Source organism: Streptomyces hilarionis, assembly GCF_024539675.1.
GTDB lineage: Bacteria > Actinomycetota > Actinomycetes > Streptomycetales > Streptomycetaceae > Streptomyces > Streptomyces hilarionis.
Window position 1 is genome coordinate 1 of record NZ_JAHHIT010000063.1, and the last position, 57,380, is coordinate 57,380.

The following is a 57,380-nucleotide window of genomic DNA, read 5'->3' on the forward strand; positions in this document are numbered from 1 at the left end:
GGCCGGGACGGGGGTCGGGGCCGGAAACCGCTGCGGGTGCGGGTGCGGGATCGGCCGCGGAGGCGTCGGGGGGCGAGGGTGGGCGTGCGGGAGCGGTCGCCGTGTCGGGAGAGCCGGCCCGCGGGGAGCGTTCCCTCTCCCGGTGCGGGCCGGGGAGGGGCGTCGCCCGCGGGTCGGCGCCGCACGAGGCGCAGCGCATGCCGGAGGACGACGAGGGACCGGGCGTCGTGGCGCCGAGGGGGCCGGCGGACCGGTTCGGCGGGACCTCGACGGGTGAGGCCTGGGCGGGCACCGTGGCGAAGGCGTGCCCGGGCGACGAGCCGTCGGTCCCGAGGGGAGGTGACGTCGGGGCGGGACAGCGCGCCGAGGACGCGGCGGCGGAGGGCGGCGGGAGCGCGGAGGAGGGGGGCGGCGAGGGCATATGCGGACGCTAGGGCTCCGCTGCCGGGCGAACCGTTCCGCCCGGGCAAGCTTCCTACGATCGGGCGATCGCGGGGCCCGGGCGGAGCCCCGCGCCCGGTCCGCCGGGGCCGTCGGGCACGGCCCGTCGAGCCCACCCGGCCGTCCGCCGCCGGCCGGGCCCGCCGGGGCGGCCCGGGAGCCCCGTGCGCGAGGCCGTCCCGGCTCAGAGGCCGGGCGCGCCCGCCCCTTCCATGAGTCCGCTCACCTCGGTGCCCGGCGGGGTGAGGAGGAAGACGTTGCGGTCGACCCGGTGCATACCGCTGGCCAGGCCGAACACCACCCCGGTGGAGAAGTCGAGGACGCGCTTGGCGGTGTCGGTCTCGGCTCCCGTCAGGTCGAGCAGCACCGGGATGCCCGACATCAGCGTCTCGGCGACCTCGCGCGCGTCCGCGAAGACGTTGACCCGCAACACGACGAAGCGCCGCCTGGTCTCCGTCTCGGCGTCCGGCAGCGAGCGGTGGTCCACCGCCGACGGCCACGCGTCCCGGCCGCGCAACGGAACGACCTGAGCGAGCCCTTCCCACTGTTCATCGGTGACGTCGTAACGGTTCACCGGCACCCCCCGAACTGACTCGCCTTCAATGCATGCACCAGTCAATTCTTACGCCAAGTCACCCGTTCGGCCCAACAGCGACACGGTCCGCCACCGGTCGGGATGCCGATCGCCGCGCCGGGGCGCCGGCCCGCACGCCGGGAAGCGAGGGTGACGAGCAGGGAGTCCGGGGGCGGCGCGTCAGGCCGAAGTGCGCGTGAACCGGAGCGCGGCGGTGACGGCGGTCAGGCCGCGGAGCATGCCCAGCTGGTTCCAGCCCAGGCCGAACTCGCTGCGGTCCACGGTGAATTCGGCCTCCAGGGTGACCGCGTCGGCGTCCGCCCGGGTCAGGCGCGCGGTGAAGGACTGCGGGCGGCTGATGCCGCGCACGGTGAGCTGCCCGGAGACCTGCACCGTCGCGTCGGCGCCCACCTCCGCCGAGCGCACCACGAAGGTGATCTCGGGGTGGTTGTCGGCGTCGAAGAAGTCCGGGCCGCGCAGGTGTGCGTCGCGCTTGGCGTTCTTCGTGTCGAGGGAGGCCACGGCGAGGGTCAGGGCGCCGGTGACGGATCCGTCCGCAGCGACCTCGCCGCCTCCGGTGACAGCGGTGAAGTCGCCCTTGACGGTGACGAGGCTCCACATCGTCTTCTGCTTCAGGGCGACCGTGGACGCGCCCGCGTCGAGTTGCCACTGTCCGGTCTGCACGGCGACGGTCATGACCGTCCTCCTCGATGGTCCAAATTTGGATGATGCTGCCGCGACCACGCTAGTGGGTAATCCAATTCTGAACAACCAAGTCGTGCAAATTTGGACCACGGATACAATCGACGCCATGGCAGACCCCGCTCACACCCCCGCCGACCTGCCCGCGTGCCCCTCCGCGCAGGGCGGCGGCGCGGGCCTGCTGCCCCCCGAGCTGCGCGGCTGGATGCTGCTCCTCGCCGCGACCGGGGCGGTGGAACAGCGGCTGCGCTCCGTGGTCAAGGAGCACCTGGACGTCTCGCACGACGAGTTCCTGGTGCTGTGCCTGCTCGCCGAGCAGTCCGGCGAGGGCCTGCGCATGACACACGTGGCGGAGCTGCTGGGCCGCCCCAAGACCCGTCTGACCTATCAGGTCGCCTGCCTCCAGCACGCCGGACTCGTGACCCGCAAGACGGTCTGCGGCGACCGGCGCGGCGTGGAGATCGCCCTCACCGACAAGGCGCGCGGGCTGCTGCGGGAGGCTTCCGCCACGCTCTCGGAGACGGTCACGGAGGCCCTGGCCCACGTCATGGGACCGGAACAGTGCGCCGCCCTGAGCGGACTGCTGCCGGAGGCCGGAGCCGGGCCGGGCGCGGAGCCGAAGACGGAGACGGCCCCCGCGCCGACGGGGCGGCGGGGGCCGGAAGGGGAGCACGAGCCGGGGCAGGAGCGCGAGGACGCCGTCCTCGACGGCGCCCCGCGGCCGGCCTGACCGACGAAGCCCCCGGTCGCGTCCGACCGGGCTAGCGAGCGTCCGTGTACGCGCCGGTCCGGTTCCCGGTCGGCCGCCCGGCGCGCTCCGGCTGCTCGTCGGCCTGCTCCGTCCGCCGGGCGTCGGCCGCCTGCCGGGCCGCCGCGGCCTTGCGGCCCGGCAGGACCGCGAAGACGATCATGGTGCCGGCGGCCATGATGATCCCGCCGATCAGACTGGTCTGGGCGACGCCGTGGGCGAAGGCCTGGTGCACGGCCTCGACCACGGTCTGCGCCTGCCGCGCCCCGCCGGCGGGGTCCTGCGCGACCTGCCGGGCGACCGCGAGGCCGCCGCCCACCGAGTCCTTGGCGGTCTCCAGCGCGGCGGCGGGGAGCCGATCCCCGACCAGGCCGGTGAGCTCGTCGCGGTAGGCGGTGCCGAGGAGCGAGCCGAGGATCGCGATGCCGAGCGAACCGCCCAGCTCCAGCGCGGTGTCGTTGGCGCCGCCGCCGACGCCCAGCTCGCTCTCCGGGAACGAGCCCATGATCGTGTCGGTGGCCGGGGACACGCTCAGGCCGATGGCGAAGCCCAGCATCGCCATCGGGGCGAGGAAGTCCGCGTAGGTGGAAGCCGGGTCGATCCGGGTGAGCAGGAAGACTCCCCCGGTGCCGATCGCCATGCCGGCGACGACCAGCGCCTTCACGCCGAGCTTCGGGGTCAGCCAACCGGTCGCCGCGGCGCCGGCGAACACGGCCCCGGCCAGCGGGAGCAGCCGGACGCCGGTCTCCAGGGCGTCGTACCCGAGCACGAACTGGAGGAACTGCGTGGCGTAGTAGATCGCGCCGAAGGTGCCGAAGAAGAAGAACAGCACCGCGAGCATGGAGCCGCTGAAGGGGCGGAGCCGGAACCTGCGCACGTCCAGCATGGGGTGCGGGTGGCGCAGCTCCCAGGCCACGAACGCGGCCAGGCCGATCCCGGCGACGACGGCGGCGGTGACCGGACCGGCGCCCCAGCCGAAGTGCGGGCCCTCGATCGTCGCGTAGACGAGCGAGCCGACGGAGACGATCGACAGCAGACCGCCGACGTAGTCGATGCGCCCCATGTCCGCCGCCCTGGACGGCGGGACCAGGGCGAGCGCGCCGATCACGGCGAGCAGCGCGACGGGGACGTTGACCAGGAACGTCGATCCCCAGGAGTGGTCGCGCAGCAGTTGGCCGGCGACGAGCGGGCCGACGGCGATCGCGAGGCCCGAGGTCGCCGTCCAGGCCGTGACGGCCCTGGCCCGCTCCCCCTTCGGGAAGATCGCCACCAGCAGGGAGAGCGTGGCCGGCATGACGACGGCGGCGCCGACGCCCATGACCGACCGGGCCGCGATGACCAGGCCGGTCTCGTCGACCAGGCTGCCCATCACCGAGCCTGCGCCGAAGATCACCAGACCGGTCAGGAGCGCCCCGCGCCGGCTGTACTTGTCGCCGAGCGAACCCAGCAGGAGCATCAGCGCCGCGTACGGGACCGTGTAGCCGTCGATGACCCATTGCAGGTCGCTGCTGCTGAGGCCGAGGTCGGCGGTCATCGCCGGGGCGGCCACGATCAGCGAGGTGTTCGCCATGACCACGATCAGCAGGCTCAGACAGAGGACGAGCAACGCCCACCAGCGCCGGGCGTACGGTCCCGCCGTCTTCTCGACGGGTGACTTGGCAAGGAAGGACATGAGGGCTCCTGGCTCCTGGACGACGAGATAATTGCCCATCGACGTGCAGATTAATTTATTGCCCGTTGACGTGCAAATAACGGGTCGCATCTGTTCGGAGGAAGGGCAGAGGAGTGCACAGAAGCCGGGGAAACCTGAGGAGCCGGGGAAACCGCTGAGCCGCCGCGTCGGACGAGCCGGAGGAAGGCCACGGCGCGGGCCGCCGGGGCGGATCACCGGCGGGGACCTCGATGGCGAGGGAGCGGAAGCGCTGCCCGCTCCCGCACGGGATGGCCGAAGCACGGCCGATGAGCGGCCCCTGCCCGGCCCCTGCACGGCCGAAGGGCTGCCGAAGCGCGGCCGAAGGATGCGGTCGAGCGGACGAGGAACGCGAACGGGTGACCGACAGCCCCGGAGGGGGGACGGCAGTTCCGCTCGCGGGGCGCAACGCGGGGCGAGCGTCGCCCCGGACCGTCAGTCGGCGGAACCGCGCGGCCGCGTGCGGGCCGTCGCCGCCGGGGGCCGGGCCTCCGCGGTCGCGGCCGCGGTGCGCACGACGTCGTCCACGACGGCTCGGGCGTCGCGCTCCGGCACCCCGGCCGCGACGAGGGTGGCGACGGCGACGCGCGTCCCGTCGTCCTCCAGCGCGCCGCGGTTGATCTGCTCCAGGAGCGCGATGTGCATCCCCTCCAGACCGGCGCTCAGCACGGCGGGCGGCAGGTGCGCATGGAAGACGCCGTCCCGCTGCCCCCGGGCCAGGATCGCCGTGACCTCGTCGCGGGCGGGAGCGAGGATGCCCGCCACCCGCTCCACGCCCAGGTCGCGCTGGGCCAGGGCGAGGAGCAGCCGGTAGCGGTCGCCCACCGGCCAGATGGAGCACACGAAGTGCGCGAGGGCCCGCTCGGCGGGCGCGTCGGGCCGCGCCGCCGCCTCCAGCACGCCCCGCAACGCCTCCGACGCCTCCTCGGCGAGCGCCTCCAGCAGTGCCGCCCGGCCGGGGAAGTGACCGAAGAGCGTACGGCGCACGACACCGGAGGCCCGGGCGATCTCCTCCAGCGTGACGTCCGGGTTCCGGCCGAGTTCCTGTCGGGCCGTGGCCAGGATGCGAGCCCGGTTGGACCGCGAATTGCGCCGCTGCGGCTCGCGGGCCACGGAGTGGGACACGGGAAACCTCGGTGGTTCGGGACGGACGAACGGGGGGCCATTGTGGCGGACGTCCATCCCGACGGCGAGCCCGGGGGCGTCCGTGTCCGACGCGGGCCGCCGTGGCCGGGAAGCAAGGGCGCGGCGCATGGTCGAGGGGCCCCGTTGCCGTGTCGGCATCGGGGCCCCGAAGGAGCTGCTACACCATCTGCCGGGCTTGACGCGCCGGCCCGTGTTGTCCGCGGACCCGACCGAGACGCTGTCGGGGGCGCGGGGATCGCTGTTGCCTGACCGGAGACCACCTCACTGTCGATGTCCTGCGGTACCCGGGTTCGTTGCCTGTTCCCCGGGCGATCCTGATGGCGTTGACGTCCTCCGCTCTTCCCTCGGATCCGATCACTTCACTTGCCTGCACTGCTCGCGGCGGCCCCTGATCACTACAGGCCGCCCGGTGCGGTCGTCAGTCCCGTCGCCGTCCTGCGAGAACCCTGGCTTCGCGACTCCACCACCGCACCGCCTTGCGGACCGCCGACCAGCAGGTATCGCTCCCCCGGCGCTCACTCTCCGCCGGGCCCTGCTCGACTGCGGCTACGAGTGAAACCATAATCAAGCCTCTGCACAATGTCTACTACGACGGCTACAGATTTCCGGGCGCTGGAAGGGGAGGTAACCCACCGCGACCGGCTCGCCGCCGTCGGCCCGTCCGACGGCGGGAACGGGTGGGTCCGCGCGGTCCGGTGGACCTACCGCCCGGCCGGGTGGACGACCGGTGCATACAATCTGTCCCGTGTCGAAGCCTGACGAACTGCTGGTCGCCGTCGCCGCCCTGGTGGAGTCCGAGCAGAGCAACCAGATGTCCCTGACCGTGGTCACCGGTGGTGCCGTCATCACCGGGCGCCTGGCTCCCGAGGCGGTGTGGAGAGAGCGGGTGTCGGAAGTGCTGACGAATTCGGACCGCCTGGGCGAGTTCTCCGCCGTCTTCGCCACACCCGGGCCGAAGGGCCCGCCCACGCACCTGCACTTCCACGTCGCCCGGATCCTCCAGGGCACGGTCGGGATCCCGGAGACGGGCGGCATGTACCGCGTCGCGATCGAGGACGTCAGCGCCTGGACCGCGGGCGACTTCAGCTACTCCGACCGCTGAGCGAACACCGGGCGGGCCCGGAAGCGGTCCGGCCCGGACTCGGCAGCGGTCCGCCGCGGGCCCGGAAGCGGTCCGAGGCCGCGTGGTCACGGGCCGCACCGACACCGCCGAGCCGTCGCCGGACGGTGCGCACCGACCCGGCGGCCACGGTCGACGGCGAGGGCCGGGCCGGGGCGGCGGGGTGCACCGCCGCCGACCGGCAGGCGGCCTCGCGCCCGCCCGGCAGCGGTCCGGTGCGGGCCCGGTGCGGTCCGGTGCGGCGGGCCCGGCGCGGCGGGTTCGAGCGAGCCCGCGCGGCCGGACCCGCACCCGCACCCGGCCGGCGAGGGGCCCCCGGCGCACCGCACGGCCGTGCCCCGGCCGTCATCCAGGGCCGGCGCTCACGGCCGTCCACGGACCGGCCTGCGACCGCCTGCCACGGTCTGCCGTGGACCGCCCGGCCACGACATGCCCGGCGGACGACGTCGACGACGACCGCCGCCGCGCGGTCGAAGTCGACCGGATCGAGGGACGGGGCGCGCGCCGATAGGCTCGCGCCGGGCTGTTGGATTTCGCGCCTTTCCCACCTTGACGCTCGGAGAGCGCTCCGCACCGCGGGCGTCGTCGCCGTGGGGCCGCGCTCGCCGCCGACGCGGAACGGCCCCCAGGTGTCATCGATTCACTCCCCCGAGTTCACCGGCCGGGGCGAAGCGCATAGGCGATCTCGAATTCCGGGATCGGCCGAGGCGGCGCCCATGATGTTATGGAATATGCCGCATACATATCCAGGCCGCCGACGGCGACGCCCGCACGAGGAATCCCCGCGCATTGTGCGGGTCGGAATCCCCGGATCAGGCCCTGGCCAGGGAGGCATTCGGTCAATCTGCACGACGCGATCGAGCCGGACGACGCCCGTCACCGCACGCGGGTCACCTCACCCGCCCGAGCCTGCCTCCCTCGCCCCCCGCCGACCGCCCCGGCGCGACTGTCGACACGCCGTCGTCGAACGGGGCGTCCCGACAGGCGTGTTGAGCGGGTCGAACGAAGCGGTGACGGCAGCCGCGCGGGAGCCGCGCCCAGGGGCCCGACGGACCGCTGGAGCCGGTGGTGACGGCGGGGCGCCGAGAGGCGGCCACCGGCCGATGGATCAAGAACCAAAGCTTAAGCACAAATTACACACATCCTCTCTTCATACTGGCTGTGATGGTCTAGATTGACCTTGCTTCAGCCGTTCGGACATGAGGCGACGCGTAAATGATCAATAGGTCCGGCATCGGGAAAAGCCTGTAGTCGCTTCCCCGCGCCGGACGCAGGGGGAGTCGATTCACGGAACCCGAGAGAGCCTTGAGTGCGGGGAGCACCCGGGGTTCCGAGGGGTTTCCGCGCACCTCGAGACTCTGACGGCACCGTCATGTCCGTTGCCGCCGGAGCGGGTTACTCGAGTGACTCCGTACTGACCGGTATCCGGTCATGTCGTGCGCGGGAGGCGGGGGCCTCCCGAGGGGAGGGACAGCGCGGCGCGGGAGGCGGGGGCCTCCCGGGGGAGCGACAGCGCGGGAGGCGGGGGCCTCCCGAGGGGAGGACAGTGCGGGAGGCGGGGGCCTCCCGGCGGCGAACACGTCGACATCACTGGGAACCTGGGGGGTTCTGTGCGGCAAGGGGAATTGGTCAGCCCGTTTCCGTCGGCACACGGTCGTCTGGCGAACGGAGTGGGCAGCCGGCCCGCGAGCGGCTGGGAGCAGCGGTACCGCCGTACCGTCATCACCAGCGACACCGTGGCCACCGCCTTCGTGGTGGCGGGGATCGGCAACTTCTTCGGGGCCCGCGACGCGGCCAACTGGCACGAGAAGTGGGGGATCCTCGCGTTCGGCACCGAAGTGCTCGTGCTGGGGGCGCTGGCGGTGAGCCGGGCCTGGGCTCCGGCCGTGCTCGGCCAGGGCGCCGAGGAGTTCCGCCGGCTCGGACGCTCGCTGTTCGCGGCGACCGTCGTCCTGGCGCTCGGCGGGATCGCCCTCACCTCGCGCAACATCAAGCTCTGGATCTTCGTCGCGATCCCGGCGATCGCGCTGGTCACCATGACGGCGAGGTACGTGCTGCGCCTCGGCCTGCACAAACAGCGCAAGGAAGGACGGTGCCTGCGACCGGTGCTCGCCGCCGGGAGCCCGGACACCGTCCGCGACCTGATCACCCGGACCCGCAAGTTCCCGCACCTCGGCTGGCGGGTGGACGCGGTGTGCACGACGGACGGCTCGGTGCTCGACGGCGACCTGGTGGACGGAGTGCCGGTCGTCGGCCGGCTGACGGACGTCGCCAAGCACGTCCACGCCGACGGCTACCGCGTCGTCGCGGTCACACCGCACCCGCACTGGTCGCCGCAGCGGCTGCAACGGCTGGCCTGGAACCTGGAGGGCAGCGACGCCGAGATGGTCGTCGCGCCCGTGCTGATGGAGGTGGCCGGCCCGCGGCTGCACATCGACGCCGTACTGGGCATCCCGCTGCTGCGGGTCAGCATGCCGACCTTCACCGGAGGCCGCCGGGCGGTCAAGGGAGTCGTCGACCGGCTGGGCGCCGCGCTCCTGCTGGTCGTGTTCGCCCCGCTCATGGCGGGCGTCGGGCTGCTCGTGCTGCTGGACAGCCGGGGCGGGGTGTTCTACCGGCAGCGCAGAGTCGGCAAGGACGGCGGCGAGTTCACCATCCTCAAGTTCCGCACCATGGTCGCCGGCGCCGACCGGGCGCGTGACGAGCTGGCCGGCCTCAACGAGGGGGCCGGCCCGCTGTTCAAGATGCGCCGCGATCCCCGGGTGACCCGGGTCGGAGCGGTGCTGCGCCGGTACTCGATCGACGAGCTGCCGCAGCTGTTCAACGTGCTCACCGGATCGATGTCGCTCGTCGGTCCGCGGCCCCCGCTGCCCGAGGAGTCCGCCGCCTACGGCCCGGACATCCGGCGGCGGTTGCTGGTCAAGCCGGGACTCACCGGACTGTGGCAGATCAGCGGGCGCAGCGACCTGTCGTGGGAGGAGGCGGTCCGGCTGGACCTGCGGTACGTCGAGGACTGGTCGCTCGCCCTGGACACGGTGATCTTGTGGAAGACGCTGCGTGCGGTGCTCTACGGGCAGGGGGCCTACTGATGGGCGGGGTGGCGCAACTCAACGTTTTCGCCGGTGCGCGGAGCGCGGACCCGAGCGGGTCCGCCTGGGGGAGGAACGGGTCATGAGAGTCAGCGTTTTCGGGCTCGGCTACGTGGGCTGCGTGTCGGCCGCGTGCCTGGCCGGCATGGGGCACGACGTCGTCGGCGTCGACGTGAACCAGGTGAAGGTCGACCTGGTCAACGACGGCAAGGCGCCGGTGGTCGAGGAGCGGATCGGCGAGCTCATCGCCGAGGTCGTGCGCACCGGAGCCCTGCGCGCCACCGTCGACGTGGGCGAGGCCGTCAGGGACAGCGACGTGTCGCTGGTCTGCGTGGGCACGCCCTCGGAGCCCAACGGCAGCCTGTGCACCACCTATCTGGAGCGGGTCACCGAGCAGATCGGCGCCGCGCTCGCCGCGAAGGGCGACGCGGGAGGCCGGCACACCGTCGTGTTCCGCAGCACCATGCTCCCGGGCACCTGTCTGAACCTGCTGGTGCCGATCCTGGAGAAGAACGTCGGCGGCACCGCCGGTGTGGACGTCGGTGTGGCGGTCAACCCGGAGTTCCTGCGCGAGGGCACCAGCGTGAAGGACTTCTTCGACCCGCCGAAGACCGTCGTCGGCGAGCTCGACCCGGCGAGCGGCGACGCGGTGCTGGCGCTGTACGAGGGCCTGCCCGGCGAGGTGTTCCGGGTGCCGGTGCCGACGGCCGAGGCGATCAAGTACGCGGACAACGCGTTCCACGGCCTCAAGATCGGTTTCGCGAACGAGCTCGGCGCGGTGTGCCAGGCGCTCGGCGTGGACTCGCACCAGGTGATGGACGTGTTCCTCGCCGACCGCAAGCTGAACATCAGCCCCGCCTATCTGCGGCCCGGCTTCGCCTTCGGCGGTTCCTGCCTGCCCAAGGACCTGCGCAGCCTGGTGCACGCCGCGCAGCGGGCCGACGTCTCGGTGCCGATCCTGTCCCATGTGCTGCCCTCCAACGCCGACCACCTCCAGCGCGCGGTGGAGCTGGTCGAGCGGACCGGGAAGCGCCGGGCGGGTCTGTTCGGGCTGTCGTTCAAGCCCGGCACCGACGACCTCCGCGAGAGCCCGCTGGTCGAACTGGCGGAGCGGCTCTTCGGCAAGGGGTACGACCTGAAGATCTACGACGCCAACGTGAGCCTGTCGCGGCTGCTCGGGGCGAACCGCGAGTACATCGAGACCCGGCTGCCGCATCTCGCGCAACTCCTCGCGGACTCCGTCGAGGAGGTGCTCGACCACGCCGACGTGTGCCTGGTCGGGACGAAGGATCCGGCCGTGCTGGCGGCGCTGCCGCACGGCGACGCCCCGGTGATCATCGATCTCGTCCATCTTCCCGACGCCGACGCGCGCCGGGCCGAACAGGGGTACGTGGGCCTTGCCTGGTGACACGGGAAGCGGCGACCGGCCGGGCCGGCGCGCGCTGATCCTGGTGGAGAACCTGTCCGTGCCGTTCGACCGGCGCGTGTGGCAGGAGTGCACGACGCTGCGCGACGCGGGCTGGACGGTGCACGTCATCTGTCCGCAGGGGAGCAAGCGGGACACGGAGCCGGAGGCCGTGATCGACGGCGTGCGGATCCACCGCTACCCGCTGCGCGCGGCCACGGGCGGGCCGGCCGGCTATCTGCGCGAGTACGGGACGGCGTTGTGGCACACCCTCCGGCTGGCCCGCAAGGTCGGCCCGGTCGACGTGGTGCACGCCTGCAACCCGCCCGACCTGCTGTTCCTGCCCGCCCTGTGGCTCAAGCGGCGCGGGGCGCGGTTCGTCTTCGACCAGCACGACCTGGTGCCCGAGCTGTACCTGTCCCGCTTCGGCCGCGGCAAGGACCTGCTCTACCGCGCCGTGTGCGCGCTGGAACGGCGGACCTACCGGGCCGCGGACGTCGTGATCGCCACCAACGAGAGCTACCGTGACGTCGCGGTGCGCCGCGGCGGCAAGCGGCCGGCGGACGTCTTCGTGGTGCGCAGCGCGCCCGACGTCGAGCGGTTCCACCCGGTGCCGCCCGAGCCGGAGTTGAAGCGCGGCAAGCCTCATCTGCTGTGCTATCTCGGCGTGATGGGTCCGCAGGACGGGGTCGACTACGCCCTGCGGGCGCTGGCGAAGCTGCGCGACGAGGTCGGGCGGACCGACTGGCACGCGGTGTTCGTCGGCGGCGGCGACACCTTCGACGCGATGGTGGAGCTCGCCGGGCGGCTCGGGCTCTCGGAGCAGGTGCAGTTCACCGGGCGCATCCCGGACGCCGACCTGGTGCGCTACCTGTCCACCGCGGACGTCTGCCTCTCCCCCGACCCGCACAACCCGCTCAACGACGTGTCCACCATGAACAAGGTCCTCGAGTACATGGTGATGGGCCGGCCGATGGTCTCGTTCGAGCTGCGGGAGGCGCGCGTCTCCGCGGGCGAGGCCGCCCTGTACGCGCCGGCGAACGACGAGAGCGAGTTCGCCCGGCTCGTCGGGGTGCTGCTCGACGATCCGGAGAAGCGGGCCCTGATGGGCAAGACCGGCCAGGAGCGGATCGGCTCCACGCTGTCCTGGCGGAACTCCCAGCGCGCGCTGCTGGCGGCCTACGCCGCCGCCGTCCGCGACCGGTCCCCGGTGACCGCGCGCGACCCGGACCGGGCAGGGGAAGGCCGCACCATTGAGCGATGACACGATACGCCTGGTCACCATCGGGCGGATCATCCGTCGGCGCTGGCGGCTGCTGGCCCTGTTCGCCCTGGTGGGCGCCCTCGTCGGGTACGGCGTCTCCGCCCTGTTCCCGCCGCGCTACACGACCTCGGCGTCGGTGCTGCTGCCGGGGACGTGGGAGGAGCGCGAGCTGCTGACCCAGACGGAGGTCGCCACCAGTTCGGTGGTGGTCGACCGGGCGGCCGCCAAGCTCGGCTGGGCCGGGGTGAGCGGCAGCGACCTGCGGGACCAGGTCGCCGCCAAGGCCACCGACGGGAACATCATCAAGATCTCCGGCACGGCGGAGACGCCCGAGCGCGCCCAGCGGCTCTCCGACCAGGTCGCCAGGGAGTTCGTCTCCTACGCCACCCGGATCGCGAGCGACACCGCCGACCCGGGGGCGGCCGAGGAACTCGCCGCGCTCCAGCAGTCGGTGCAGGACACCAGCCGGCGCATCAGCAAGCTCGCCGATGCGACCGATCCCGGGGACTCGGTCGAGAGCGTGCAGACCCGCACCGAGCTGGAGAAGCTGCGCACCGCGCTGCGGGAGGCCATCAGCACCATCAAGCAGGCCGACCCGGCCGACGACGAGGCGAAGAACATGGTCGTCATGGGATCGGCGGCCCGGCCGACCGGCGAGGCGCCGCCGACGCGGACGCAGCTGGTCGCGGGCGGAGCGCTGCTGTTCTTCCTCGTCTCGGTCATCGGCCACCTCACGGTCGCGCGCAGGAGCAGGCGGCTGCGCGGCGAGACGGAGATCACCGCGGCGCTGGGCTCGGCCCTGCTGGGCACCGTCGACGTCCCCGTCGAGCGGACGGCGACCACGCGGGGCCGTGGTGTGCGGGCCCGGCTGCGCCGGCTGCTGGGCACGGACGTCCGGTGGGACATCCCGGCCCCGCAGACCTCCGGCGACGAGGCCAGCAGGCGGATCCGCTACCGGCGGGTGTGCTCCCGTCTTCGGGAGCGGTCGCCGTCCCCGCAGCGGCTGCTGGTCGTCTTCCCCGAGGGGGACGAGATCGCCGGCCGGGCCGCCGGGCAGCTCGTCGTCGAGGCCGGCGGAGAGCCGGGCCTGCGGGCGGTCGCGGTCCCGGTGTCCCGGCCGATGGTGCCGGACCGCGGCCACGAGTCGGGCGCGCTGGTCGTGGTCAGCGCCGGCAGCTGGACCGCGCCGGACCTCGCCGGCATCGCCGAGGCGTGCGCGGACGCCAAGCACGCGGTCGTCGGCGTCGTGCTCGCCGGTCCGGTGCGGGCGACGCGGTCGGCCGACCGTGCGCGGCGTGCCGCCGCACCTGCGCTCGAGAGCCTCGAGGGCGAACTGGACGACGCGACAGGAGTCACAGGGTGACGACGAGTACGACCGCGGAGTCGTCGGCCGCCGCTCCGCTGCTGGATCTTCAGGCCCTGGTGGCGGCGGTGCGCAGACGCCGCCGTCTGTGGGCCTCCCTCGCGCTGCTGGGCGTGCTCGGGGGCGCGGCGGCGGGGTTCGCGCTGCCGCAGCCGCCGACCGCGGTGACCAAGATCCTGGTCGCGCACGAGGAGGACCAGCCGAACGACCCCGGCACGCTGATCCGCACCGACGTGGCCCTGCTCCAGACCACGCGGATCGCCGGCCAGGCCCTGAAGTCCCTCGGGTCCGCGGAGAAGGCCGAGGACTTCATGCGGGACTACAGCGGTGCCGGACTGACCAACAACGTGTTGCAGATCACCGTCACCGGCGCGAGCGAGGCGCAGGCGGTGGCCCGCGCCAAGGCGTTGGCCGACGCGTTCGTCGCGGACCATGTGAAGCGGATCCGCGAGGCCTCGAAGGCCGAGGCCAAGGCCCTGCTCGACCAGCGTGACCAGTTGAAGGCACAACTGGCCCAGGTCAACAAGGCGATCGGGGACGGGACCGGGGAGAGCGGGCCGCAGTCGTCGGCGGACCTGGAGTCCCTCTACGCCCGCCGGGCCGAACTCACCTCGCAGATCACCGACTTCAGCCAGCGCGCCGCGGAGGCGAGCATCGGCACCCCCCGGCTCGTCGCCGGCACGCAGATCGTGGACGCCCCGTACGCGGTGCGCGGCTCGCTGCCCCGGGCCGCCGCCACCGACGCCGGGATCGGGCTGTTCCTCGGGCTGTTCCTCGGGCTCGCGGTGGCCGCGGTCGGCGCGGTGGTGGCGGACCGTCCGGTGCTGCGCCGGGACATCGCCGCGAACCTCGGCGCCTCCGTCGTCGCCGAACTGCCCCACCGGACGGGCGGGCGATGGCGGCGCCGCCGGGACCGGGTGGCACGCGAACGGCTCACCACGTCCCTGACCCGCACCGTGCACGGCTCCGTGGAGCCCGTGTCGCTGCTGGAACTGGGCTGCGCGCGCGAGACGAGCGGGATCGCCCTGGACCTCGCCGGGGCACTGGCGGCGGACGGGCCGGTGACCGTCGTCGACGGTCTGCCCGGCCGGCAGCTCTCCGGCCGCCGCCCGAAGCCGGGCGACCCGGCCGTGGTCGGCGGCGAGCGTGCCGCGGCCCTGCCGCCCGGGGAGCGCCGGCTCGGCGTCGGCTCGGTGGCGCCCGGCGCCGCGTGGACCGACCTCCAGTACCTCGGCACGCGGACCGTGCTCGTGGTGCGGGCCGGGCACGGCAGCGCCGCGTGGCTGCACACCGTGGCACGGCAGCTGGCGGACCAGCGCATCGCGGTTGCCGGGGTGGTGCTCATCGACCCCGATCCGCGGGACCGGACCGACGGCACGCTGTGGAACGGGCTGCACACCGCGCTGCGCGGCCACGGCGAGCGGCCGGCCCGGCACAACGGCGGGGCCGCCTCCCCCGCCGTCCAGGCAGTGGGCGAGGCACGGCGGGGGACGGAGCGGTCGCCGATGTGGGCGGCACGGGTCCCGGACAGCGACCAGGAGGCGCGGTAGCACATGTGTGGCATCGCAGGCACGTACCGGTGGCCGGACGGGAAGGCCGTGACCGACCGGCTCACCGAGACCCTGGCCCACCGCGGGCCGGACGGGGCGGGCCGTTACGGCCACCCCCTCGGCGACGGCGAGGTGCAGCTCGGGCACCGCCGGCTGGCCATCGTCGACCTGTCCGAGACGGGCGCCCAGCCGATGGTGTCCGACGGCCTCGTCCTGACGTACAACGGCGAGCTGTACAACGCGCCCGAGCTGCGCGCCGAACTGGCCGCCTCGGGGGTGCGCTTCCGCGGCACCTCCGACACCGAGGTGCTGCTGGAGGCCTGGCGGCGCTGGGGCACGGACTGTCTCCCCCGGCTGCGCGGCATGTTCGCGTTCGGGATCTTCGACGAGCGGACCGGTGAGCTGGTGCTCGCCCGCGACCAGCTCGGCATCAAGCCGCTGTTCCTGCTGCGGCGCGGCGAGGGGCTGGTGTTCGCCTCGGAGCTGAAGGCGCTGGCCGCCGTCACCGGCGGGTCGCTGGAGGTGGACCACGCGGCGCTGGTGGCGTCGCTGCTGTACTACTGGGTGCCCGACTCGCGGTGCGCGTTCCGCGAGGCGGAGAAGCTGCCGCCGGGGACCTGGCTGCGCTGCCGGCCCGACGGCCGGGTGGACCGCGGCCGGTTCTGGAACCTGCGGGACGTCGCCGCCGAGGGCGCGGAGCGCGCCCGCGGCGGGGAGCTGCCGGACATCGCCGCCGTCGTCGAGGAGTCGACCCGGCGTCATCTGCTCTCCGACGTGCCGGTGGCGACCTTCCTGTCGGGCGGTCTCGACTCCAGCTACCTGACCGCGCTGGCGGCGCGCGAGCGGCCCGGGATCTCCGCCTACACGATCGGGTTCCGCGCCGAGGACGCCCGGTTCGAGGCGATGCCGGACGACCTGCGCTACGCCCGGCAGGTGGCCGAGCGGTTCGGCGTCGACCTGCACGAGATCGAGATCGCCCCGGACGTGCTGGACCTGCTGCCGCGGATGACGTACCACCTGGACGAGCCGATCGGCGACCCGGCCGCGATCAACACGTTCCTGATCTGCTCGGCCGCCCGGGAGGCCGGGGTCAAGGTGATGCTGTCGGGCATGGGCGCCGACGAGCTGTTCGCCGGGTACCGCAAGCACCTGGCCAACCTGCTCGCCGTGCGCTACCAGCGCGTCCCGCGGCCGCTGCGGCGCGGTCTGTCGACGGCCGTGGACCGGCTGCCGGTCGCCTCGGCCCGCCGGGGCTACCGGTCGGTGCGCTTCGCCAAGCGGTTCCTGTCCTTCGCCGACCTGCCGGAGGAGACGGCGTTCCGGCGCAGCTACACGATGTACGACCAGGACGAGCTGCTGGCCCTGATCGATCCGGACCTGGCCGGGACGGTGGACGACGTGCTGACCGAGCACGCGGACGTCTACCGGGACAACGACCTCGACGATTTCGTCAACCGCATGTGCCTGGGCGACTCCCGGATGTTCCTGCCGGGCCTGAACCTCGCCTACACCGACCGGTCGAGCATGGCCGCGTCGACGGAGGTGCGGGTGCCGTACGTGGACGTCGACGTGGTCAGGGCGGCGTTCGCCGTGCCCGGCGACCGCAAGATCGTCGGACGGCAGGGCAAGTCCGTCCTGAAGGAGGCGGCCTGCTCGGTCCTGCCCCGGGAGATCGTGTACCGGCCCAAGGGCCTGTTCAGCGCCCCGCTGCGGGCGTGGATGAGCCGTGACCTGGCCCCGCTGGTGCGCGAGGTCGTCAACGACGGCGAGCTCGTCCGCTCCGGGTTCCTGCGCCGCGACGCGCTGCGGCGGATGGTCGCCGAGGACGCCGCCGGACAGCAGGACTACTCCAAGCATCTGTGGCATGTGCTGACCCTCGAGTACTGGTATCGCGGCGCGGCCTCCGGGCCGGGCCCGACCGCACCCTGACGGCGTAGAGACAAGAGGACTTCGGGTGAAACAGGTTGTGCAGAACTACAAGAGCGGCGAGCTGGCGCTGCTCGACGTGCCGGCGCCGGGGTGCAAGCCGGGGGGTGTGCTGGTCCGCAGCGCCTACTCGTTGATCTCGACCGGCACCGAGCTCATGAAGGTGTCCGAGGCGGGCATGTCGATGGTGGGCAAGGCCCGCTCCCGGCCCGACCAGGTGGCCAAGGTCGTGCAGAGCGTCGCCGCCAACGGAGTGCCCGCCACCTACCGCAAGGTGATGGGCAAGCTGGACTCCTACACGCCGCTGGGCTACTCGCTGTGCGGGGTGGTCGAGCAGGTCGGCGCGGGCATCGACGACGTGAAGGCCGGCGACCTGGTGGCCTGCGCCGGCAACGAGCACGCGCTGCACGCCGAGCTGAACTGGGTGCCCAAGAACCTCTACGCCCCGGTGCCGGACGGCCTCGCGCCGCGGCACGCGGCCTTCGGCACGGTCGGGTCGATCGCGCTCCAGGGCGTCCGCCAGGGCGAGCCGCAGCTCGGCGAGGTGGCGCTGGTCGTCGGCCTCGGGCTGATCGGGCAGCTGGTGGTGCAGCTCCTGACCGCCTCGGGCGTCCGCGTCGTCGGCGCCGACCCCGACCCGGCGCGCTGCGAACTCGCCGAGCGGCTGGGCGCGGCGGCCTGCGGCGACCCGGGCTCCACGGCCGTGGAGAACGCCGTCGCCGAGCTCACCGGCTGGCACGGCGTGGACCAGGTGTACCTGGCGGCCGGCGGCGGCAGCAACCAGCCCGTCGAGCTGGCGGCCCGGCTGAGCCGGGACCGCGGCCGGGTCGTGGACATCGGCAAGTGCCGCCTCGACCTGCCGTGGAACGCGTACTACGAGAAGGAGCTCGACGTCCGGTTCTCCCGCAGCTACGGCCCCGGTCGCTACGACCCGTCGTACGAGCTGGAGGGGCGCGACTACCCGATCGGCTACGTGCGCTGGACCGAGCGCCGCAACCTGGCGTGCTTCCTCGACCTGGCCGCCCGCGGCCGCGTCGACGTGGAGCCCCTGATCTCCCATGTGGCCGACTTCGACGACGCCGTCGAGACGTACCGGCGCCTCAAGGACGGCGAACTCAAGGCCGTGGCCGTGCTCTTCCGGTACCCCGGGCAGACGGAGGCGGCGCCCGCCGCGGCGCGGACCCCGGCGGTGACCGTGCCCGAGGTCCGGCGCTCCGGCGGCGCGGCCCCCGCCCGGGCCCGGGCCGTGAAGTCGCCGGTGCGTCTGGCGTTCGTCGGCGCGGGCAACTACGCGACGTCGATGCTGCTGCCGCACCTGGCGCAGCGCGAGGGCGTCGAGCTGGCCACGGTCGTCACCACGACGGCGCTGTCCGCGGCCAACGCGCAGCGCAAGTTCGGCTTCGGCCGTGCCACCACCGATCTCGACGCCGTGCTCGGCGACGACTCGGTGGACGCCGTGTTCGTCGTGACCCGGCACAGCTCGCACGCCGACCTGACGCGCAAGGCGCTGCTGGCCGGCAAGACGGTGTTCGTGGAGAAGCCGCTCGCGCTCGACCAGGACGAACTGGCCGGTGTGCTCGCGACGGTGGAGGAGTCCGGCAACGACCGGCTCCAGGTGGGCTTCAACCGCCGGTTCGCCCCGCTGCTCCAGGAGGCCAAGAAGCAGTTCGGCGTGCGGACCGGCCCGGCGAGCCTGCGCTACCTGGTCAACGCGGGCCGTCTCGACCACGGCAGCTGGTACCTGCGGCAGGGCACCGAGGGCTCGCGGTTCGCCGGCGAGGGCGGCCACTTCGTCGACACGGCGAGCTGGCTCCTCGGGGCCGACCCGGTCTCGGTGTACGCGGTCGCCACCCCCGGCAACGAGGACCTCCAGGTCGTGCTGCGCTACCCGGACGGGTCGACGGCGACGATCAGCTACGTCACCACCGGTGCGTCCGGGTTCCCCAAGGAGACGCTGGACCTCGTCGCGGACGGCAGGGTGCTGCGGCTCGACGACTTCGTCCGCGCCTCGGTCCACAGCCGGAAGCGGTGGGTCAGTTCACGGCTGCCCAAGGCCCGGGACAAGGGCCAGGCCGCCGAACTGGCCGCGTTCGTGCGGGCGGTGCGCACCGGCGGTCCGATGCCGGTGCCGCTGGAGTCGCTGGTGGCGACCACGGCGGCCACCCTCGCCGTGCAGACGGCCCTGACCGGCGGCGCGCCGGTGACGCTGGCGCGGTCGCGATGACGGTGAGCGCGGGGAGCCCGGGCTGGTACCTGCGGCGGCTGTCCCGGATGGGGCCGCGGGAGGTCGGCGGCCGGGTGGGCGACACGTGGCGCAGGCGACGGTGGCGGCGGGCCGCGCCGCCGCACGCGCCGGCCGTGACCGGCGCCCGGTTCACGGCGGTGCTGCCCGCGGGCACGCTCGACGCGGTGGAGCCGGACGCCGTGAAGCGCCTCGTCGCCGCGGCGGACCGGCTGATGGCCGGGCACGCCGAGTTCTTCGGCGTGGTGCGCGACGACATGACCGACCCGGACTGGCGGCTGGACCCGAAGACCGGGCGCCGGGCCCCGTGGGGGTACGCCTTCGACGTGCCCTACCGCGACGAGGAGGCCGTCGGCGACATCAAGCAGATCTGGGAGCCGTCGCGGCACCAGTACCTCACCGTCCTGGCCGCCGCCTACGCGGCCACCGGCGACGAGCGGTACGCGGAGCGGGTGGCCGCGCACCTGCGGTCGTGGTGGGCGGCCAACACGCCGCTGCGCGGGGTGCACTGGACCAGCGGCATCGAGCTGGGCATCCGGCTGCTGTCCTGGGTGTGGGTCCGCCGGCTGCTCGACGGCTGGCCGGGCGCGGCCGCCCTGTTCGAGGGCAACCCGGTGGCCCTGAACCAGATCTGGCACCACCAGCGCTGGCTGGCCGCGTTCCCCAGCCGGGGGTCGTCGGCCAACAACCACGTCGTCGCCGAGGCCGCCGGGCAGTTCGCCGCGGCCTGCGCGTTCGGGTGGTTCCCGTCCTCGCCGCGCTGGCGGGCCGACGCGCTGCGCTCGCTCGAACGGCAGCTGCGCGCCAACACCTTCGGTTCCGGTCTCAACCGCGAGCTGGCCACCGAGTACCACGGGCTCGTCCTCGAACTCGGCCTGGCCGCGGTGGCCGAGGCCGATGCCGCGGGCGTCGCGGTGCCGGCCCCGGTCCGCCTGGTGCTGCTGCGGATGACCGACGCGCTCGCGGCCGTCGTGGACGACCGGCTGCGCCCCCCGCGTCAGGGGGACGCGGACGACGGGTACGGGCTGGTCGTGGACGGCCCGGACACCGACCGCTGGGCCTCCCTGCTGGCCACCGGGGAGGCCGTGTTCGGCCGGCTCGACTGGTGGCCGACGGTGGCCGGCGCCGATGTGCGCACCCCGCTGCTGGCCGCGCTCGTGCGGCCGTACGCGAAGGGCGCGCCCGCGGTGTCCCGCCCGGCGAGCCGGCCGGCGCACTTCGCCGACGCAGGCCTGACGATCCTGCGCGGCCCGGACGGGATCTGGTGCCGCTGCGACGGCGGCCCGCACGGGTTCCTGTCGATCGCGGCGCACGCCCACGCGGACGCGCTGTCCGTGGAGGTCCGGCACGACGGGGTCGACGTGCTCGCCGACCCGGGGACGTACTGCTACCACGGGCAGCCGGAGTGGCGGCGGTACTTCCGCTCCACCCTCGGCCACAACACCCTGGAGCTCGACGGCCGTGACCAGTCCGTCTCCGGCGGCCCGTTCCTGTGGACCCGGCACGCCGGGACCCGGGTCCTGAGCGTGGAAGCGTCCGGTGAGGACACGGCCTCCTGGTCCGCCGAGCACGACGGCTACGAGGGCTCCGTGCACCGCCGCCGGGTGGAACTGACGTCCGCTCGGCGGGAGTTGCGGGTGGTCGACGAGGTCCGCGGCCCGCGCCGGGCCGTGCGCCTGGCGTTCCACCTCGGCCCGGCGGTCTCGGCCGAACTGGCGGGGAACCGGGCGGTGCTGACCTGGACGCGGGACGGCGAGGAGCGCTCCGCGGTGCTCGACCTGCCCGGGGAGCTGTCCTGGACGGCGCACCGCGGGGAGAGCGCACCGCCGCTGGGCTGGTACTCCGCCGGGTTCGGGCGCAGGGAGCCCGCCACCACGCTGGTCGGCGCGGGCTTCACCGACAGCACGGAGGGCTTCACCACCGTGCTCGGGTTCCAGGGTTAGGAAGGGGGGAGGACGCGTGGGGATCGAGTGGCGGCGCCGGGCGCTGCCGGCGGCGGCGCTGGCGCTGGTGCTGGCGGCGGCGACCGGCTGCGACAGCGGCACGACGGACGCGACGCCGAGACCGACCGCCGCGCCCTCCGCGCCCTCGAAGTCCGCGGCCCGGGTGTGCGCCGAGCCCCCCGCCGGGCCGGCGAAGGCGCCCGCGGGCGCGGTGACGGTCGACCCGGCGGTGCCCGGCGACCTGGCCGCCAAGACGGAGAACAGCCCGCCGCACACCACCTTCTGGCTCCGGCCGGGGCGGCACACCCTCCTGTCGGACCGCTACGACCAGGTGATCCCCAAGGAGGGCGACGTCTACCTCGGCGCGCCGGGCGCGGTGCTCGACGGCCGCAGGAGCAACCACTACGCGTTCGGCGGCGACGCCCCCGACGTCGTCCTGCGCCACCTGACCGTGCGCGGGTTCGTCGCGCCCCGCGACGAGGGCGTCGTCAACCACGACTCGGCCGACGGCTGGGTGATCGAGCACACCACGATCCGGGACAACTCCGGCGCCGGGCTGATGGCCGGCTCCCGCCAGCAGGTCCGCGCCAGCTGTCTGCGCGACAACGGCCAGTACGGGATGAACGCGTACAAGGCGGGCGGCGTCAGGAACCTGGTGGTCGAGGGCAACGAGATCACGGGCAACAACAAGGACGACTGGGAGCGGCAGCGGCCGGACTGCGGGTGCAGCGGGGGCGTCAAGTTCTGGGCCGTCGACGGCGCGGACGTGCGCGGCAACTGGGTGCACGACAACCGCGGGACCGGGCTGTGGGCGGACACCAACAACAACGACTTCCTCATCGAGGGCAACCTGATCGAGGACAACGACGGCGCCGCGCTGATCTACGAGATCAGCTACAACGCGGTCATCCGCGCGAACACGATCCGGCGCAACAACTGGGTCGAGGGCCGCGCCTACGCGGCCTCCGGCGACACCTTCCCGTTCGCGACCGTCTACCTGTCCGAGTCGGGGGGCGAGCCGCGGATCCGGGCCCGCACGAACCGGATCGACGTCGTCGGCAACGTGCTGGAGAACAACTGGTCCGGGATCACCCTGTGGGAGAACGCCGACCGCTTCTGCAACAGTCCGGCCAACACCTCCTCCGGCGACTGCACGTTGCTGGTCAAGCGCACCGCTCGCTGCGCGCAGCCCGCGATCGCCGGCCCGCCGCTCTACTCCGACTGCCGGTGGAAGACCCAGCGGGTGGACATCCACGGCAACCGCTTCGTGCTGGACAAGTCCGTCCTCGCCTGCAAGGCCGGGTGCGACCGGATGGGCGTGCTCTCCAACTACGGCACCTATCCGGACTGGTCGCCGTACCAGGGCGAACGCGTGGCCCGCGCGATCACCCAGGACCAGCACAACCGCTGGCACGACAACGTCTACGTCGGACCGTGGACCTTCGTCGTCCACGACGCGAGCCGGACGATCGGCTACAAGCAGTGGCGGGCCGCTCCCTACCGGCAGGACGCGGGCAGCACGCTGCGCGCCGGGGACGGTGGTTGAGATGAGGTCGGCGCACACCGGCACGGATCACACGTCGAAGATCGTCGGGACGGTCTGGGGGCTGCTCGTCCTCAACACCCTCGGCTCCGCCGGGGCCGTGACCATCGTCCCGCTGCCGCGCTCGCTCATCCAGATGGTCACCATGGGCTCGCTGGTGGCCGCGTTCGCGCTGGCGCTCGTGGTCAACCCCCGGGTGCGCCTGCGGCCGAGCGCCTACGTGTTCCTGCTGACCCTGCTGCTGGTGCCGAGCCTGATCTCCAGCGTGGACCAGGGGGCCGGGCTCGGCGCCCTGTTCCGCTGCGGGCGGCTGGCGCTGTTCGTCGGCACGCTGTGGCTGCTGACCCGCTGGTGGGACGGCGGCACGACGTTCGTGCGGCACCACATCCGGATGTACTTCGCGGTGCTCGGCTCGGTCGCGGCCGGCCTGGTCGTCTCACCGGGCGCCGCGCTGCCCGACCTCTACGGGGGGCGGCTGGTCGGCGCGTTGTGGCCGCTGACCCCGCCGCAGATCGGGCAGTACGCCGCGGTGATCATCGGGCTCACCGTGCTGCTCCTCCTGGGCCGCCGGACCGACCGCAGGAGCGCGGCCGTGGTCGTCGTGCCCTCCCTCGGCCTGCTCGCGCTGACCCACACGCGCACCGCCACGCTCGGCCTGATCATCGCGCTGGTGCTGGCGATCACCTCCCTCGTCCTGACCAGCGCCGCCGCCCGCCGGGTCTTCTCCTGGGGGGTGCTGTCGGCGGCGGTGGCCGCGGTGGGGTTCAGCTCCGCGCTCCAGGCGTGGTTCCTGCGCGGGCAGAGCCAGGAGAACTTCGCCAGCCTCACCGGCCGGGCCAAGGTCTGGCACGCCCTGCTGACGGCGCCCCGGACGACGTCCGAGCACCTCTTCGGCACCGGTCTGGGCGACAAGTCGTTCGGCGGGCTCCCGATCGACAACAGCTGGCTGGCCGTCTACAACGAGCAGGGCGTGGCCGGGATCGTCCTCGTCGCGGCGATCGTCATCGTGCTGGGCGGCGTCGCGCTGCTGCGGCCGCCGTCGCTGTCGCGGGCCTGCGCGATCTTCCTGATCAGTTACTGCGCGATCGCGTCGTACACCGAGGCCGGGCTGGGCGACGCCTCGCCGTATCTGCTGCATCTGGCGGTGGCCGCCTCCCTGCTGGCGGTTCCCGCCGAGGCCGAGGCGGCTCCCCCGGCCGCTCCCCCGGACCCGCCCGAAGCCCCTCGACGACGCGTCCCGCGATGGGCCCAGAGAACGGAGGTGAGCTGACCATGGACGATCTGCACGTGCTGGTGGTGCACAACCGCTACGCCTCGGCGCAGCCGAGCGGCGAGAACAAGGTCGTCGACCAGGAGGTGGCGCTGCTGCGCGGGGCCGGCCACCGGGTCGACGTGTTCGAGCGGCGCAGCGACGACATCGGCGCCCGGTCGCTGCCGGGCAAGGTCGCGGTGCCGCTGCTGGTGCCCTGGAACCCCGCGGTCCGCTCCGAACTCGTGGCGAAGCTGCGCGCCGAGCGGCCGGACGTGGTGCACGTCCACAACGTCTTCCCGCTGCTGTCGCCGGCGGTGCTGGCGGCGTGCGCCGACGCCGGGGTGCCCGTGGTGGCCACGCTGCACAACTACACGCAGGTCTGCCCGCCCGGCACCCTTCAGCGGGACGGCCGGCCGTGCACGCTGTGCGTGGGGTCCTCGCCGCTGCCCGCCGTGCGCCACGGCTGCTACCGGAACTCCCGGCTGGCGACGGTGCCGCTCGCGGTCAGCCTCGCAATCAACCGGCGGCGGTGGTGGTCCGGGGTGGAGCGGTTCTTCTGCATCTCCGCGGCGCAGCGCGACGTCCTGGCCGGGGCGGGGATGCCGGCCGGGCGGCTGGCGGTCAAGCACAACTTCGTGCCGGAGCCGGGCGTGCGGCGCACGGGCCCCGGCGAGCACGTGCTCTTCCTCGGCCGGCTGGCGGAGGCCAAGGGCGTGCGGCTGCTCATGGCCGCGTGGGACGAGCTCGCCGCCGCCGGCGGGCCGGGCGTGCCGCTGGTGATCGCCGGCACGGGACCGCTGGAGGCGGAGGTGACCGCCTGGGCGGCGGGCCGGGAGGACGTGCGCTACGTCGGCCTCTACGACACGGCCCAGTGCCGCGAGGCGGTCGCGCGGTCGACGGCCGTGGTGGCCCCCTCGACGTGGCTGGAGGCGTTCGGCCTGGTCGTCGTGGAGGCGATGGCGGCCGGGGTGCCGGTCGTCGCCGCCGGTCACGGCGCGTTCGTCGAACTCGTCGAGGACGGGACGACCGGGCTGCTGCACCGGCCGGGCGAGGTCGCCTCACTGGCGTCCGCCCTGCGCCGGATCACCGCCGATGCGGCGCTCAACCGGGAGATGGGACAGGCGGCCCGGCGCCGTTACGAGCAGGGCTTCAGTCCGGCCGTCGGGCTGGAGCGCCTGGAGGAGGGGTACCGCTCCGCGATCGCGGGTCGGTCAGCACCGGCTCACGGCGGGGAGACCCGCGTGGGCAGGGGGGATGGGAACAGCACATGACACGATGCCGACTGTGCGGCTCGGAGGCGATGGCGAGCGTCGTCGACCTCGGAGCGACGCCGCCATGTGAGAGCTTTCTCGCCGCGGACCAACTGGACCGGCCCGAGCCGGCGTACCCGCTGCACCTGCGGGTGTGCACCGACTGCTGGCTCGCGCAGATCCCGCCGCTGATCACACCGGAGGAGACGTTCGAGGAGTACGCGTACTTCTCCTCCTTCTCGACCTCCTGGGTGGAGCACGCGCGCACGTTCGTCGCCGGCGCCGTGGAGCGGGTGGGCCTCGGCCCCGACGCCTTCGTGGTCGAGGTCGCGAGCAACGACGGGTACCTGCTGCGGCACGTCGTGGACCGCGGGATCCGCTGCCTGGGCGTCGAGCCCTCGGTGAACGTGGGCGCCGCGGCGCGCGAGGCGGGCGTGCCGACGCTCACGGCGTTCCTGGACCCGGCCACCGGCGACGCCGTCCGCGCCGAGCACGGCCCGGCCGACCTGGTCGTCGCCAACAACGTGTACGCGCACATCCCCGACGTGATCGGCTTCACCCGGGGGCTGCGCTCGCTCGTCGCCGACGACGGCTGGGTCTCGATCGAGGTGCAGCACCTGCTGACCCTGATCGAGGAGAACCAGTACGACACGATCTACCACGAGCACTTCCAGTACTACACGGTCGCCTCCGCGATCCGGGCGCTGGAGAGCGGCGGCCTCGCGCTCGTGGACGTCGAGCTGCTGCCCACGCACGGCGGCTCCATCCGGCTGTGGGCCCGCCCCGCCGAGGCAGCGGGCGAGCCCACGGCGCGGGTGGCCGACGTGCTGGCCCGGGAGAAGGCCGCCGGCCTCCAGGAGCTGTCCGGGTACACGGAGTTCTCCGCCCGGGTGGCCAAGGTGCGCCGCGACCTGCTCAAGTTCCTCGTCGAGGCGGCCGAGCGCGGCGAGACGGTCGTCGGCTACGGCGCCCCCGGCAAGGGCAACACGCTGCTCAACCACTGCGGCATCCGGCCCGACCTGCTCGCCTACACGGTGGACCGCAACCCGTACAAGCACGGCAGGTTCACCCCGGGCACCCGCATCCCGATCCTGCCGCCCGAGCAGATCGCGGCCGACAAGCCGGACTACGTCCTGGTCCTGCCGTGGAACCTGCGCACCGAGCTCGTCGAGCAGCTGGCCTACGTGCACGACTGGGGCGGCCGGCTGGTCTTTCCCATCCCGGAACTGAGCATTGTCGAGGTCACGCGATGAAGGTCGTCCTGTTCTGCGGCGGTTACGGGATGCGCATGCGCAGCGGTGCGGCGGACGACGTACCCAAGCCGATGGCGATGGTCGGTCCCCGGCCGCTGATCTGGCACGTCATGCGCTACTACGCCTACTTCGGGCACAAGGAGTTCATCCTGTGCCTCGGCTACGGCGCCCACCACATCAAGAACTTCTTCCTCAACTACGAGGAGACCACCTCCAACGACTTCGTGCTGCGCGGCGGGCGCACCGAGCTGCTGTCCACCGACATCTCGGACTGGACGATCACGTTCGCGCAGACCGGCATCGAGTCGCCGATCGGGGAACGGCTGCGCCGGGTGCGCGAGCACCTGGACGGCGACGAGATGTTCCTCGCCAACTACGCCGACGTCCTCACCGACGCCCCGCTGCCGCAGATGATCGACTCCTTCGCGCGGCGCGACGCCGGCGCGTCGATGATGGTGGTGCCGCCGCAGTCCTCCTTCCACTGCGTGGACCTGGGCGAGGACGGCCTGGTCGGCGGCATCACCGCGGTGAGCGAACTGCCGCTGTGGGAGAACGGCGGCTATTTCGTCCTGCGCCAGGAGGTCTTCGACCACATCCCGCAGGGCGGCGACCTGGTCGCCGACGGCTGCGCCCAGCTGGCCAAGCGCGGACGGCTGGTGGCGCACCAGCACCGCGGGTTCTGGAAGCCGACCGACACCGTCAAGGAGCGGGCCGCGCTCGACGAGGCCTACGCCCGGGGCGAGCGGCCGTGGGCCGTGTGGGAACGCGACGGCGCTCCGGCCGCCGCGGCGGGGACCGCGTGATACGGCTCGGGGCCGGGCGCCCCGACCGGATCGTCGCGGTGGGCGCGCACTGCGACGACATCGCCATCGGCGCCGGCGGCACGCTGCTGACGCTGTGCCAGGGCCGCCCGGGCGTGCGCGTCGACGCGCTGGTGCTCTCCGGCGGCGGCACCGAGCGCGAACAGGAGGAGCAGGCCGCGCTCGCCGCGTTCTGCCCGGGCGCCGACCTGCGGCTGACCGTGCACAAGCTGCCGGACGGCCGGCTGCCCGTGTACTGGGACGAGGCCAAGGCCGCGGTCGAGGAGCTGCGCGCGCGGACCGAGCCGGACCTGATCCTCGCCCCGCGCACCGACGACGCGCACCAGGACCACCGCGGTCTGGCCCAGCTGATGCCCACGGCGTTCCGCGACCACCTCGTCCTCGGCTACGAGATCGTCAAGTGGGACGGCGACCTCGGCCGTCCGACGGCGTACCAGCCGCTGTCCGACGAGGTCGCCGAGCGGAAGGTGCGGCTGTTGCAGGAGCACTACCCCTCGCAGCGGCACCGGCCCTGGTACGACCGGGAGGCCTTCCTCGGCCTCGCCCGGATCCGGGGCATCGAATGCCACGCGCGCTACGCCGAGGCGTTCGCCGTCACCAAACTCACTCTCGATCTGGGGGAATGACCTGTGCGCGTACTGCTGACGGGACACCAGGGCTACCTGGGCACCGTGATGGCCCCCGTGCTCGCGGCCGCGGGCCACGAGGTCGTCGGCCTCGACGCCGGCCTGTTCGCCGACTGCGTCCTCGGGCCCACGCCCGCGGACCCGCGGGGCCACCGCGTGGACCTGCGCGACGTCACCGCCGACCACGTGGCCGGCGTGGACGCCGTGATCCACCTGGCCGCGCTGTCCAACGACCCGCTGGGATCGCTGGCGCCGGAACTCACCTACGACATCAACCACCACGCGTCCGTGCGACTGGCCCGGCTGGCCCGCGACGCGGGAGTGCGGCGCTTCCTGTACGCGTCGACCTGCTCCGTCTACGGCGCGGCCGGCGGCGACGCACTCGTCGCCGAGGACGCCCCGTTGCGCCCGGTGACCCCGTACGCGGAGTCCAAGGTGCGGGTGGAGGACGACCTGCACGCCCTCGCCGACGGCGACTTCAGCCCGGTGTACATGCGCAACGCCACCGCCTTCGGCTACTCGCCCCGGCTGCGCGCCGACATCGTGCTCAACAACCTGGTGGGGCACGCCCTGCTGTCCGGCGAGGTCCTGGTGCTCTCCGACGGCACGCCCTGGCGCCCGCTCGTGCACGCGGGCGACATCGCCCGGGCCTTCACGGCCGCGCTGGCCGCGCCGCGCGAGGCGGTGCACGACCGGGCGTTCAACATCGGCAGCGAGGTCAACAACGTCACGGTCGCCGAGATCGCCGGACAGGTCGCCGAGGCGGTGCCCGGCTCCGAGGTGGTGATCACCGGGGAGAGCGGGGCCGATCCGCGGTCGTACCGGGTGGACTTCTCCCGGTTCCGCGCCGCGGTGCCCGGCTTCGACTGCGAGTGGACCGTGAAGCGCGGCGCGCTCGAACTCGCCGACGCCTACCGCGCCCACGGGCTGACCCGGGAGGCCTTCGAGCAGCGCTTCACCCGGCTGGCCGTGCTGCGCGCGGCGTCCGACGCCGGCTCGGTCGACGACACCCTGCGGTGGCGCCGGTGACCGCGGCCGGCGCGCCGCCGGGAACCACGCCCGGCGACGAGATGCACGCGCTGGTGGAGCGGATGTACCCGCTGTGCCGCAGCATCACCGGCGACGGGGTGCGCGCCACGCTGGACATCGTCGGCGAGTACGTCCCGCTGCGGGTGCACGAGGTGCCGACCGGCACCCAGGTGCTGGACTGGACGGTGCCGCAGGAGTGGAACATCCGCGACGCGTACATCGCCGACGGCTCCGGCCGCCGGGTGGTCGACTTCGCCGCGTCCAGCCTGCACGTGCTCGGCTACAGCGTGCCGGTGTCGGCGAAGATGCCGCTCTCCGAGCTGCGCGACCACCTGCACACCCTGCCGGAGCACCCGTCCTGGGTGCCGTACCGCACGAGCTACTACCAGCCGCAGTGGGGGTTCTGCCTGTCCCAGGACACCCTGGACGCCATGCCGGACGGCGAGTACGAGGTGTGCGTCGACTCCACGCTCGCCGACGGCCACCTCACCTACGCCGAGCACGTGGTCCCCGGGCAGGTCGCCGACGAGGTGATCGTCTCCTGCCACGTCTGCCACCCGTCGCTGGCCAACGACAACCTGGCCGGGGTCGCGGTGGCGGTGTTCCTCGCGCGGGCGCTGGCGCGGACGACGCCGTACTACACCTACCGGTTCATCTTCGCGCCCGGCACCATCGGCGCGATCACCTGGCTGGCCCGCAACGCGGAGCGGGTGGAACGGGTCAGGCACGGTCTCGTGCTGGCCTGCGCCGGCGACCGGGGGCAGCTGACGTACAAGCAGAGCAGGCGCGGCGACGCGGAGATCGACCGGGTGCTGCGGCATGTGCTGACCTCCTCCGAACGCCCGCACCGCATCACCGAGTTCACTCCGTACGGCTACGACGAGCGGCAGTACTGCTCGCCCGGGTTCGACCTCGGCGTGGGCTCGCTCAGCCGCACCCCGTACGCCGGCTACCCCGAGTACCACACCTCGGCCGACAATCCGGACTTCGTCTCGCCGCAGGCGCTGGCGGACACCCTCGCCGTGTGCCGCGAGGCGTTCGCCGTCCTCGACCGCAACCGGAAGTACGTCAACCTCAGTCCCTACGGCGAACCGCAGCTGGGCCGGCGCGGGCTGTACGACTCGCTCGGCGGCCGCAGCGACGCCAAGCAGGCGCAGCTGGCCATGCTGTGGGTGCTCAGCCTCTCCGACGGCGAGCACACGCTGCTGGACGTCGCCGAACGGTCCGGGCTGCCGTTCGACGCCGTCGCCGCCGCGGCGGACGCGCTGCACGACGCCGAGCTGATCAAGGCGTGAAGCCGATGACCACCGAGGAGGGCACTCCGCGGCCGGCGGCGCCGGCCGGGTCCGCCAAGCGGGCCCTCCTCGGCCGGCTGTCCTGGGGGCTGGCCGACCAGGCGGCCTCCAGCATGTCCAACTTCGCGGTGGGCATCTACGTGGCCCGCTCGCTGGGAGTGACCGCGTTCGGCGTGTTCAGCCTGGCCTGGGTGACCTACGGCGTCGTGCTCAACGTCTCCCGCGGGCTGGCCACCGACCCGCTCGTGGTGCGCTTCAGCGGCGCGCCGGACGCGTCCTGGCGCGGGGCGGTGGCCCGGTCCTCGGGCACCGCGCTCGGCGTCGGCGCCGGCCTCGGCGCGGTCTGTGCGGTGGCCGGTCTCGCGCTCGGCGGGCAGGTCGGCTCCGCGTTCGCCTGCCTCGGCGTGCTGCTGCCGGGGCTGCTCCTCCAGGACGCCTGGCGGTTCTCGTTCTTCGCCGCCGGCGCCGGACGCAAGGCGTTCGTCAACGACCTGGTGTGGGGCGTGGCCCTCGTGCCCGCCATGGTCGTGGCGGCCCGCGTGGGCAGCGTGGCCGCCTTCGTGCTCGCCTGGGGCGCGTCCGCCGCGGTGGCCGCCGCCTACGGGTGCCTCCAGTGCGGCATCCGGCCCCGGCCGGCCGGGGCGCGCGACTGGCTGCGCGAGCAACGCGACCTCGGATACCGGTACCTGGTCGAGAACGTCAGCCTCAGCGGCGCGAGCCAGCTGCGGGCCTACGGGCTCGGCGCGATCGTCGGCGTCGGCGCGGTGGGCGCGGTGCGCGGCGCCGAGCTCCTGCTGGGCCCCTTCCTCGCCGTCCTGATGGGGCTGTCGCTGGTCACCGTCCCGGAGGCGGCGCGGGTGCTGCGCCGCGCCCCCGACCGCCTCGGCACGTTCTGCCTCCTGCTCGGCGGCGGCCAGGCCGTCGGCGCGCTGTGCTGGGGCGGGGCGCTGCTGCTGATGCCGGGCCGGTTCGGCGAGGCCGTGCTCGGCGGGGTGTGGCACTCCGCCGCACAGCTCATCGTGCCGATCACCCTCGGCGTCGCGGGCGCGGGCCTGGGCACCGGCGCGGCGGCCGGGCTGCGCGCGCTCGGCGCGGCCCGGCGCAGTCTGCGCTCCCAGCTGTTCGCCTCCGCCTGCTACGTCGGCGGCGGACTGGGCGGGGCGGCCCTGGCCGGCACGGTCGGCTCGGCCTGGGGCGTCGCCGCCGCGACCGTCAGCGGCTCGGCCGTGTGGTGGATGCAGCTGCGGTCCGCCCTGGGCGAGCGGCACCACCACTCCGTTCCCGAAGTGAGGACCTCATGACCGACCGTCCCAGGCTGAGCATCGGCCTGCCCGTGTACAACGGCGAGGAGTACCTGGCCGAGTCGTTCGACGCCCTGCTCGGCCAGACCTACGAGGACTTCGAGCTGATCGTCTCCGACAACGCCTCGACCGACGGGACCGAGGACGTCTGCCGCCGGTACGCCGCGAAGGACTCACGCATCCGGTACCTGCGGCTGCCGCGCAACATCGGCGCCACGCCCAACCACAACCGCGTCCTGGCCGAGTCCCGCGGCGAACTGTTCAAGTGGGCCTCGCACGACGACCTGTACGGCCGGGACCTGCTGCGGCGCTGCGTCGAGGCCCTGGACGAGCGGCCGGAGACGATCCTCGCGCACAGCGGCCAGGCGGTCATCGACGGCGACGGCCGGGTGAAGGTGCCCTACGAGTACACCCTCGCCACGGACTCGCCGCACGCCCCGGACCGCTTCCGCAGCCTGCTGTTCGAGCCCGGCGGCGACGACTTCTACGGGGTGATGCGCACCGACGTGCTGCGCCGGGTGAAGCCGATGGACAGCTACCACCACGCGGACCGCACGTACGTCGCCGAGATCACCCTGCACGGGCCCTTCCACCAGGTCCCGGAGCTGCTGTACTTCCGCCGCGACCACCCGCACCGCGCCGAGCGGGCGAACCCGAGCAAGCGGTCGCGGTGCGTCAACCTGGACCCGCGCCGGGCGGGCCCGCTGCACCCGACGCCCCGGCTCCTCGCCGAGTACGTGTGGGGCTTCGCCTCGGCGATCCGGCGCGCGCCGCTGTCGTCGGCCGACCGGCGCGCGTGCTTCGGCCACCTCGCCGCGTGGATGACCAGCCGTGCCCGGCCGGGCGCCGGCGAACGCGTGGAGGACCGCGCCCCGGTCGACCCGGCCCGCCTCGACGTCAGCGTCGACGCGCTGGTCGCCGGCCGGGAGGGGAGGCAGCCGTGACGGGCGCGGACGCGAGCCGGGCGGCCGCGGCGCGCGTCGGGGTCTTCGGCCTGCTCGGCTCCGGCAACCTGGGCAACGACGGGTCGCTGGAGGCCGTGCTCGGGTACCTGCGCGCCGAGCATCCCGGGGCGGTCGTGGACGCGCTGTGCGGCGGACCGGAGGTCGTCACCGCCCGGTACGGCATCCCCGCGACGCGGCTGCACTGGTACCGCGGGGAGTACCGGACCGCCTCGCGCGCGGGCGCGGTCGTGGGCAAGGGCCTGGGCAAACTGGTCGACGTCTTCCGCACCGCAGCCTGGGTGCGCCGGCACGACGTGGTGATCGTGCCGGGCATGGGCGTCCTGGAGGCCACCCTGCCGCTGCGGCCGTGGGGCTTCCCCTACGCGCTGTTCCTGCTCTGCGCGAGCGGCCGGCTGCTGGGGACCCCCGTCGCGCTGGTCGGCGTCGGCGCCGCCGAGATCAGGAGCCGTCCGATCCGGGCCCTGGTGCGCCGGTCGGCGCGGCTCGCCGCGTACCGGTCCTACCGGGACGACCAGTCCCGCGACGCGATGCGCGCGATGGGCGTGGACACCTCGCGCGACGAGGTCCACCCCGACCTCGCGTTCTCCCTGCCGGCGCCGCCGTCGAGCGCGCCCACCGGGACCCCGGGTCCCGTCTGCCTCGGCGTCATGGACTTCCACGGCGGCAACGACGACCGCGCGCGGGCCCAGGAGATCCACCGGCGCTACCTCGACGGGACGATCACGTTCGTGCGCGCCCTGGTCGAGGAGGGCAGGGCGGTCCGGCTCCTCACCGGGGACGAGTGCGACCTGTCCGTGGTCGCCGCGATCCTCGACGCCGTGGACTCGCCGCTGGTCACCGCGGCCGAACCGGCCTCGCTGGCCGACCTGATGAAGGAGATGGCGGCCGCCGACACGGTGGTGGCCGTCCGCTACCACAACCTGATCTGCGCCCTGAAGACCGCGACGCCCGTGCTCGCCCTGTGCTACGCGGCGAAGAGCGACGCGCTCATGGAACGGATGGGCGTCGGCGCGTACCGCCACCCGGCCCGCGAGGTCGACGCCGACCGGCTTCTCGAGCAGTTCCGGGACCTCGAGAAGCACGCGGCGCAGGTCCGGCAGACCCTCGTCGAGCACAACCGGATCGCCGCCGGGCAACTCGACCGGCACTTCGCCGCCTTGACCACGGCCCTGTTCCCGCCGAACGCCCACACCCACGCCCACGCCCCGCGGAAGGCACCATGAAAGCGACCGAAGTCCCCGAGATCGCCGGCGCGTACCTGTTCGAGCCGACGCCGTACGCCGACGAACGCGGCTTCTTCTGCCGCACCTTCGACGCGGACGTGGTCCGCTCGGTGGGCCTCGACCCGCACGCCTTCGTCCAGGACAGCGTGTCCCGCTCGGTGCGGGGCGTGCTGCGCGGCCTGCACCTGCGCTCCGGCGCGGGCGAGGCCAAGCTGGTGCGCTGCTCCTACGGGAAGATCTTCGACGTCGTCGTGGACCTGCGGCCGGACTCGCCGACGTATCTGGGCCGGGCCTTTTTCGAGCTGTCCGGCGAGACGCAGAGGACCGTTTACCTCCCCGCGGGGTGCGCGCACGGCTTCCAGGCTCTTACCGAAATCGCGGACACCTCTTACCGTATTGACCGTGAACACGATCCGTCCGAGGACGTGACGATCGCCTTCGACGACCCGGAACTCGCCATTCCCTGGCCACTGCCGGTCACGTCGATGTCCGCACGGGACCGGGAGGCGCCGAGCCTCGCCGAGGTCCTGAAGCACAACGAGAGTTGAGGCCGGCTTGGACACCGAACACACCGAGCAGACCCCGGAGTTCCTCCTTCCCAGGTCGAGGACGGCCAACGAACGGCTGCACGCCCTGGTCCCCGGCGGCGCGCACACCTACGCCAAGGGCGACGACCAGTACCCCGAGGACATGGCCCCGGTCATCAGCCACGGCCACGGCGCCCACGTGTGGGACGTCGACGGAAACCGCTACGTCGAGTACGGCTCGGGCCTGCGGTCGGTCAGCCTGGGCCATGCCCACCCGCGCGTGACCGAGGCCGTGCGACGCGAACTCGACCGCGGCAGCAACTTCGTCCGGCCGTCCGTCGTGGAACTCGAGGCGGCCGAACGCTTCCTGGCCACGGTGCCGACCGCCGAGATGGTGAAGTTCGCCAAGAACGGCTCCGACGCCACCACCGCAGCGGTCCGCCTCGCCCGCGCCGCCACCGGACGCCCGCGGGTGGCACTCTGCGCCGACCACCCCTTCTTCTCCACCGACGACTGGTTCATCGGCACCACCCCGATGGCCGCCGGCATCCCGACGGCCACCACCGACCTCACCCTGGCCTTCCCCTACGGGGACCTGGCCGCCACCGAGGAACTGCTCGCCCGCCACCCGGACGAGATCGCCTGCCTGATCCTCGAACCCGCCACCCACACCGAGCCGCCGCCTGGCTACCTCGCCGGCCTGCGCGAACTGGCCGACCGGCACGGCTGCGTGCTGGTCTTCGACGAGATGATCACCGGCCTGCGCTGGTCGGAGGCGGGCGCCCAGGGCCTGTACGGCGTCGTCCCGGACCTCTCCACGTTCGGCAAGGCGCTGGGCAACGGCTTCGCCGTCTCCGCCCTCGCCGGACGCCGCGCGCTGATGGAACTCGGCGGGCTGCGCCACTCCGGCGAACGGGTCTTCCTGCTGTCCACCACGCACGGCGCGGAGACGCACTCCCTGGCGGCCGCGATGGCGGTGCTCGACACCTACGTCGAAGAGGGCGTCACGGCACGACTGCACGCCCTGGGCGAGCGACTGGCCGCCGGGGTCCGCGAGGCCGCGGCCGCCATGGGCGTCGGCGACCACGTCGTCGTCCGCGGCCGGGCCAGCAACCTGGTCTTCGCCACCCTCGACGAAGACCTCCGGCCGTCGCAGGAGTACCGCACCCTGTTCCTGCGCCAACTCCTCGCGGGCGGCGTCCTCGCCCCGTCGTTCGTGGTGAGCAGCGCCCTCGACGACACCGACATCGACCGGACCGTCGACGCGGTGGCCCAGGCCTGCGCGGTCTACCGCAAGGCCCTGGACGCGGCCGACCCCACACCCTGGCTGGGCGGCCGCCCGGTCAAGCCGGTATTCCGCCGCCTGGTCTGACCCGAAAGCCGGCCCGCGGAAGCGCGGTCGCGGCTCCGGCGGGGCGCCGCGTGCACGCGTGAGTGCACGCACATGCGCCTCGCGCGAGGCGGACGTACGGCGGGCGCGAGGCGGACGTCAGTGACGCCCGCGCCGGCCCGCGTCGGCCGACCGGCCCTCCGGCCGGGGTGCCGACGGGTCGGCCGCTCGGTCGGCCGCCCCTGCGGCCGCCCGGTCAGCGGTCCGGTCGGCCGTCCGGTCGACGAGCCACCCGGTCGCCGGCACCACCGCCAGCGCGGTGCACCAGCCGCCGAGGGTGTCGGTCGGATAGTGCGCGCCCAGGGCCACCTGCGCCCAGCCCATGGCGGCGCCGGCGACCAGTGCGGCGCCCAGCACTAGTGCCATGCCGGCCGCCCTGCCGAGACCGAGCCGGCCCACCGCGAGCAGCGCCATCGCGAGTGCGAGCGCGGTGGCGAAGGCGGTGTGGCCGCTCGGGTAGGACAGGTTGCCGTCGCCGTGGATGGTGCGCCCCACCAGGTGCTTGAGCGCGGTGGCCACCCCCACGCTCACCCCGGCGCCGGCCACGGCGAGCACCGCCGCACGGGGTCGCCGCAGCAGCAGACAGCCCGCCACGACGGCCGCCACCAGCAGCACCGACCCGACGGGCTCCCCCAGGAAGTCCAGGACCAACGCGAGGCGCCGCCACGGCGGCCCCACACTGTCCGCCGTGGGCGAGCTGACCCACCGGTCCACCCCACCGGGCTCACCGCCACCCGCGTACAGGCCCCCGAGCACGGCGACCACCAACGCGGCGAAACCCGCAACCGGCCGAAGCCACCCACGCAGCACCGGGGGCGACGCCGCCGACGCACCGCCGCGAACCGGTTCCTGCCGACGCTCACTCGACATCGACGACCCCCTTCACCCCTGTCGACGGGTGGGGAGGCGCGAGGGTTCCCCGAAGGGGGCGCCGGTCGCTTCGCCGAGGACTTCGCAGCAGGAAGCCCGGCTCCTTCCCGCTCGACGACGCCCTGATCAAGCCCCTCGCGTTCGCGCTCGCCGCTGGGGTGTCCATCGACGCCTGCGCCACCGCCTGCCTCTCGTCCCGCGGTCCTCGCCCTCGCCGGAGGCACGCCCGGTGGCTCCCCGCCCGGCTCGACCGCGTCCTGCCCGCCCTCGACGTCGAGGGCGCCGCCCGCCTCCGGACCGCCCCACGCGGGACCCAGGACACCCGAGCGCGTCTCCTGAGCCGCTCGCGCACCGGTCGATCCGCCGGGTTCGGATGTGGCGGCTTCGGATGCGTCGCCGTGGGGTCCACCGGAGCCGGACCGGGCGGCGTCCGGCGGACCCGGACCCGCCGCCGGCGGACGGAAGGGTCCCGGCGGCGTCCGCCGGGACGGCTCTCCCGGGCGGGGGGCGCGGGTACAGTGGCAGACCCATCCGTTTCATTCTTTCTCGGGCCCCCGGCCGGACCATTCCCGGCCTCTGCCGGAAGCGACGGATTCATGGCGCTGGTGGTGCAGGACCGCACGTTTCTCGATGTCCTCGGCGCCGCAGCGCGGAAGGATCTGTTCCGGATCAGCGCCGAGCGGACCTTCCGGGCAGACGAGCATTTGCTGCTGGAGCAGGACGACAGCAGCCATGTGCTGGTCCTGCTGGAGGGGTGGGTCGTGGTGTCCACGGCGACCGACCGCTCCTCCGCCCGGTTGATCCTGGCGCTGCGCCGGCGCGGCGAACTCGTCGGCGAGATGGCCGCGTTGGGCGGGATCGCGCGCAGCGCCTCCGTCACCGCGCTCGGTCCGGTACGTGCCTTGGTGGTGCCCGGCGCCCGGTTCCGCGCGTTCGCCGGGCGCGATCCGGAGGTGTCGGCGCTGCTCATGGCCCAGCTCGTCTCCCGGCTGCGCACCGCCGACGAGGAGCGGCGCACGCTCGCGTCCCTGACTGTCATTCAGCGGGTGGCCGGCCGGCTGCTGGAACTGGGCGAGCTCCAGCGGGCGGCCTCCGGCCGGGCGGGCGCGCGGGACACGGACGGGCCCGCGGACGAGTTCCCGGTGCTTGCGCAGTTCGCCCAGCACGATCTCGCGGACGCCGTGGGCGCCACCCGCGAGGCGGTCGCCAAGTCACTGCGGCTGCTGCGGTCCGCCGGTGTCATCCGGACCCGGCCCCGCCGCGTCGAGCTGATCGACCACGACGCGCTCTCCCTGCTGGCGGCCGGCGGGAACATCGGGTTCCCGGCTCGCTGAGCGGTCCTCGTACGAACGTCAGTCCCACCCCCTCGACGGATACCCCTGCCCAAAACCGGTTGAACACGCATCTGTCAAGGCTTGTACAAGGTTGTGTTGAGGTGCGGGGCGCAGAACGGGACAGCGTGCGAGGCGCGCGATTTCGGCGTGCGATCCATGTGCTGCCACCGGATGTGTAAACGACCACATCGCGAGTCGGCGCGAGCCGCCATGCTGACGGGCAGTCACTGCACGACAGGGGGTGGGCAGATGGCTGACGGAGCCGTCTACAAGACCTTGATGAGCGTGGACACCCGAGGATCGGGCGGCTACCTCGACGGCGCGAAACGACGGATGCGGGCACGGATCTACGACCTGGCCCATCCGTCCTTCGCGGCGGCGGGCGTGGCGAAGTCCATGCTCCACATGGAGGACCGGGGAGACGGGTTCATCGCCGCGGTGGACGCGCGCATCCCGCCGGTCCGGCTGCTCGGCACCTGGCTGGCCGAGTTGCACCAGCGGCAGCGGGTGGGGAACGAGGACCTGGCGCGCCGGCTCGGGCTGCGCGTCGGACTGCACGTGGGCCCGGTCGAGCACGACGAGGAGGGGCTGTCCGGCCATGCGATGGACCTGGTCTGCCGGCTGGCGGACTCGCCGGTGACGCGGACGGTGCTGGAGCACTCGGGACGCGATCTGGTCCTCGTGGTCTCGGAATCACTGCACCACGAAGTCGTCCGGCACGGGGGGCGGTTCGTGGAGCCCTCCGCGTACCGCCCGGCCCGGATCACGCTGAAGGAGGGCCCGGTCACCGCGTGGTTCCACGTGCCGGGCGAGGCCCGGCCCCGGGTGCCGGGCGACGCAGGGTTCGACACGCTTCCCGTGGACGCGCCCTCGGGGGAGAACGGGGGCGGCGCGTCCACGGGGGCCGAGGCGGAGGGCCGCCCGCCGGGGAGGGACCCGGGGCATGCCGCCCCGGCCCAGGCCGGCCGGCCCTCCGCCGACGGGGGTCCCGGGGCGTCCGGGAGAGAGGCGTGGCCGGTGGACACCGGTTCCGGCGCACGCTGGGACATCAAGGTGGAGGGCGGCACCAGCGTCGTCCAGGACCGCGCGACCTTCCACGGACCGGTCCGCTTCGGGGGCGGAGCGGGTGCGGCCGAGGAGGACTGGCCCACCGGCGGCGACGGGGCGCACGGCGGCCGGCGGGCCGGCGACCGCGATGCCCCGGACGGCGGCCGGCGCGCCGGAGACGGCAACGGCCGTACGGGGGACGCACGGTGAGCGGCGAAGGCGAGCACGAGGGCGCCGGAGCCGACGGCGGCGGGGGCGCGTCTCCCGGCCCGGACCGGTGGCGGGCCGGGGACGAACCGGCGCGGCAGGACGGCGAACGGCGGCCCGGCCAGGACTCCGCCAGGGACTCCGACGGGGAGGCGGAGCCGGACGGCGGCGGCCGGGACCGGGCGGACGAGGCGGAGCGCGCGGAGCGGCAGGGCCGTCAGGAGGAGCGTTTCCGAGAGGCGACCCGGGACCCGCTCGCCGACTCGGGGGTGCCCGGCGAGGCACGCGCGGCGGCCCGGATCCAGCGGGCAGCGCAGGCCCGGTTCGACATCCGAGGCAACAGCAGCGTCTTCGACCGGACCAGCTTCGACCGCGCGCACTTCGGCGATGTGTACGTCGGCGCCCGGGACACCGCGGCGCCGGTCTTCGGGGACATGCCCGAGGACGAGCTGGACCGGCTGCGCGAGGTCTACCGCGCGCCGGCGGGATACGCCACGCTCAAGCGGTTCCTGCGCGGGCGCCGGGTGCTGGTGCTGGGCGGCCCGCCCGGCACGGGCCGCCTCACCACCGGGCTCTGCCTGTTGGACGAGGTCACCACCGCCGTACGCGACACGCCGTCCCGCGCCGGGGAGCCCCCGCCCGAGGCGGCGGAGGCCGACGACCGGACGGGCGTCGGAGTCCTCGTCCAGGGCCGGGTCACCCGGCTCGCCCCGTCCGATCTGGGGCTGCTCTCCGCCGACCCGGACGCGGTGGCGGGCGGCGTGCTGGACGGCGGCGGTCTGCTGGTCCAACTCCCGGATGGCACAGGTGACTTCACCGCGCCGCAGGAGCTGCACCTGGACGCGCTGGCCGCGCGGCTCGCAGCGAAGGGGTCGTATGCGGTGCTGGTCGTCTCCCCCGCCTCGCCCGCCGGGCATCTGCTGACGGGGCGCTACGGGCTGGCATGCCCGCCGGCGCCCGCCGGGGAACTGCTGGAGTGGCAGCTCGTACGGCGCCTGGCGGACTGCCCGGACCCGGACGCGCTGGGCCGTGGTGAACAGATCCTCAAGCATCCCCTGTTCCTGGACGCGCTCGGCATCGCGCCGGAGGCGCTGAGGCCCTCCGAGACCGAGCTGGTCGCGGAACAAGTGGCCCGGCACGTGCGGGGAGAACTGCGCCGGGACGAACTCCTCGACGCCTGCGGCCAGATCGCGCGCCGGCAGGCACGCGAGTGGTTCACCGGAGCCGCCGACCCGCTGCCCCCGGCGCCCGACCCCGGCCGGGCCGGGGCGCAGGGGCCGGTGGACACCGCCGCGCCACGGGTGCGGGAGGCCGCGTTCCGCATCGCGCTCGCGGTGCTGGACGGGGAGGCGGTCAGCTCGGTGGCCGACGCCGCCGAACTCCTCGCCCAGCAGATCCTCGCCGTACGGATGCCCGGACGGGCGCACGGGCGGCCGGTGTTCGCGGAGGACCTGGAGGGGCTGCTCACCTCCTGCCGGGCAGAGGTGCGCTCCGGCGAGGAAGAGTCGGTGGGCGGAGTGCCGGTGCCGGTGCGCACGGTCGCGTACCGGGGCGCGGCACTGGCGGGCTCGGTGCTGGCCGAGGTCTGGCACCGGCATCACGCGGCCCGCGGCCCGGTGGCGCGCTGGCTGCGCGAACTGGCCGACTCCCCCCGGCCGCAGGTGTGGGTGCGGGCGGCCGTGGTGGCGGGCGAACTCGCCACCGCCGACCTCGGGTACGGCTTCGCGGAACTGATCCGGCCGCTCTCGGCGGCCAAGGACGCCCGGCGTCGCTTCTTCGCCGCGACCGCGTTGGCCCAGGCGGCCGGCCGCGAGCCGTACCGGTCGGCGGTGCGAAGTGTGGTCGCGGACTGGGCGCAGGCCCCGGCGCCGGCGCTGCGTTGGACGGCGGCGCTGGCCCTCGGCTCCGGCCGGATCGTGGACGACACCCGGCAGGCCCTGGAACTGCTGTGCGCCATCGGCGGCCGCGACGAGGGCGCACAGGCGCTCGTCGCCTCCTACGGCGCGACCCGGCTCGTGGCCGGCAGCCGGGCCGGGGAGGCGGCCACCGTACTGCGCGAGTGGTCCGAGAGCGGCTCCCCGGAGCAGCTGAACCTGGCGATGCTCTGTGCCGTACGGCTGTTCTGCGCGAGGACCGACGACATGTGGCAGGCGGAGGAGAACGACGGCCCCGACGCCCCGGCGGCGGACACCGCCACCTCCGTCGCCGCGTCCGTCGGCCGGGTGTGGGGGCCTGGCGGGGTGCGGCTCGCGGGCCGGGCGCCGGGGCAGCCGGGCCGTGCCGGGCAGCGCGCCCTGGCCGGGCAGGACGAACGCCCGCCGGTGCCGCGCGCGTCGGTCGAGGTGACCGACGCGGAACTGGCCCGGCGGACGCACTGGCCGCTCGCGCTGGCGGTGGCCGTGGCGGTGGAGAGCGCGGCCGAGCCGCTGGCCGACCTGCTGTGGCGGTCGCTGGCCAATCACCTGTCGCACGAGGCCGCGACGGAGGGCCTGACGACCTGGCTGCGGGCGGCCGAGGCGGACGCGGCGCTGCCCGGACGGCCGGCCCGCACCTATGTGTTCGAGGAGGCGGCCGAGGACGCGTCGGACGACGGCACGGACGGCCGGCGCGGGGAGATCCTCCAGGCCCTGCTGTGGCTGTTGCCCGGGATGACCCGCGACCGTCGGGACGCCGACCGGCTGCGCTGGCTGCTGCGGTTGATGACGGACGCGCCGGAGGAACCGATGACCGCCGCCTTCGCCCGCCATGTGGTGGCCGCGATGGCGGCGGCGGGACGCGGCCGGTACGGCCGAGGGGAGGAGCAGAGGTGACGGCGGGACAGGAAGAGGAACTGGTCGTCCAGGAGAACCTCGCAGGGCCGTTCCTGCGCGAACGGCTCGTGCAGGGCAGGGGGTTCAAGCACTGGGGTGCGCAGGTGGCCTCCGTCCTCTACTACCAGGACGGCGGGCACAGCGTGATCACCGCGCGCGGCGCCGACCACCGCGACCGGCTCAGCCGCTGGTCCCGGCCGAGCAGTGTGTGCGAGGTCGCCTGCGGCCGGCACACGACCTCGTTCGCGCTGGAGCTGCCCGCGCACGGCTCGGCGACCTTCTTCGAGACCCGGGTGAAGCTGCGCTGGGAGGTCACCGACTACCTGCTGGTCGTGGAGAAGCGCCTGTTCAGCGTGGAGAACGACCTCGGCCCCGAGATCGTGGACCGGCTTCAGGGCGTCACCACCCGGTACTCCGTGGACCAGGCGCACGAGGCCAACCAGGCCGTGCGGCTGGACATCGAGGCCGGCCGCTGGGCCGACCTCGGGCAGGAGGTGGGACTGCGCACCAAGGTGTTCATCGAGGTCGGCACCGACCGCACGCAGATCGGCTTCGTCCGGCAGACCCGCAAGGACGAGGCGGAGGCCCAGCGGGTGACCGCCCGCTTCCGGGGGTTCGCGGCGATCGCGCACGGCACCGACGCGGAGAAGTATGCCTATCTGATGGCGTCCGGAAGCTCCGCCGAGGTCGGCCGACTCGTGAAGATGATGATGGAGAGCCAGGCCGAGGAGCAGCGCGCCAACCGCGAGTTCCTGGTCCGGATGGCACACGAGGGCCGGGTGAACACTCCCGAACTGGACGCGTACATCCGCCGGGTGGTGCTGCCCGGGCACGCGGCGGGGCAACAGGCGCTCCCGGCGCTGGAACCCCGTGCCGCGCTGCCGCCCGCGCCCGTCGCCCCGGCCGCCGCGCCCGCGGCCGCACCGGCCCGGCAGGACTGGCCGGACATGCCGGCGGCCGGGGACCCGGGCCCGTACGACACCCCGGAGCGCGGGACGGAACGGACCGCCGGGGCGCCGCGCCAGGAGGAGGACGACTGGTGGGGCGAGTCGCAGGACGCCGTCGAGTACGAGACCGGTCCGTCGGCGGCGCGGGACGGGTACGGCGCCTCGGCGCACACCGACGCCCAGGGCTACGAGTACACGTACGGCGGGAACCCCTCCTCCGGCGCCGGGCGCGCGGCGGCCGGCGAGTCCGGGGCGGGGTCCCGTGACAGGGGCGACGACGAGGACGAGGACGACATCTGGGGCGGACCGTCGGACGGCGGCCGATGACGGCCGCACCGGGTGCGCCGGGCGCCCCGGCGACCGCCACCCCGGAGGCGCGGTTCGTCGCCGAACGGCTGCTCGCCACGGTCCGCGAGGACACCGGGCGGGCGGACGTCAAGGCGTCGGTGCTGCTGTCGGTGGCGCTCGGGGTGCCGCCCCTGGTGGTCGGGGCGGGGCAGCGCCCGCCGGACCGGCCTTCCGTGCTGTGGCTGGTGCTGGTCGCAGCGGGGTTGCTGATGTGGCTGGTGGGGACCGTTTCACTCGTTCGGGCGATGCTGCCGCACGGCGGAACTGAGCGGGTGGGACCGGGCATCACCTTCTTCGCCGACGTCGTCGCGGTGCACACGGCGGCTGGAGCGGGCGGTGTGGCAGAGGCGGTCGGCAGAGCGGGCGAGGACGTCACGGCCTGGCTGCTGACCCAGGCCGTGGACACCAGCCACATCCTCTTCCGGAAATACCGGTGCATCCGCTGGGGAGCGGGCTGGTTGGTCCCGGGGGCGCTGTCGGCGACGGCCGGCCTCCTGCTCGGCTGATCCCGGCGCTCCCGGGGGGGCGGCGACACCGGCCGCCGGCACCAGGGCGCACGCGGGCCCGCACGGCACTCGCGCGCCCGACATCTACGTCTATCAAGTGACAGTTGAGGGGGACGAAATGGACGCACACGACACCGCACCGGTGCGCGGCGGCCCGGGGCGCGCGGCGCAGAGGCGAGGGGGGCGTACGGTGTCCGACGCCGTCACGACGGACGATCGCGCCACCAGAACCGCCGCAGGACGCAGGACGGCCGACGCCGGTACCGCGTCCCGCGCCCGCGCGGCGGCCCGGGCGCGCCGTACGGCGGCCGGCCGGCCGGGCGGGCTGCCGGGTGTGGGGCGGGCCGCCGCCGTGCTGGCGCTGCTGCTGCTCGGGCAGACCGCGCTGGGCCAGACGGCGGTGCCCGCGCCGCTCGCCCCGGCCGCGCCCCCCGCGACGGACGCGGTGGACCTGGCCGTCGCTGTGGACGAGTCGAGCAGTCTGAGCACCGCCGACGTCGAGCGGGAGCGGGACGCCGCCGGACGGATCGCGGTCGGGGAGATCTCCCCGACGTCGCGGATGACCGTCCTGGGCTTCGCCAGCGCCGACAACGACGCCCAGAGCCCGGTGGACGAGGTGTGCCCGACCACCGCGCTCGACGCGGTGGCCCGGGAGAAGATGGACGGCTGCATCGGCCGCCTGGCCCGGCGGGGTGCGGGCCGGGGCACCGGGACCGACTTCCCGAACGCCATCCGGCAGGCGGTGACCCGGCTCGGCGAGCACGGCGGCAGCCGCCCGCGCATCCTGTTCCTGCTCACCGACGGCAAGCTGGACGTGAGCGGCAGCCCCTCCTACGGCACCGACGAGGAGAGCCGGGCGGAGAACGGCCGCCGCGAGCTGACCAAGGCGCTGGCCGAGGCACGCGCCGCGAAGGTGCAGATCTGGCCGCTCGGATTCGGCGACAAGATCGACATGGACGCGCTGCGGGACATGGCGAAGGGCGGCTACGGAGGCGGGTGCGCGGACCTGGACGCGGCCCGCCCCCGCGCGGACGAGGCCACCGACTCCCAGAGCCTGGGCGACGCCGTGCAGCGCGCCTTCGCCGGGGCCCGCTGCCTGGTCACCGACCCGCCGCGCAAGGACACCCCGCCGGCGGACATCTCCGTGCCCATGTCCCCGCTGGCGACGCTCGCCACCATCGTCGTCTCCAAGGGCGACCGCGCGGTGCGGGCCACGTACTACGACCCGCGCGGCCAGAAGATCGAGCCCGGCGGCCGCTCCGACGGCTCGACGTTCACGCTGGCCGGATCCGGCGGCGAGGTGGAGTCGCTGCGCATCACCGATCCCCGGCCCGGCCGCTGGCAGGTCCGGCTCGACGCACCGGAGGGCCACCGGAGCCGACTGGCCAGTGTCTCCGTGCAGTGGCGGGGGGCGGTGCGCTCCTCCATCGTGATGACGCCCGCCGCGCCCCGGCCGGGCGAGACGGCCCGCGTGGAACTGACGCTCCAGACCCGCGACGAGCAGGGCATCGGCGACCCGGCGGACCTGCGCCGCCTGAAGGTCTCCGGGCGGCTGACCGGCGACGGGTTCGAGCCCCTGGACCTGGCGCTCTCCGACGACGGGGAGAACGGCGACAAGAAGGCCGGCGACGGCCGCTTCACCGGCTCCGTGACGATCCCCCGGCAGGCGACCGGCGCGCTCAAGGCCGTCGGAGTGCTCGGCGCCGTCGGACTCACCGCCGACCACCGCCCGTTCCTGACCCGCATCGCCTCGCCCAACCCCGAGGTGCGGGCCGGACTCCGCGTGGCCGACTCCGAGGTGCGCCCCGGCGGCAGCGTGCCGTTCCGGCTGCTGGCGTCCAACGACTCGAACCGGCCGCGCACCCTGCGCCTGTCGCTGCGGGACACCGAGCCGGGCGCGGTCGCGCTCTCCCTCACCGAGGTCACCCTGGCCCCCGGCGACTCCGTGGACCGCGCCGGACGGCTCACCGTCGGCGGGAAGCCGGTCCCGCGCGAACTGACCGCGCGGATCGAGGTGTCGGACGCGGACGACTCCGCACGGCTGCTCGACGCGAAGCTGGTGAAGGTGGACGTCACACCGCTTCCCTCCTGGCCGCAGCGGTTCTGGGACGCGTGGTGGTGGGCACTCGTGACCGGCGCCGTGCTGCTGGCCGCGCTGCTCGGCTGGTTCGTCTGGCACCGGAAGCAGAAGCGCGACGACGTCTCGCCGGGCGGGCTGCTGCTCCGGCTCACCGTGTCGGACGCTTCCGGGGAGCGGACGACCAGCGAGACGACGGTGCCCCGCAAGCGCGACCCCTGGTACCGGTTCGACGTGTCCGACCCGGACGGCCCCAGCCCGCGGCTGGACCCGCGTCCGATCGGCGGGTACGCCCTGCAACGCGACCCGCGCAAGGGGGTCCGGCTGCGCACCCCGGACGGGCGCGACGAGTCGTATCCGCTGGCCCGTGACATCCCGCTGGAGGGCCGGGTCCGGCTGCGCGTGGAACGCGGCGTCGGCGGCCGGTCCGCCGCCCGGCGGCCGGGCCCGCCCCGGTGGCTCGCGGACCTGCTGCCCCGGCGGCGCAAGCCCGTCACGGCGCCGTCCGACCGGAGGGACACGGACGACCTCGGGGTGCGCGACACGTACGGGAGCCCCCCGTACGGCGGTTCCTCGTACGGAGGTTCCGCGTACGGCGGTTCCTCGTACGACGACGAATTCGACGAGGCCACCTGACACCGGACCGCCGGAGCCGCACCACCAGCCCACGGCAGGTCCGCCCACGGGACCTGGGTCCATCGAACGCCCGGTGCGCGCGCACCGGACAGGGGGGAAACGAAGCGATGAAGATCTTCCAGCCGATGCTGTTCGTCGGCCTCGGCGGCACCGGCGGCCTGATCGGCGCCGAACTGGAGCGCCGGCTGCGCGCCGAACTCTGCGGCCCGGACGGCGCCGCTCTCACCGGCAACGGCCGGCTGCCCTACCAGCTGCCCGGCTGCCTGCAGTTCGTGTACGCCGACTACAGCGAGGCCGAGCTGGGCCGGCTGCCGCACCTGAGCGCGGACACCGCGCTCAGGCAGGCCTACAGCCGCACCTCGCGCGCCACGCACGACCTGCTGCCCGCCGACTACGACAGTTCGCCCGAGGTGACCCGGATGCTGCGCGCGCTGCTGCGCGACGAGGTCTCCGACTGGCTGCCGCCGCACGGCGGCGAACCCAAGATCAACCCGCTGCGCAACGGCGCCGGCCAGCTGCCCACGGTGGGCCGCGCCGCCCTGTTCGCCACCCTCGCCAACGGTCCCGCGCCGGTGCTGACACCGCTGCACCGGGCCATCGACGTGATCGCCGGGTCCGGCGGGGAACTCCAGGAGGTGGGCGGCGACACCATCAACGGCTGCGACGTGTTCGTGGCGTTCTCGGTGGCCGGCGGGACCGGCGCGGGCATCTTCCTCGACTACCTGCATCTGATCGGGCAGGCGTTCAAGGACAAGAAGTTCCGGGGGGCGCGGATCTATCCGCTGGTCGTCATGCCGTCCGCGTTCCCCGAGGCCAAGGGCGGCGGCCGGGAGGCCGAACTCAACGCCGCCCGTGCGGTGGTGGACCTGTCTCGGCTGGTGGACGAGCAGAACGCGCCGGACGCCGAGGCGGAACTGGGCGACGTGGACCTCCAGGAGTCGCTGCGCATCCGCTACCCGCAGATCCACCCGGTGTCGCTGCGGCCGGGCACCGTGCCGACCGCGTTCCTGTTCAGCCAGACGGCCGGCATCCGCCCCGACGACCTCCGCCGTTCCATCGTCTCCCTGGTGGTGTCCCTGGTCGGCACCGACCTGAACCTGGGCGAGGCCAAGGGCGGCGGACGCGACGACGATTACCAGACGTTCGCCAGCAACTTCGTCAACGGCGACATCAGCCGCCGTACCCGGTCCGCGACGGGTATCGGCCGCAAGGGCATCTCCACCAGCCTGGTCGCGTCGATGACGGCGCCGCTGGACGAGCTGGCCGAGCTGGTCGCGGCCAAGATGCTGGCCCACGCGGTGACCGGGCTGACCGACGCCTCCGCCGCCGTACCGCACGAGACGGCGCCGCTGGTCCGGGAGATGTTCACCGCCGCGGGGCTGGGCGAGCTGTGGCGGCGCGAGCCGCTGGAGGTGATCGATCCGGACCCGCTGCCGCGCGGCAGCGGCGAGATCGAATCCGGGCTGCGGGACCGGCTGGAGCAGATGCGGCGACTGCTGGCCGACCTGGAACGGCACGTCGCGCACCGGATGCCGCTCCTGGTGGAGGGCTTCTCGCCGCGCGCGGCTGCCGAGCAACTGCTGTTGAAACACGACCTGTTCACGCTGGGCCGCGTGGTGTCGGGTGTGTCGGGCGAGACCAACACGGTGGCCCGGCTCGGCTTCCTCGGCATGCTCGACAACCGCCGGCAGGACCCGCCGCGGCCCGCCGGGATCGAGGTGCAGCCACCGCTGGTGCCGAGGATCAAGGGCCGGGTGGTGGGGCCCCGGCTGCGCTGGGCGGACGAAGAGGTGGCCACCGCGCTGGATCTGCAGAACCGCTGGTACAAGTGGCGGGCCCGCACGATCTGGCACCGCGCGTGGAGCGAGCACGAACCCCGCTGGCGGCAGGCCGCGAACCTGCTGCGCAACGAGGTGCAGGCGCTCGGCGCCGCGTTCCGCAAGCACGTGGACGACCAGCCGCGCGGACACGCCGCGCAGGTCAAGGAGCTGTACGAGGACCGCAAGGGCGTCTCCTACCTGCTGCCCCCGCAGGGCAACCTGGGCCGGTTCTACCAGGCGCTGATGGAGCGTCTGGTGGAGAGCCACCAGCTCGGGCCCAACGGCGACGAGGCCGCGCTGCTGCACAAGCTGGTCGATGCCGAGCTGCGCCGCAGCGCCTTCGCGGCCTGCCGGCACTCCCCCGACGCGGCCGTGTCCGAGGTGAAGGCCGCGTTCAAGCACCGGGTGCAGCGGCTGTTCTCCGAGCGTCCCGACGGACGGCAGGCCCGTGCGCTGCTGCCCAGGATGAGCACGCTGCTGGCCGCCGAGGCAGGCGACTCCGAGGCGTCCCAGCAGGTCAGCACGCGGGCGCTGGAGCAGTTCCGGTACAAGCTGGCCGGTCTGCTGCCGGCCACGTTCACCCCCGAGGGCAACGGGCGGCTGAAGGTCCTCATCACCTATCCGGGCTCACGCCGGGTGAACGTGGACAACTACCTGGAGAAGCACCTGCGGCTGCCCTCGGACAGCCAACGGACCATCGAGTACCGGGCGGTGGACACCGACTCGATCTCCGTGGTGCTGTTCCGCAGCGAGATGAGCCTCACCGAGGTGCCGGAGGCCCGCAAGGTGCTGCGCCAGTGGGCCCGGGCGCAGGAGACCCGCCGCGACGAGGACGTGCTGCGCTGGCGGCAGCGACTCGGGTACCGCGACGACTGGCTGGCCAGCACGCCCGACGATCGCGCGCACATCCTGAACCGGCTGCTGTGCGCGCTGTGGAACGGCCAGATCGACTACCAGGGCGACCCGGCGTCCCCGCAGCGGCTGCGCATCCGGCTGCACGACGACGCCGGCCAGGACGCGCTCGGCATCCAGCTGGCGCTCACCGACTACCGGGAGGGCATCTCCAGCTGGGCCGGGCTGTTGCGGGCGTACGAGCGCTGGGCGCTGCTGGCGGAGGAGAACATCGTGCAGAGCTACTGCAAGGTGGTGATGAACACGCTGCCGCGCGGCCTGGGCACCTCGGGCAGCGAGCCCTCGGAGCTGTATCTGAAACTGGTCCACGAGGTGGCGCCGCGTCAGCTGCGGCTGCTGGACGAACGGCAGCGGCGTTACGGCGCGCGGGTGTCCGACTGGACGCGCCGGCTGCGCGAGTTCTGGGCGGAGACCCTGCCCGACGCGCTCGACCTGCCCTTCCCGGAAGGCGAGAACCGCGCCCATCCGACCCTGCGCGAACTGGAGGAGTGGGTCCACGAGAGCCGGAGCGCGGGCGAGGACCCACGGCACCCGGCCCGCGGTGAACGGTGGGCCTCCGACCGGGGCGCGGACGCGCACCCGGACGAGGCCCGGCACCGGTCCTGGGAGCAGCGGCCCGCCGAGCGTCCGCAGCACCCCGGCCCGGCGGACGTCGGGCAGCCCGCCGCCCCGTACGGCGCGACGCACGGCGCCGGGCCCCGGCGCTCCGACGCCTGGGACGTGCCCGCGCACGGCAGGCCGGGCGCCGACGGCGGGCCGGCGGCCGGCAGCCGGCCGGGCGACGACGGGGACGCGCGGTGGCCGTCGGCGCCCCGGCACGACGAGCGGACCCGGCACTGGCCGGACACCCCGCCCCCACCCGCCGGGGGCGGACCGGCGGACCACCCGCGCCGGGACGTGGGCCATGGCGCGCCCGGGGAGCCCGGCCGGGTCGGGCCGGTGCCGTGGGCCGGCCGGCCCACGGCGCCGCAGGCGTCGGCCGGGCGGCCCGCGCCGGGACCGGCCCCTACGCGGGCGCCGGAGTACCCGCCCTTCCCGCGCGCCGCCGAACCCGATCCGGGCTGGCCCGGCGCCGGTTCCGCCGCGCCGTGGGGCATCTCGGACGCGGACGGCGACGCCGACTGGCCGGACGAGGAGATCACGTCCGAAGGCGACGGCGACGGCGCCCGCGAGAACTCGGAGAAGCACGCGTGAGCGGCACGGGGAGCCCGGTCGTCGTACTCGACTTCCGGGGAGGCCGGGACGTACCGGTGGACGGCGCCGATCTGCGCCGCCGGGTGGGCGCCCTGCTGCCGGACAGCGGCCGGGCCGACGCCGGAGACCTGCGGTTTTTGGTGCTGGACGAGCCGGACGGGCTCACGGCGCACGCCGAGGCGTACGAACTGGTGGCGGCGGCACCGACGTTGGGCGCGGTGAGCCTGCTCTGCCTGGTCGTCGGCGACCTGGAACGGCCTCGGTCCGCGAACCCGCCGCCCTCGGACGCGTCGGACGCGGACGCGCCGTACCGGACCGCGTCGTACCCGGACGCCCGCCCGGCGGAGGGCGGAGCCGGTCGCAGGCTTCGGCTGGCGTCCGTGTTGCAGTCCTCCCGTACGGGGGTGCTGTGGGCGCCCGATCCGCGGGCGGGACACGATCCGCGGACCGCCGACCCGGCCGGGGAGACGGAGGCGGCGCTGGTCGCCCTGGCCGATCTGCTGCGGGTGCGGGAGATCTTCGACAAGGTGCTGTCCGAACTGCACGACGCCCCGGTGTCGGTGGCCACGCTCTCGCTGCGGGTGCTGGAGCACGATCTGACACCGGACGCACGGGACAGCGCATGGACCGGCGCGCTGGCCCGGTTCGCCGGGGGTGAGGCGCCGGTCACCGGGCCGCCCGTCGCGGAGGATCTCCCGCCCGGGCTGGCCGAGTTGCTCGGTCCGGGCCCGGAACGCCCGGTGACGGCGCTGCTGCGTGCGGGCGGCTCCGCCGAAGCCGCCCGCGCCGCCTGCGAACGGGCCGTGGCAGAGCTCACCGGGGCTCGGGACGAACTGTGCTCCGTGCGATCAATTTTGATGAACCGTCAGCTCGCTGACGGAGTGCCCTCGGCGATGGCACGGGCGGTGGACTCGCTGCGCCGGTACCGGGACGTGGTAGCCGGTGTGCTCCGGGACAGCGGCTCGCCCGGTGTCCCGCCCGGCGACGCGCTGGCGCGGCTCGCCGACGGGGGCGTGGCGCTGCCGGAGGAGATGTGGGAACGCCGCCCGCGTGGCGGCGAGCCGGACGAGGGCCTGCCGCGCTGCACCGCGCGCTGGCTGACCTCGGGCCTGCCGCTGCGCGCGGTCGCTGCCCGGCTGACGGCGCTCGCCGAGCGGATCGCTCCGACGCCGTCCGCCGCCCGGCTGCGGGACCTGGAACGGGCGTGCCCGGAGGAGTCGCTGGGGCGGGTGTCGGCGGCGGCGCCGCTGTACTTCGCCCGCGCCCGCGCGGGGCAGCTCGCGCCGACGGCGCTGGCCGCCTTCGTCTCGGCGCTCGCGCCGTGGCCCGGCACGCTGCTCGCGCTGCTGCCCGCGGCGGTGTTCCTGCTCGGCGGCGCGCTGGCCGGCGCGGCCCGGCCGGGCCGGGCGGCGGGCGGCCGGGTGCACCGGGCGGACGCGGCCCGCGCCGTCGCGCTGTCGGCCGGGGCCGGTGCCGGGTTCGCGCTGACCCTGCTGGTGAGCGTCCCGCGCGAGCTGGTGCTCGGGGGTGTGCTGGCCGGTGTACTCGGCGCGGTGCTGTGCGTCGGGGCCTGGTGGCGCCGGGCCGTGGCCGACTGGTGGGAGGCGACCGGCGCCTGCGAACTCGGGCCGTGCCTGGCCCGGGTGGACGCCGTCCTGGCGGACGCGCTGCGCCGGCAGTGGTGGGCGGCCGAGGAGCGCACCCGCTGCGCGGACGGCGCCCGGACGCTCGCGGCGGTGCTGCGGGGCGCGGCCGTCGAGGCGGACGCGGGACATCCGGTGTCCGGCCCGCCGTACGGGTCCGGCGTGGGACCGGCCGGTCCCGACGGCTGGTCCGACCCCGGCTGGGACGAGTCGTCCTGGCCGGACGAGGGGCCGCAGCCCCCCGGCGCCTGGCAGGGCCCGGCACAGCCGGACGCGGCACAGGGGTACGCGGGGCACGGATACGCGGGGCACGGGTACGCGGGAGAACCGCACGCGGCGCCGGCGAGCGCCTCGTGGCCTTACGCGTCGGGGACGCACGCGTCACAGCCGAACGGATCACAGCGGTACGCGTCGCACGCGGACCAGGACCCGGCAGGGCAGTTCCCGCCGGGCCCGGACTCGTCGGGGCCGGACTCGTCGGGGCCCGAATCGTCCTGGTCGGAGGCCGACTGGCCCGACGATCCGCCGGGCGACACGACGACCGGCGACTGGGCCGCGCCCGGCCGCCCCCGGCACGTGCCCCGGGTGGACCCGCCCTGGCTGCACCGGGGCGCGGGCGAGGGCGGTCCCGACCTGGTGCCGACCCTCGTCGCGGACCTGGCCGACGCGACGGCGGCCGCGCTGCGCGGCCACGCCGGCGCCGACGACGGCGCGAGCGGCGCCGGGCCTGCGGGCGGGGCGCGGACCACGCTGGAGGCCTCCGTGTCCCTGGCCATCGCGGCGGCCGGGCTGGGCCTGCGGGACAACGGGGTGGTGCCCGCCCCGCCCTACGCCCGCCAGGACCGGGCGCGGGGGGACGCCTCGGCGCTGCTGGGCATCGGGGCGCAACGGGTCCGGGAGGTGCTCAACACCGCTTCGGAACAGGGCAGGCCCCTGCTGCTGTGCCCCCCGGCGCAACTCTCGCTGCTCAGCCGGGACCCGGCCGAGGCACGGTCCATCGCGTTCGCCCCGCAGGCCGTACGGCCCGTGGTGGAGGTGCACGCAGGCGGGCTCGGCCCCGACGCCGTACCGGCCGCGATGGTGTGGACGGCGTCCGGCCGCTACGCCGGCACGCTGCGACTGGTCCCGCTGCGTGCCGGCGTGGTGGAGAACGTGCGCGTGCGCTCCTGGGCCGAGGACGGCCCTCTCCCCCGCCCGGACCGCGGCACGACCGGATCCGTCCAGGACCCCGGCGAGGAATGGGCGCAGCGGTGAACCGTACCCGTACGACGACGACCGACCGCGCCCCGGGCGCACGTACCGACACAGTGGGGAAGTCATGGTGAACGACCACCGGCCCGCGCCGCACCCGGACCGGTTCGGGCCGGCGCCGGAGCCGTACGCGGCGGCCGATCCCCGGCCGCCCGTCCGTCAGGAGTCCCTCCACGCGGAAGGCGACCACGGGAAGCGGGCGCGGACCCGCGAACACACCGACACGGGGACCGGCGCGGGCCCGGCCGGGTCCCGGGAGGCGGCCGTGGAGTTCTCCTTCGTCTCCCCGCAGGGCGTCACGCACCGGGTGCGGGCCAGGTTCGGGCCGGACCGGCCGCGTCTGGTGCGGCCGCCCGCGCTGGCCCGTCCGGTCCGCTTCGAGGACGGCTGGCGGGGCTTCCAGGTCCGGCTGCCGCAGGAGGCGGGCGCGGACCGGGAGGCGTACACCCTGCTCCAGGCGGAGATCACCGCCGCGCTGGCGCTGCACCGGACGTACGCGGGCACCCGCTTCGGTGGTCTCTTCCCGACGCCGGTCGGCTACGACGTCAACACCCCGGCGCCGTTCGTGCTGTACGCCGTGCCACGCGGACGCCCGCTGTACGGGTCGCCCGAGCGGGTGTCGATGGGCGACCAGCGGGCCGTGGAACGCGATCTGGTGCTGGCGGTACGGCTGATGGAGGCGATCGGCCTGGTGCACCGGGGCATCGTGCCCGGCGCCGTCCGCTGGGACGCGCAGGGCGTCCAGGTGTGGGACCTGGGCTCGGTGGTCCGGACCGGGCGCCCCCGGGTGCCGTACGGCATCCCTCCGTACGCCTCGCCCGAGCAGCGGGCCGGTGTGGGCACGACGGAGGCGCGGGACGCGCTGTGGAGCGTGGCGCAGGTGGTGTACCACCTCGTCACCGGTCGGCCGGGGAGCGCCGACGGGCCGCCCGCCGACCTGGACGCGCAGCGGTCCGTGAAGGACACGCTGGGCCAGGTGTTCGCCCGGCACGCGCAGGACCGGCCGACGCCGGACGCACTGCTGCGCACCCTGGCGCCGGAGGTCGCCGCCGAAGCGGCCGGCGTGCTGCTGCCCGACCCGCTGGAACACCACCGGCGGGAGTTCGACGAGATCCGGCGCCGCAAGCACGCCTCCCTCGCCCCGCCGCCTCCGGTGCACACCGCGTACCCCCCGGAGCAGGAACAGGCCGGGGACCCGGGCGGCTTCGGCGCGGACGGGGCCCGGTACGGCGGGACGCCGCCGCCGGCGCAGTTCACCGGCTACGAGTATCCGGCCCGCGAGCGCGGCCGGCTGCGCACCTGGATCAGCGGAGGCCGCACCTCCGGCACGAACGAGCCCGGCGGGAGCCGGTCCGAAGGAGACACCCGCCGATGACCGTTCCGATGCCGCCGGGCGCCCCCGCCCAGGAGAACCTCTGCCCGTACTGCCTGGAGATCATCTCCTACGACGAGCAGCAGCTGTTCGTCCGCAACGACAAGCAGCTGTTCGAGGAGCTGCGCGTGGACCGGCGGATCAGTCCGCTGCGCCTCGCCGACACCCTCCGCTCCGCCTATCAGCGGTGCGGCAACTCCGAGGGCGAGCAGGCCCATTACATTCCGGTGCCGTATCTGACCAACGGCAGTCCGCTGACCGTGGCGATGGTCGGGGACTCGGCCACCGGCAAGACGCATCTGCTCACCCAGATGATCGCCGAGATCGCCGACGGCGGTCTGAAGCGGTACGGGCTGCACATGCAGTCGGTGAACCCGCAGGACCACCAGACGTTCATGACCGAGCGGGTGGAGCGGCTGCGGTCCGGGACGATGCTGGAACACACCCGCAGCGCCGGCGGGTTCGCCGCGTTCGTGGACGCGCTGCTGCTGAGCCGTGCGGACGGGCTGACCCGGCCGGTGGCGTTCTTCGACCTGGCCGGCGAGGACCTGCGCCGCACCGGCGCGTTGACCCGGTTCATGGTGGGCGTGGACGCGTTGATCTTCGTGGTGGATCCACTGCGGGCGCTGCCCATGCCGTACCTGGACCCGCTGCGCGGCGACCTGGGCTACACCCGGGGCGGCGATCCAGCGTTCCAGACCGTGCTGGACCGGCTGCCGCGCGCGGGCGGGCAGTATCTCGGGGTGGCGGCGGCCGTGGTGATCAACAAGAGCGATCTGGTGCGGTTCGAGCCGCCCGTGGACCGCTGGCTGGGCGAACCCCCGCCGGAACGGCGGATGGCCGAGCGGTTCGCGGAGGAGAGCCGGGACGCGTACGCGTTCCTGCGCCACCACACCGGTCAGGCGTGGGTGGGCCCCTTCGACAGCGTGCTGCGCTGCACCCTGCACTTCGCCTCGGCCACCGGCAGCCACGACCACGAGGGCAGGTTCCCGCACGGCACCCGGCCGTTGCGGGTGCTGGAGCCGCTGGTCTCCGTGCTCGCGATGTGCGGGCTGCTCGACGAGGGCGCCGAGGACGGACCGGCGGCGGTGGGCTTGTGACACGGACGCAGCCCGGCCTGCCCGGGGACACGGCCGCACCCGACGACCGGGTGCACCAGGTCGTGTTCCGCTGGGCCGGCAACCTCGGCCACCGGGGCGCGGGCATCGCCGCGGTCGCCTACTCCTGCCCCGAGGACGAGGCCCGCGATCTCGCCGACCGGCTCGGTCCGGTGCTCCGCGTGATGGGCGACGAGCAGCGCCCCAGCCTCGTCCGGCACATCATCCCCGACGGTCGCGTCCTCCTCGTCCGCCGCACCCCCGGCTCCGACGCCCAGAACCGCGACAGCACGGTCTGCCACGCGCTCCTGGGCCCGGCGAGACTCCTGGTCCCCCTCTACTGCGTCAGCCTGGGCGCCGTCCCCTGGGCGGAACAGGGCTGGGCCGACCGGGTGAAGGGGCGGATCGAGCCGATGCCGCGCGAACGCCTCAAGGCCCTGGCCAACCGCATGCGCAACCGCATGTGGGAGAACGTACGGCTGGTCCGCCGCCCGCTGCTCTGTCTGGTGGCCCAGTTCCTGCGCACTCCGGGGGCGAGGCTGTCGGCTCTCGTCGGCGAGCTGGACGCGGCCGTGGCCGAGGCGCACGCCCGGGCGCGGGAGCACGGACCGGAGCCCTCCGAGCGGGAGTCGCCGGAGCCGGCGCTCCTGGTGCTGTGGGGTCTGTGGTGGATCTTCGGCCGCTCGCTGGACCGGGGCGCGGGGAGCTGGCAGTTCGCCACCTTCGACACGATGGACGACCAGGCGTACCGGGTGGTGTTCGTCCCGGCCTGGCGTGTCTCGTCCACCGAGGACAGCCGGCTGCGCCGGATCGACCTGCTGGACCCCGGCACGGACACGGCCTCCGAGCTCGCTGCCACCCTCGTGGACCACTACCTCCAATGGCGCGATCCCAAGTACCACCGTCTCCTGGACTCCGACCCGAACACGAGCGACCCGCAGCTACAGCGCTTCCACGCTCAGCTCCGCGAGGTGTGGCCCGCCAGGTACGAGAGCCCGGTAACGACGGACACGGGTTCCGTGCCGGTGGTCTCCCCACTCCGGGCCCCGGAACGGGACCAGCGGCCCGCTCCGCGGCAACAGCCCGTCAGCCACGCCGAGTCGCCTGCTCGTCCACCGGCCGCCCGGCACACCCCGGCCTCCGACGCGAGCTGGACCTCCCCACCCGAATGGCGCCAACAGCCGCCCAGAAAATCGGAGTTGCCTCCGCCCTCACCCTCCTGCCCGGCGACAGAGGCGGCTTCCGCACCACGGCAGACGGGGAGTCCTCCACAGGAGGGCCAGGGCTCCCTGGAAACGACGCAAGCCCAGCGGTCCGGCACGGAGACTCTGTCATCGGCGTCATCGGCGTCGGCGTCGGTGATGGCGCCCTCGCCATCGCCATCGCCATCGCCGTCGCCGCGTCCGTCTCCCGCTCCGTATCCGTCCCCGAATCCGTATCCGTCCCCGTCTCCGTATCCGTATCCGTCTCCGGACGGATCAACGTCTGCGGCGGCACCGGGGACGTACACGTCCGGGCAGGCCATGGGGCCCGGTAGGCAGCACGGGCAGTCCGGACGGTCGGGGCACGGGGCCCACCACGGATACCCGGAGCCACCGAACAACCCGCCCCAGTACCCGCCACCCCCGAGC

General features: G+C 74.2%; 39 protein-coding genes and 1 pseudogene. 35 read left to right on the plus strand and 5 right to left on the minus strand.

Features of this window, described 5'->3' with window-relative positions:
* The first annotated feature begins 197 nt into the window (after positions 1–197).
* Positions 198–434 (plus strand): hypothetical protein, encoded by a 237-nt coding sequence (locus tag KMS84_RS16495; protein ID WP_256916977.1) that lies wholly within the window; start codon positions 198–200, stop codon positions 432–434.
* Positions 435–625: 191 nt separating this feature from the next.
* On the opposite strand, the gene KMS84_RS16500 is transcribed toward KMS84_RS16495, so the two are convergent.
* Positions 626–1,021, minus strand: a complete 396-nt coding sequence (locus tag KMS84_RS16500) for a cell division protein SepF (protein ID WP_256916979.1) — start codon at positions 1,019–1,021, stop codon at positions 626–628.
* Positions 1,022–1,195: 174 nt separating this feature from the next.
* Complete coding sequence (locus tag KMS84_RS16505; RefSeq protein ID WP_256916980.1) at positions 1,196–1,711, minus strand: YceI family protein; 516 nt, start codon at positions 1,709–1,711, stop codon at positions 1,196–1,198.
* Positions 1,712–1,826: 115 nt separating this feature from the next.
* Between KMS84_RS16505 and KMS84_RS16510 the strand changes: the two genes are divergently transcribed.
* A complete protein-coding gene (locus KMS84_RS16510) occupies positions 1,827–2,447 on the plus strand; it encodes a MarR family winged helix-turn-helix transcriptional regulator (protein ID WP_256916981.1) in 621 nt (206 codons plus the stop codon).
* A gap of 31 nt (positions 2,448–2,478) precedes the next feature.
* Here KMS84_RS16510 and KMS84_RS16515 read toward each other — a convergent pair whose 3' ends face one another.
* Positions 2,479–4,137, minus strand: coding sequence for an MFS transporter (locus KMS84_RS16515; protein WP_256916982.1), 1,659 nt, complete (start codon positions 4,135–4,137; stop codon positions 2,479–2,481).
* Between the two features lie 453 nt (positions 4,138–4,590).
* Entirely contained in the window at positions 4,591–5,280 is a 690-nt protein-coding gene (locus KMS84_RS16520) for a TetR/AcrR family transcriptional regulator (protein ID WP_256916983.1), read from the minus strand.
* A gap of 766 nt (positions 5,281–6,046) precedes the next feature.
* On the opposite strand from KMS84_RS16520, the gene KMS84_RS16525 reads away from it, so the two are divergent.
* The 22 genes from KMS84_RS16525 (at position 6,047) to KMS84_RS16630 (ending at position 35,660) form a co-directional block, all read left to right on the plus strand.
* On the plus strand, positions 6,047–6,403 hold the full coding sequence (locus KMS84_RS16525) for a hypothetical protein (protein WP_256916984.1): 357 nt from the start codon (positions 6,047–6,049) through the stop codon (positions 6,401–6,403).
* A gap of 1,628 nt (positions 6,404–8,031) precedes the next feature.
* The gene (locus KMS84_RS16530) at positions 8,032–9,510 is read left to right on the plus strand and encodes a sugar transferase (RefSeq protein WP_256916985.1); all 1,479 of its coding nucleotides are present in this window, start codon (positions 8,032–8,034) and stop codon (positions 9,508–9,510) included.
* 82 nt (positions 9,511–9,592) lie between these two features.
* Positions 9,593–10,918 carry a nucleotide sugar dehydrogenase gene (locus KMS84_RS16535; RefSeq protein ID WP_256916986.1) on the plus strand — a complete coding sequence of 442 codons (1,326 nt, stop codon included), beginning with the start codon at positions 9,593–9,595 and terminating at the stop codon, positions 10,916–10,918.
* Entirely contained in the window at positions 10,908–12,179 is a 1,272-nt protein-coding gene (locus KMS84_RS16540) for a glycosyltransferase family 4 protein (protein ID WP_256916987.1), read from the plus strand. Before KMS84_RS16535 ends, KMS84_RS16540 begins: the two co-directional genes overlap by 11 nt.
* Complete coding sequence (locus tag KMS84_RS16545) at positions 12,169–13,542, plus strand: Wzz/FepE/Etk N-terminal domain-containing protein (RefSeq protein WP_256916988.1); 1,374 nt, start codon at positions 12,169–12,171, stop codon at positions 13,540–13,542. The genes KMS84_RS16540 and KMS84_RS16545 overlap by 11 nt, the downstream gene beginning before the upstream one ends.
* Entirely contained in the window at positions 13,539–15,092 is a 1,554-nt protein-coding gene (locus tag KMS84_RS16550; protein WP_256916989.1) for a Wzz/FepE/Etk N-terminal domain-containing protein, read from the plus strand. The genes KMS84_RS16545 and KMS84_RS16550 overlap by 4 nt, the downstream gene beginning before the upstream one ends.
* A gap of 3 nt (positions 15,093–15,095) precedes the next feature.
* The gene (gene asnB / locus KMS84_RS16555) at positions 15,096–17,021 is read left to right on the plus strand and encodes an asparagine synthase (glutamine-hydrolyzing) (protein WP_256916990.1); all 1,926 of its coding nucleotides are present in this window, start codon (positions 15,096–15,098) and stop codon (positions 17,019–17,021) included.
* 25 nt (positions 17,022–17,046) lie between these two features.
* Positions 17,047–19,242: a bi-domain-containing oxidoreductase gene (locus KMS84_RS16560; RefSeq protein WP_256916991.1), complete on the plus strand. Its 2,196-nt coding sequence runs from the start codon at positions 17,047–17,049 to the stop codon at positions 19,240–19,242.
* The gene (locus KMS84_RS16565) at positions 19,239–21,203 is read left to right on the plus strand and encodes a heparinase II/III family protein (protein WP_256916992.1); all 1,965 of its coding nucleotides are present in this window, start codon (positions 19,239–19,241) and stop codon (positions 21,201–21,203) included. The genes KMS84_RS16560 and KMS84_RS16565 overlap by 4 nt, the downstream gene beginning before the upstream one ends.
* 16 nt (positions 21,204–21,219) lie before the next feature.
* Entirely contained in the window at positions 21,220–22,749 is a 1,530-nt protein-coding gene (locus KMS84_RS16570) for a right-handed parallel beta-helix repeat-containing protein (RefSeq protein WP_256916993.1), read from the plus strand.
* A 1-nt stretch (position 22,750) separates the two neighbouring features.
* On the plus strand, positions 22,751–24,016 hold the full coding sequence (locus tag KMS84_RS16575; RefSeq protein WP_256916994.1) for an O-antigen ligase family protein: 1,266 nt from the start codon (positions 22,751–22,753) through the stop codon (positions 24,014–24,016).
* Between the two features lie 11 nt (positions 24,017–24,027).
* Entirely contained in the window at positions 24,028–25,269 is a 1,242-nt protein-coding gene (locus tag KMS84_RS16580; RefSeq protein ID WP_256917016.1) for a glycosyltransferase family 4 protein, read from the plus strand.
* Positions 25,266–26,501, plus strand: coding sequence for a class I SAM-dependent methyltransferase (locus KMS84_RS16585; protein WP_256916995.1), 1,236 nt, complete (start codon positions 25,266–25,268; stop codon positions 26,499–26,501). The genes KMS84_RS16580 and KMS84_RS16585 overlap by 4 nt, the downstream gene beginning before the upstream one ends.
* Positions 26,498–27,304 (plus strand): glycosyltransferase family protein, encoded by an 807-nt coding sequence (locus tag KMS84_RS16590; RefSeq protein ID WP_256916996.1) that lies wholly within the window; start codon positions 26,498–26,500, stop codon positions 27,302–27,304. Before KMS84_RS16585 ends, KMS84_RS16590 begins: the two co-directional genes overlap by 4 nt.
* Positions 27,301–27,948: a PIG-L deacetylase family protein gene (locus KMS84_RS16595; RefSeq protein ID WP_256916997.1), complete on the plus strand. Its 648-nt coding sequence runs from the start codon at positions 27,301–27,303 to the stop codon at positions 27,946–27,948. Before KMS84_RS16590 ends, KMS84_RS16595 begins: the two co-directional genes overlap by 4 nt.
* Positions 27,949–27,951: 3 nt before the next feature.
* Positions 27,952–28,977: an NAD-dependent epimerase/dehydratase family protein gene (locus KMS84_RS16600; protein ID WP_256916999.1), complete on the plus strand. Its 1,026-nt coding sequence runs from the start codon at positions 27,952–27,954 to the stop codon at positions 28,975–28,977.
* Between the two features lie 41 nt (positions 28,978–29,018).
* On the plus strand, positions 29,019–30,272 hold the full coding sequence (locus KMS84_RS16605; RefSeq protein WP_256917017.1) for a DUF4910 domain-containing protein: 1,254 nt from the start codon (positions 29,019–29,021) through the stop codon (positions 30,270–30,272).
* Positions 30,273–30,277: 5 nt separating this feature from the next.
* A complete protein-coding gene (locus KMS84_RS16610) occupies positions 30,278–31,573 on the plus strand; it encodes an MATE family efflux transporter (protein WP_256917000.1) in 1,296 nt (431 codons plus the stop codon).
* Complete coding sequence (locus tag KMS84_RS16615; RefSeq protein WP_256917001.1) at positions 31,570–32,517, plus strand: glycosyltransferase family 2 protein; 948 nt, start codon at positions 31,570–31,572, stop codon at positions 32,515–32,517. Before KMS84_RS16610 ends, KMS84_RS16615 begins: the two co-directional genes overlap by 4 nt.
* Positions 32,514–33,761 carry a polysaccharide pyruvyl transferase family protein gene (locus KMS84_RS16620; RefSeq protein WP_256917002.1) on the plus strand — a complete coding sequence of 416 codons (1,248 nt, stop codon included), beginning with the start codon at positions 32,514–32,516 and terminating at the stop codon, positions 33,759–33,761. Before KMS84_RS16615 ends, KMS84_RS16620 begins: the two co-directional genes overlap by 4 nt.
* Positions 33,758–34,309, plus strand: a complete 552-nt coding sequence (gene rfbC / locus KMS84_RS16625; protein ID WP_256917003.1) for a dTDP-4-dehydrorhamnose 3,5-epimerase — start codon at positions 33,758–33,760, stop codon at positions 34,307–34,309. The genes KMS84_RS16620 and rfbC overlap by 4 nt, the downstream gene beginning before the upstream one ends.
* 7 nt (positions 34,310–34,316) lie before the next feature.
* A complete protein-coding gene (locus KMS84_RS16630; protein WP_256917004.1) occupies positions 34,317–35,660 on the plus strand; it encodes a glutamate-1-semialdehyde 2,1-aminomutase in 1,344 nt (447 codons plus the stop codon).
* Positions 35,661–35,777: 117 nt separating this feature from the next.
* On the opposite strand, the gene KMS84_RS16635 is transcribed toward KMS84_RS16630, so the two are convergent.
* Positions 35,778–36,548, minus strand: a complete 771-nt coding sequence (locus KMS84_RS16635; RefSeq protein WP_256917005.1) for a phosphatase PAP2 family protein — start codon at positions 36,546–36,548, stop codon at positions 35,778–35,780.
* A gap of 596 nt (positions 36,549–37,144) precedes the next feature.
* Here KMS84_RS16635 and KMS84_RS16640 point away from each other — a divergent pair.
* The 11 genes and pseudogenes from KMS84_RS16640 to KMS84_RS16690 all read left to right on the plus strand — a co-directional run.
* Positions 37,145–37,882, plus strand: a complete 738-nt coding sequence (locus tag KMS84_RS16640; protein ID WP_256917006.1) for a Crp/Fnr family transcriptional regulator — start codon at positions 37,145–37,147, stop codon at positions 37,880–37,882.
* Between the two features lie 249 nt (positions 37,883–38,131).
* Complete coding sequence (locus KMS84_RS16645; RefSeq protein WP_256917007.1) at positions 38,132–39,139, plus strand: ICP22 family protein; 1,008 nt, start codon at positions 38,132–38,134, stop codon at positions 39,137–39,139.
* Positions 39,136–41,946 (plus strand): hypothetical protein, encoded by a 2,811-nt coding sequence (locus KMS84_RS16650; RefSeq protein WP_256917008.1) that lies wholly within the window; start codon positions 39,136–39,138, stop codon positions 41,944–41,946. Before KMS84_RS16645 ends, KMS84_RS16650 begins: the two co-directional genes overlap by 4 nt.
* Positions 41,943–43,220: a hypothetical protein gene (locus KMS84_RS16655; protein WP_256917009.1), complete on the plus strand. Its 1,278-nt coding sequence runs from the start codon at positions 41,943–41,945 to the stop codon at positions 43,218–43,220. The genes KMS84_RS16650 and KMS84_RS16655 overlap by 4 nt, the downstream gene beginning before the upstream one ends.
* Positions 43,217–43,747, plus strand: coding sequence for a Pycsar system effector family protein (locus tag KMS84_RS16660; RefSeq protein WP_256917010.1), 531 nt, complete (start codon positions 43,217–43,219; stop codon positions 43,745–43,747). The genes KMS84_RS16655 and KMS84_RS16660 overlap by 4 nt, the downstream gene beginning before the upstream one ends.
* A 190-nt stretch (positions 43,748–43,937) precedes the next feature.
* Positions 43,938–46,460, plus strand: a complete 2,523-nt coding sequence (locus KMS84_RS16665; protein WP_256917011.1) for a VWA domain-containing protein — start codon at positions 43,938–43,940, stop codon at positions 46,458–46,460.
* Between the two features lie 107 nt (positions 46,461–46,567).
* Entirely contained in the window at positions 46,568–50,386 is a 3,819-nt protein-coding gene (locus tag KMS84_RS16670; RefSeq protein WP_256917012.1) for a tubulin-like doman-containing protein, read from the plus strand.
* Complete coding sequence (locus KMS84_RS16675; RefSeq protein ID WP_256917013.1) at positions 50,383–53,283, plus strand: hypothetical protein; 2,901 nt, start codon at positions 50,383–50,385, stop codon at positions 53,281–53,283. Before KMS84_RS16670 ends, KMS84_RS16675 begins: the two co-directional genes overlap by 4 nt.
* 64 nt (positions 53,284–53,347) lie before the next feature.
* Positions 53,348–54,655, plus strand: a complete 1,308-nt coding sequence (locus tag KMS84_RS16680; RefSeq protein ID WP_256917014.1) for a hypothetical protein — start codon at positions 53,348–53,350, stop codon at positions 54,653–54,655.
* Positions 54,652–55,752, plus strand: coding sequence for a hypothetical protein (locus tag KMS84_RS16685; RefSeq protein ID WP_256917015.1), 1,101 nt, complete (start codon positions 54,652–54,654; stop codon positions 55,750–55,752). The genes KMS84_RS16680 and KMS84_RS16685 overlap by 4 nt, the downstream gene beginning before the upstream one ends.
* A pseudogene (locus KMS84_RS16690) lies at positions 55,749–57,380 on the plus strand (hypothetical protein); the annotation flags it as partial. The gene KMS84_RS16685 and the pseudogene KMS84_RS16690, both read left to right, overlap by 4 nt.

Bases quoted from the DNA above. Each gene is read 5' to 3' on its own strand.
- KMS84_RS16510 (WP_256916981.1), top strand. From the start codon at position 1,827: ATGGCAGACCCCGCTCACACCCCCGCCGACCTGCCCGCGTGCCCCTCC.
- KMS84_RS16615 (WP_256917001.1), top strand. From the start codon at position 31,570: ATGACCGACCGTCCCAGGCTGAGCATCGGCCTGCCCGTGTACAACGGC.
- KMS84_RS16605 (WP_256917017.1), top strand. From the start codon at position 29,019: ATGCACGCGCTGGTGGAGCGGATGTACCCGCTGTGCCGCAGCATCACC.
- KMS84_RS16515 (WP_256916982.1), bottom strand. From the start codon at position 4,137: ATGTCCTTCCTTGCCAAGTCACCCGTCGAGAAGACGGCGGGACCGTAC.
- KMS84_RS16590 (WP_256916996.1), top strand. From the start codon at position 26,498: ATGAAGGTCGTCCTGTTCTGCGGCGGTTACGGGATGCGCATGCGCAGC.
- KMS84_RS16575 (WP_256916994.1), top strand. From the start codon at position 22,751: ATGAGGTCGGCGCACACCGGCACGGATCACACGTCGAAGATCGTCGGG.
- KMS84_RS16505 (WP_256916980.1), bottom strand. From the start codon at position 1,711: ATGACCGTCGCCGTGCAGACCGGACAGTGGCAACTCGACGCGGGCGCG.
- KMS84_RS16680 (WP_256917014.1), top strand. From the start codon at position 53,348: ATGGTGAACGACCACCGGCCCGCGCCGCACCCGGACCGGTTCGGGCCG.
- rfbC (WP_256917003.1), top strand. From the start codon at position 33,758: ATGAAAGCGACCGAAGTCCCCGAGATCGCCGGCGCGTACCTGTTCGAG.
- KMS84_RS16685 (WP_256917015.1), top strand. From the start codon at position 54,652: ATGACCGTTCCGATGCCGCCGGGCGCCCCCGCCCAGGAGAACCTCTGC.
- KMS84_RS16495 (WP_256916977.1), top strand. From the start codon at position 198: ATGCCGGAGGACGACGAGGGACCGGGCGTCGTGGCGCCGAGGGGGCCG.
- KMS84_RS16640 (WP_256917006.1), top strand. From the start codon at position 37,145: ATGGCGCTGGTGGTGCAGGACCGCACGTTTCTCGATGTCCTCGGCGCC.
- KMS84_RS16670 (WP_256917012.1), top strand. From the start codon at position 46,568: ATGAAGATCTTCCAGCCGATGCTGTTCGTCGGCCTCGGCGGCACCGGC.
- asnB (WP_256916990.1), top strand. From the start codon at position 15,096: ATGTGTGGCATCGCAGGCACGTACCGGTGGCCGGACGGGAAGGCCGTG.
- KMS84_RS16565 (WP_256916992.1), top strand. From the start codon at position 19,239: ATGACGGTGAGCGCGGGGAGCCCGGGCTGGTACCTGCGGCGGCTGTCC.
- KMS84_RS16585 (WP_256916995.1), top strand. From the start codon at position 25,266: ATGACACGATGCCGACTGTGCGGCTCGGAGGCGATGGCGAGCGTCGTC.
- KMS84_RS16645 (WP_256917007.1), top strand. From the start codon at position 38,132: ATGGCTGACGGAGCCGTCTACAAGACCTTGATGAGCGTGGACACCCGA.
- KMS84_RS16610 (WP_256917000.1), top strand. From the start codon at position 30,278: ATGACCACCGAGGAGGGCACTCCGCGGCCGGCGGCGCCGGCCGGGTCC.
- KMS84_RS16635 (WP_256917005.1), bottom strand. From the start codon at position 36,548: ATGTCGAGTGAGCGTCGGCAGGAACCGGTTCGCGGCGGTGCGTCGGCG.
- KMS84_RS16535 (WP_256916986.1), top strand. From the start codon at position 9,593: ATGAGAGTCAGCGTTTTCGGGCTCGGCTACGTGGGCTGCGTGTCGGCC.
- KMS84_RS16660 (WP_256917010.1), top strand. From the start codon at position 43,217: ATGACGGCCGCACCGGGTGCGCCGGGCGCCCCGGCGACCGCCACCCCG.